General features: G+C 41.9%; 54 protein-coding genes, 2 pseudogenes and 1 riboswitch (2 of these 57 only partly in view). Of the genes and pseudogenes, 14 read left to right on the plus strand and 42 right to left on the minus strand.

Going from position 1 to position 57,671, the window contains the following annotated elements:
* The 6 genes from rph to Q1X33_RS07735 form a co-directional block, all read right to left on the minus strand.
* A protein-coding gene (rph, locus tag Q1X33_RS07710) for a ribonuclease PH (RefSeq protein ID WP_005226183.1) crosses the window boundary here: on the minus strand, positions 1–852 show its 5' portion. The gene continues 501 nt to the left of window position 1, outside the view; 852 of the gene's 1,353 nt are visible here — the first part of the coding sequence; its start codon is at positions 850–852; its stop codon lies off the left edge, out of view.
* Complete coding sequence (gene racE, locus Q1X33_RS07715) at positions 853–1,668, minus strand: glutamate racemase (RefSeq protein ID WP_301969618.1); 816 nt, start codon at positions 1,666–1,668, stop codon at positions 853–855.
* A gap of 230 nt (positions 1,669–1,898) precedes the next feature.
* On the minus strand, positions 1,899–2,555 hold the full coding sequence (locus Q1X33_RS07720) for an amino acid ABC transporter permease (RefSeq protein WP_005226185.1): 657 nt from the start codon (positions 2,553–2,555) through the stop codon (positions 1,899–1,901).
* Positions 2,556–2,572: 17 nt separating this feature from the next.
* Positions 2,573–3,220: an amino acid ABC transporter permease gene (locus Q1X33_RS07725; RefSeq protein WP_005226186.1), complete on the minus strand. Its 648-nt coding sequence runs from the start codon at positions 3,218–3,220 to the stop codon at positions 2,573–2,575.
* Between the two features lie 11 nt (positions 3,221–3,231).
* Entirely contained in the window at positions 3,232–4,041 is an 810-nt protein-coding gene (locus tag Q1X33_RS07730) for a transporter substrate-binding domain-containing protein (RefSeq protein ID WP_005226187.1), read from the minus strand.
* A gap of 18 nt (positions 4,042–4,059) precedes the next feature.
* A complete protein-coding gene (locus tag Q1X33_RS07735) occupies positions 4,060–4,797 on the minus strand; it encodes an amino acid ABC transporter ATP-binding protein (protein WP_005226188.1) in 738 nt (245 codons plus the stop codon).
* 267 nt (positions 4,798–5,064) lie between these two features.
* On the opposite strand from Q1X33_RS07735, the gene trpS reads away from it, so the two are divergent.
* Entirely contained in the window at positions 5,065–6,072 is a 1,008-nt protein-coding gene (trpS, locus tag Q1X33_RS07740) for a tryptophan--tRNA ligase (protein ID WP_005226189.1), read from the plus strand.
* Between the two features lie 401 nt (positions 6,073–6,473).
* Here trpS and pheT read toward each other — a convergent pair whose 3' ends face one another.
* From pheT to lepB, 6 genes are all read right to left on the minus strand, one after another.
* Positions 6,474–8,894, minus strand: a complete 2,421-nt coding sequence (pheT, locus tag Q1X33_RS07745; protein ID WP_005226190.1) for a phenylalanine--tRNA ligase subunit beta — start codon at positions 8,892–8,894, stop codon at positions 6,474–6,476.
* Positions 8,895–9,941: a phenylalanine--tRNA ligase subunit alpha gene (gene pheS / locus Q1X33_RS07750; RefSeq protein WP_005226191.1), complete on the minus strand. Its 1,047-nt coding sequence runs from the start codon at positions 9,939–9,941 to the stop codon at positions 8,895–8,897.
* Positions 9,942–10,292: 351 nt separating this feature from the next.
* The gene (locus Q1X33_RS07755; protein ID WP_005226192.1) at positions 10,293–10,613 is read right to left on the minus strand and encodes a helix-turn-helix domain-containing protein; all 321 of its coding nucleotides are present in this window, start codon (positions 10,611–10,613) and stop codon (positions 10,293–10,295) included.
* 67 nt (positions 10,614–10,680) lie between these two features.
* Positions 10,681–14,358: a helicase-exonuclease AddAB subunit AddA gene (gene addA / locus Q1X33_RS07760; protein ID WP_005226193.1), complete on the minus strand. Its 3,678-nt coding sequence runs from the start codon at positions 14,356–14,358 to the stop codon at positions 10,681–10,683.
* On the minus strand, positions 14,351–17,968 hold the full coding sequence (locus tag Q1X33_RS07765) for a PD-(D/E)XK nuclease family protein (protein ID WP_301969619.1): 3,618 nt from the start codon (positions 17,966–17,968) through the stop codon (positions 14,351–14,353). Before Q1X33_RS07765 ends, addA begins: the two co-directional genes overlap by 8 nt.
* 120 nt (positions 17,969–18,088) lie before the next feature.
* Positions 18,089–18,637, minus strand: a complete 549-nt coding sequence (lepB, locus tag Q1X33_RS07770) for a signal peptidase I (RefSeq protein WP_005226195.1) — start codon at positions 18,635–18,637, stop codon at positions 18,089–18,091.
* A gap of 214 nt (positions 18,638–18,851) precedes the next feature.
* On the opposite strand from lepB, the gene Q1X33_RS07775 reads away from it, so the two are divergent.
* Positions 18,852–20,303: an NAD-dependent succinate-semialdehyde dehydrogenase gene (locus Q1X33_RS07775; RefSeq protein WP_080542656.1), complete on the plus strand. Its 1,452-nt coding sequence runs from the start codon at positions 18,852–18,854 to the stop codon at positions 20,301–20,303.
* Between the two features lie 112 nt (positions 20,304–20,415).
* Positions 20,416–21,012 carry a nitroreductase family protein gene (locus Q1X33_RS07780; RefSeq protein ID WP_005226197.1) on the plus strand — a complete coding sequence of 199 codons (597 nt, stop codon included), beginning with the start codon at positions 20,416–20,418 and terminating at the stop codon, positions 21,010–21,012.
* A 63-nt stretch (positions 21,013–21,075) separates the two neighbouring features.
* Here the strand turns inward: Q1X33_RS07780 and Q1X33_RS07785 are convergent, their stop codons facing one another.
* Positions 21,076–21,570: a hypothetical protein gene (locus Q1X33_RS07785; protein WP_005226198.1), complete on the minus strand. Its 495-nt coding sequence runs from the start codon at positions 21,568–21,570 to the stop codon at positions 21,076–21,078.
* A gap of 138 nt (positions 21,571–21,708) precedes the next feature.
* Here Q1X33_RS07785 and Q1X33_RS07790 point away from each other — a divergent pair, with 138 nt between their 5' ends.
* Together Q1X33_RS07790 and Q1X33_RS07795 are read left to right on the plus strand one after the other, a co-directional pair.
* Positions 21,709–22,236: an HdeD family acid-resistance protein gene (locus Q1X33_RS07790; protein ID WP_005226199.1), complete on the plus strand. Its 528-nt coding sequence runs from the start codon at positions 21,709–21,711 to the stop codon at positions 22,234–22,236.
* Between the two features lie 120 nt (positions 22,237–22,356).
* Complete coding sequence (locus Q1X33_RS07795) at positions 22,357–22,800, plus strand: hypothetical protein (protein WP_005226200.1); 444 nt, start codon at positions 22,357–22,359, stop codon at positions 22,798–22,800.
* A gap of 32 nt (positions 22,801–22,832) precedes the next feature.
* Here Q1X33_RS07795 and Q1X33_RS07800 read toward each other — a convergent pair whose 3' ends face one another.
* A complete protein-coding gene (locus Q1X33_RS07800; RefSeq protein WP_301969620.1) occupies positions 22,833–24,770 on the minus strand; it encodes a heavy metal translocating P-type ATPase in 1,938 nt (645 codons plus the stop codon).
* 182 nt (positions 24,771–24,952) lie between these two features.
* Here Q1X33_RS07800 and rsxC point away from each other — a divergent pair, with 182 nt between their 5' ends.
* From rsxC to Q1X33_RS07815, 3 genes are read left to right on the plus strand one after another with little or no spacing between them, the layout of a single operon-like run.
* Positions 24,953–26,290 (plus strand): electron transport complex subunit RsxC, encoded by a 1,338-nt coding sequence (gene rsxC, locus Q1X33_RS07805; RefSeq protein ID WP_005226202.1) that lies wholly within the window; start codon positions 24,953–24,955, stop codon positions 26,288–26,290.
* Positions 26,283–27,353, plus strand: coding sequence for an RnfABCDGE type electron transport complex subunit D (locus Q1X33_RS07810; protein ID WP_270788054.1), 1,071 nt, complete (start codon positions 26,283–26,285; stop codon positions 27,351–27,353). The genes rsxC and Q1X33_RS07810 overlap by 8 nt, the downstream gene beginning before the upstream one ends.
* 24 nt (positions 27,354–27,377) lie before the next feature.
* The gene (locus tag Q1X33_RS07815; protein ID WP_005226204.1) at positions 27,378–27,950 is read left to right on the plus strand and encodes a hypothetical protein; all 573 of its coding nucleotides are present in this window, start codon (positions 27,378–27,380) and stop codon (positions 27,948–27,950) included.
* Between the two features lie 36 nt (positions 27,951–27,986).
* Here the strand turns inward: Q1X33_RS07815 and Q1X33_RS07820 are convergent, their stop codons facing one another.
* Positions 27,987–28,184, minus strand: coding sequence for a hypothetical protein (locus tag Q1X33_RS07820; RefSeq protein WP_015509783.1), 198 nt, complete (start codon positions 28,182–28,184; stop codon positions 27,987–27,989).
* Positions 28,185–28,319: 135 nt separating this feature from the next.
* On the opposite strand from Q1X33_RS07820, the gene Q1X33_RS07825 reads away from it, so the two are divergent.
* On the plus strand, positions 28,320–28,592 hold the full coding sequence (locus Q1X33_RS07825) for a hypothetical protein (RefSeq protein ID WP_005226206.1): 273 nt from the start codon (positions 28,320–28,322) through the stop codon (positions 28,590–28,592).
* Between the two features lie 90 nt (positions 28,593–28,682).
* On the opposite strand, the gene Q1X33_RS07830 is transcribed toward Q1X33_RS07825, so the two are convergent.
* From Q1X33_RS07830 to Q1X33_RS07840, 3 genes are all read right to left on the minus strand, one after another.
* Positions 28,683–29,054 carry a hypothetical protein gene (locus Q1X33_RS07830; RefSeq protein WP_005226207.1) on the minus strand — a complete coding sequence of 124 codons (372 nt, stop codon included), beginning with the start codon at positions 29,052–29,054 and terminating at the stop codon, positions 28,683–28,685.
* A gap of 169 nt (positions 29,055–29,223) precedes the next feature.
* Entirely contained in the window at positions 29,224–29,769 is a 546-nt protein-coding gene (locus Q1X33_RS07835) for a metal ABC transporter permease (RefSeq protein WP_005226208.1), read from the minus strand.
* On the minus strand, positions 29,753–30,172 hold the full coding sequence (locus Q1X33_RS07840; protein WP_005226209.1) for a DUF4430 domain-containing protein: 420 nt from the start codon (positions 30,170–30,172) through the stop codon (positions 29,753–29,755). Before Q1X33_RS07840 ends, Q1X33_RS07835 begins: the two co-directional genes overlap by 17 nt.
* 165 nt (positions 30,173–30,337) lie before the next feature.
* Between Q1X33_RS07840 and Q1X33_RS07845 the strand changes: the two genes are divergently transcribed.
* Together Q1X33_RS07845 and Q1X33_RS07850 are read left to right on the plus strand one after the other, a co-directional pair.
* On the plus strand, positions 30,338–31,738 hold the full coding sequence (locus Q1X33_RS07845; protein ID WP_005231387.1) for a C69 family dipeptidase: 1,401 nt from the start codon (positions 30,338–30,340) through the stop codon (positions 31,736–31,738).
* A 185-nt stretch (positions 31,739–31,923) separates the two neighbouring features.
* A complete protein-coding gene (locus Q1X33_RS07850) occupies positions 31,924–32,094 on the plus strand; it encodes a hypothetical protein (protein ID WP_010748430.1) in 171 nt (56 codons plus the stop codon).
* Positions 32,095–32,153: 59 nt separating this feature from the next.
* Here the strand turns inward: Q1X33_RS07850 and Q1X33_RS07855 are convergent.
* Both Q1X33_RS07855 and Q1X33_RS07860 read right to left on the minus strand, forming a co-directional pair.
* Positions 32,154–32,315 (minus strand): annotated as a pseudogene (locus tag Q1X33_RS07855) (pyridoxal phosphate-dependent aminotransferase); the annotation flags it as partial.
* Positions 32,316–32,557: 242 nt separating this feature from the next.
* On the minus strand, positions 32,558–32,740 hold the full coding sequence (locus Q1X33_RS07860) for a hypothetical protein (protein ID WP_005226213.1): 183 nt from the start codon (positions 32,738–32,740) through the stop codon (positions 32,558–32,560).
* 165 nt (positions 32,741–32,905) lie between these two features.
* Here Q1X33_RS07860 and Q1X33_RS07865 point away from each other — a divergent pair, with 165 nt between their 5' ends.
* Both Q1X33_RS07865 and Q1X33_RS07870 read left to right on the plus strand, forming a co-directional pair.
* Positions 32,906–33,571 (plus strand): NAD(P)H-dependent oxidoreductase, encoded by a 666-nt coding sequence (locus tag Q1X33_RS07865; protein WP_005231391.1) that lies wholly within the window; start codon positions 32,906–32,908, stop codon positions 33,569–33,571.
* The gene (locus tag Q1X33_RS07870) at positions 33,571–33,744 is read left to right on the plus strand and encodes a hypothetical protein (protein ID WP_005226215.1); all 174 of its coding nucleotides are present in this window, start codon (positions 33,571–33,573) and stop codon (positions 33,742–33,744) included. The genes Q1X33_RS07865 and Q1X33_RS07870 overlap by 1 nt, the downstream gene beginning before the upstream one ends.
* A 96-nt stretch (positions 33,745–33,840) precedes the next feature.
* On the opposite strand, the gene dat is transcribed toward Q1X33_RS07870, so the two are convergent.
* From dat to Q1X33_RS07970, 20 genes and pseudogenes are all read right to left on the minus strand, one after another.
* On the minus strand, positions 33,841–34,698 hold the full coding sequence (gene dat / locus Q1X33_RS07875) for a D-amino-acid transaminase (protein ID WP_005231393.1): 858 nt from the start codon (positions 34,696–34,698) through the stop codon (positions 33,841–33,843).
* Positions 34,699–34,819: 121 nt separating this feature from the next.
* Entirely contained in the window at positions 34,820–35,920 is a 1,101-nt protein-coding gene (locus Q1X33_RS07880) for an AI-2E family transporter (protein WP_270788055.1), read from the minus strand.
* Positions 35,921–36,082: 162 nt separating this feature from the next.
* A complete protein-coding gene (locus Q1X33_RS07885; protein WP_241761009.1) occupies positions 36,083–36,511 on the minus strand; it encodes a hypothetical protein in 429 nt (142 codons plus the stop codon).
* A gap of 76 nt (positions 36,512–36,587) precedes the next feature.
* Entirely contained in the window at positions 36,588–37,004 is a 417-nt protein-coding gene (locus Q1X33_RS07890; protein WP_301969621.1) for a GNAT family N-acetyltransferase, read from the minus strand.
* A gap of 211 nt (positions 37,005–37,215) precedes the next feature.
* The gene (locus tag Q1X33_RS07895) at positions 37,216–38,139 is read right to left on the minus strand and encodes an LCP family protein (protein ID WP_005226221.1); all 924 of its coding nucleotides are present in this window, start codon (positions 38,137–38,139) and stop codon (positions 37,216–37,218) included.
* A 1-nt stretch (position 38,140) separates the two neighbouring features.
* Positions 38,141–38,794, minus strand: a complete 654-nt coding sequence (locus Q1X33_RS07900) for a phosphatase PAP2 family protein (RefSeq protein WP_005226222.1) — start codon at positions 38,792–38,794, stop codon at positions 38,141–38,143.
* Positions 38,791–39,984: an FtsW/RodA/SpoVE family cell cycle protein gene (locus tag Q1X33_RS07905; protein WP_005226223.1), complete on the minus strand. Its 1,194-nt coding sequence runs from the start codon at positions 39,982–39,984 to the stop codon at positions 38,791–38,793. Before Q1X33_RS07905 ends, Q1X33_RS07900 begins: the two co-directional genes overlap by 4 nt.
* Positions 39,962–41,116 (minus strand): FtsW/RodA/SpoVE family cell cycle protein, encoded by a 1,155-nt coding sequence (locus tag Q1X33_RS07910; protein ID WP_034868647.1) that lies wholly within the window; start codon positions 41,114–41,116, stop codon positions 39,962–39,964. The genes Q1X33_RS07905 and Q1X33_RS07910 overlap by 23 nt, the downstream gene beginning before the upstream one ends.
* 126 nt (positions 41,117–41,242) lie before the next feature.
* Positions 41,243–41,418: riboswitch (M-box (ykoK) riboswitch) on the minus strand.
* Between the two features lie 287 nt (positions 41,419–41,705).
* Complete coding sequence (locus Q1X33_RS07915; RefSeq protein WP_005226225.1) at positions 41,706–43,601, minus strand: DNA mismatch repair protein MutS; 1,896 nt, start codon at positions 43,599–43,601, stop codon at positions 41,706–41,708.
* A 348-nt stretch (positions 43,602–43,949) separates the two neighbouring features.
* Positions 43,950–45,479 (minus strand): alkyl hydroperoxide reductase subunit F, encoded by a 1,530-nt coding sequence (ahpF, locus tag Q1X33_RS07920; RefSeq protein ID WP_005226226.1) that lies wholly within the window; start codon positions 45,477–45,479, stop codon positions 43,950–43,952.
* 9 nt (positions 45,480–45,488) lie between these two features.
* On the minus strand, positions 45,489–46,052 hold the full coding sequence (gene ahpC / locus Q1X33_RS07925) for an alkyl hydroperoxide reductase subunit C (protein ID WP_005226227.1): 564 nt from the start codon (positions 46,050–46,052) through the stop codon (positions 45,489–45,491).
* A gap of 306 nt (positions 46,053–46,358) precedes the next feature.
* Positions 46,359–46,561 (minus strand): annotated as a pseudogene (locus tag Q1X33_RS07930) (hypothetical protein).
* 152 nt (positions 46,562–46,713) lie between these two features.
* Positions 46,714–47,673 carry a permease prefix domain 1-containing protein gene (locus tag Q1X33_RS07935; RefSeq protein WP_005226228.1) on the minus strand — a complete coding sequence of 320 codons (960 nt, stop codon included), beginning with the start codon at positions 47,671–47,673 and terminating at the stop codon, positions 46,714–46,716.
* Positions 47,670–48,002 (minus strand): PadR family transcriptional regulator, encoded by a 333-nt coding sequence (locus tag Q1X33_RS07940; protein ID WP_005226229.1) that lies wholly within the window; start codon positions 48,000–48,002, stop codon positions 47,670–47,672. The genes Q1X33_RS07935 and Q1X33_RS07940 overlap by 4 nt, the downstream gene beginning before the upstream one ends.
* A 189-nt stretch (positions 48,003–48,191) precedes the next feature.
* Entirely contained in the window at positions 48,192–49,163 is a 972-nt protein-coding gene (locus tag Q1X33_RS07945; RefSeq protein WP_034868650.1) for a siderophore ABC transporter substrate-binding protein, read from the minus strand.
* 24 nt (positions 49,164–49,187) lie between these two features.
* Positions 49,188–49,946 (minus strand): ABC transporter ATP-binding protein, encoded by a 759-nt coding sequence (locus tag Q1X33_RS07950; RefSeq protein ID WP_005226231.1) that lies wholly within the window; start codon positions 49,944–49,946, stop codon positions 49,188–49,190.
* The gene (locus tag Q1X33_RS07955; protein ID WP_301969622.1) at positions 49,943–50,887 is read right to left on the minus strand and encodes an iron chelate uptake ABC transporter family permease subunit; all 945 of its coding nucleotides are present in this window, start codon (positions 50,885–50,887) and stop codon (positions 49,943–49,945) included. Before Q1X33_RS07955 ends, Q1X33_RS07950 begins: the two co-directional genes overlap by 4 nt.
* On the minus strand, positions 50,884–51,834 hold the full coding sequence (locus Q1X33_RS07960) for an ABC transporter permease (protein ID WP_005226233.1): 951 nt from the start codon (positions 51,832–51,834) through the stop codon (positions 50,884–50,886). The genes Q1X33_RS07955 and Q1X33_RS07960 overlap by 4 nt, the downstream gene beginning before the upstream one ends.
* Before the next feature lie 633 nt (positions 51,835–52,467).
* Positions 52,468–53,832 (minus strand): FAD-dependent oxidoreductase, encoded by a 1,365-nt coding sequence (locus tag Q1X33_RS07965; RefSeq protein WP_301969623.1) that lies wholly within the window; start codon positions 53,830–53,832, stop codon positions 52,468–52,470.
* Positions 53,829–55,298 (minus strand): helix-turn-helix domain-containing protein, encoded by a 1,470-nt coding sequence (locus tag Q1X33_RS07970; protein WP_034868653.1) that lies wholly within the window; start codon positions 55,296–55,298, stop codon positions 53,829–53,831. Before Q1X33_RS07970 ends, Q1X33_RS07965 begins: the two co-directional genes overlap by 4 nt.
* Before the next feature lie 162 nt (positions 55,299–55,460).
* Here Q1X33_RS07970 and Q1X33_RS07975 point away from each other — a divergent pair, with 162 nt between their 5' ends.
* Positions 55,461–56,564, plus strand: a complete 1,104-nt coding sequence (locus tag Q1X33_RS07975) for an SLC13 family permease (protein WP_005226237.1) — start codon at positions 55,461–55,463, stop codon at positions 56,562–56,564.
* Between the two features lie 132 nt (positions 56,565–56,696).
* Here the strand turns inward: Q1X33_RS07975 and Q1X33_RS07980 are convergent, their stop codons facing one another.
* Entirely contained in the window at positions 56,697–57,410 is a 714-nt protein-coding gene (locus Q1X33_RS07980; RefSeq protein WP_005226238.1) for a class I SAM-dependent methyltransferase, read from the minus strand.
* Positions 57,411–57,671, minus strand: partial view of a zinc-binding alcohol dehydrogenase family protein gene (locus Q1X33_RS07985; protein ID WP_005226239.1) — the 3' portion only. 747 nt of this gene lie beyond the right edge of the window; only the last 261 of its 1,008 coding nucleotides appear in the window; its start codon lies off the right edge, out of view; it ends in the stop codon at positions 57,411–57,413.

The raw sequence follows: 57,671 nt of genomic DNA on the forward strand, positions 1-57,671 counted from the left end.
GGAAGGATAGTCTTTTAAGGTACGGACATCGTAACCTGCTGCGCCAAATACGGCTTTAAATTCCTTGGCTTTTCCTGGATTGCCTGTAGCAATGACGATCGTTTTTTCGGGAATCTCATAAGGGGGTTCATCTGGTAAAAACAGTGCCTCTTTTTGATAGGCGATCAATTCTTCGATAGCTGTTTTTCCGTAGATCAGCATCTCATTCAACTGCTGACCATCAAAGGTCGCTTCTTCCCCAGTTCCTTGCAATTCGACAAATCGACCAGATTCCGTCATCACCAAATTCATGTCAACAGCAGCTGAAGAATCTTCTTGATAATCGAGATCGGTCACACAGGTGCCATCTGGTAAGATCCCGACACTAATTGCTGCTAAATGCTCCTTGATTGGATCTTCCGTCAACGCTTTGTCACGCAACAAGGTATCGATAGCTAAACGCAACGCGACAAATGCGCCGGTAATACTAGCTGTTCGGGTACCGCCATCTGCTTGAACGACATCACAATCGACCACGATACTGCGCTCCCCTAATTTTTCTAAATCGACTACTGCGCGCAAGGAACGAGCGATCAGCCGTTGGATCTCCATCGTCCGACCAGAAAGCTTGCCTTTGGCACTTTCTCGACGATTACGAGTGTTGGTCGCTCGTGGGAGCATACTGTATTCGGCTGTGACCCAGCCTTTTCCCGTATCTCGTAAAAACGGAGGGACCCGATCTTCAATCGTTGCCGAACAGATCACGGTTGTGTCACCAAAAGAGATCACAACCGATCCTTCGGGGTGTTTGTAGACGTTGGTTTGAATTTTAACTGGTCTTAACATTGTTTCTTTTCTGCCATCATGTCGCATTTAAAAGCCTCCTAAATCAGTGTGAATCGATGAGATCGTGTCTAAATCAAGCCAATCATTGGCAATCTCATCAAACATTTTCGGTGAACCAGTAGTAAAAAATGCATGTTTCGGATGCGGATCGTCCTGACTCGTTGCAGCAATGGAAAAATAGTCCAACAAGGTACTGACTTCCCCCACCGTTTCTGCACCTGAATCAATCAGCTGGATATGAGCGCCCAATTCATTTTGGATCAAAGGACGCAATAAAGGATAATGGGTACAACCCAAAATCACTGTATCTAGCCGTTTGTTTTTCAATGGACGCAATGTTTCTGCCACGATTTTCTTGGCGACCGAGCTATGGTATTGTTTGCTTTCTACGATCGGCACAAACTTCGGGCAAGCCAAACTGACGACGGACGCATGGGGCGCTTTGCCATGAAGCGCGCGCTTGTAAGAGTCACTTTTGATCGTTCCGTTTGTCCCGATGACACCGATTCGTTGGTTTTTGCTTGCTTTGACTGCTGCTCGACTGCCAGGCAGGATCACGCCGATCACTGGGATCGTTAGTTGTTCTTTGATTTCTTCAAGGGCGACCGCTGTCGCTGTATTACAAGCGATCACCAACATTTTAATTTTTTTTTCTAATAAAAAACGGGTCATTTGCCACGTATACTCGATGACTTGCTCAGCAGGTCTCGGACCATACGGGCATCTGGCTGTATCTCCCAGATAAAGAATCGATTCGTTGGGTAATTGCTTGATTGCTTCTTTGACGACCGTCAACCCACCAACACCAGAATCGATAAAACCAATTGGTCTGTTGTTTGTCATAGTTTCCATCCTTTACATGAGAGAAAGAGTTTGGTGCATTTTTCTCTCTTATTCATTTTGGACTTTTTTTGACTATTTTTCAAGTATTCCTTTCGTTTGCTAAAAAAGCTTTCCCAAAAAGCACGAAACGGTCAAAAAGAAAAAAGCCCCCACGATTGGCTTACACCCCACAAGTTGCACTTGCATGGGTAAAAGACCGATCGTGGGGATTTTTTTGACGATTATTCTTTTTAGTAATCGTACTGACGTTTTTCCAAAAAGCCAGAAAGCAATGACAAGGCATAACAAACCAAAAAGTATAAAACAGTCATTGCCAAAAACATAGGCAAAACATAGTTTGTGTTTTGGCCATAAATGATTCGAGCATGATGAGTCAGCTCTGGTAAAGAAATAATCACGGCTAATGACGTATCTTTGATCAAAGAGATCAACTGACTGACGATCGCTGGCAGCATCGCTTTAAATGCCTGCGGCACGACGATGCTCCGCAATACTTCGACATAGCTCAACCCTGTAGACAAACCAGCTTCCATCTGCCCTTTTGGCACAGAATTCAAACCAGCACGAAAGATTTCAGAGAGCATCGCTGATTCAAAAATCGTCAACGCCACAACCGCTGACCAAAAAATATTAAAGCGGATACCGATCTGCGGCAATGCAAAGTAAGTGAAAAAGATGATCAAGAGCAAAGGCAAGTTACGAATAACATCGATCACGACACCTAATACTTTAGAAAAGACTGGGATCGAGCTAAAACGCAAAATGCCGGCGATCCCTCCGATAATAAAGCTAAATAAAATCGATAGGATCGACACTTCAACTGTTACCCGCAAGCCATCGATCAAGAAGCGAATGTTAATCGCTGAAAAAGCTTCAAAAAAGTCCATAGTTCGTTAGCTCCTTTCTATGAGCGGACAGCCCAACGCCGTTCCAAGTAAACCATCAAATAAGACAATGGTAGGGTAATGATCAAATAGAAAAGACCAACAATGATATACGTATCAAATGTATTGAAGGTCTCACTTGCGATCAAATCGCCTTGATACATAATATCTAATCCTGCGACCATCGCCAAAATTGATGAATTTTTGACAAGATTGATAAATTGATTGCCTAACGGCGGTACGACGATCTTAAATGCTTGAGGCAAAATAATGTAGCGCATCGCTTGGCTGTAAGTAAAACCAGAAGACAAGGAAGCTTCCATCTGGCCTTTAGGGACCGTTTGAATCCCTGAACGGATCGTCTCAGCGATAAATGCCGATGTATAGATCGTTAAGCCGATCGTTCCCGCTTGAAAGCCGTCAAAAGAAACCCAATACATTGGCACAACGACATAAAAGAACATCACGATGATCAATAAGGGAATATTTCTAAAAAACTCAACATACGCTTTGGCAATCCCTTTGATGAGGCGATTGTCTGACAACTGAAAAATTGCCATTAAGGTTCCGATCAAAAGACTAAAAAACAGTGCGATCAAACTCGCCATGACTGTGTATTTAAAGCCTTCAATAAACTGACCGGTATACGTTTGAAATAATTCAACCATTCAGTTTCCTCCTACTCTACTTTTCCTGATTCGTCTTCAGGGAACCACTTGTTGTAAATCTCATCATAGGTTCCATCTTCACGCATTTCCCGCAAGGCTTGATTCACTGCATCAAGAAACGGCTTTTGTCCTTTATTGATGGCAATCCCATAAGGTTCTTCTGTAAAAGTTTCGCCAACTAAATGGTAATTGGGATTTTCACTCGCCATCCCTAATAAGATCGCATTATCCGTGGTCATAGCATCCCCTTGTCCAGATTGTAAAGCGGTAAAGGCTTCCGCATAATTCTCAAGTTCCAAAATTTGCGCTTCTGGTGCTGCTTCACGAATGTTCACAGCGGAAGTAGAGCCTTTTACGACCAATACAGTGGTATCTGCGGTCAAATCTTCAATCCCTTGAATAGGGCTGTCTTTGGCAACTAATAACGATTGGCCTGCATCAAAGTAGACATCGGAAAAATCGACCTGTTTTTTACGTTCTTCCGTGATAGTCATCGTGGCGATGATTGCATCGATGTTGCCGTTTTTCAAAAGAGGAATCCGGGTTTTTGAGGTAACTTCAACAAAGATGGCATTGCCATCACGACCTAAAATTTTCTCAGTGATTGCACGAGCGATATCAATATCGAATCCTCGTACTTCTCTGGTCGCGATATCCATTAATCCAAAAAGACGGGTATCGTTTTTTACGCCCCAAACGATCTGATTCGTCTCTTTGCTGTTTTCTAAAATATCGATCTCTGCGGCACTTTGTCCTTTACAACCTGAGAAAGTCACAAGGGCAAAGGCTAAGACTAGAAAGGAAAAGATTTTCTTTCTCATAAGGGTTCCTCCTATTGCTTAATGATTGCTGACTTTGCTCAAGAATTGTTTTGCACGTTCGTCTCTTGGTGCATCAAAGAATCCATCGACATCGCGCCGATCCTCTAGGACTTGTCCTTCCGCCATAAAGACGATTCGATCTGCTACTTCACGGGCAAAGCTCATTTCATGGGTAACAACGATCATGGACATGCCTTCACTGGCAATTTTTTTCATGACATCCAAGACATCACCAATCATTTCTGGATCCAATGCTGATGTTGGCTCATCAAAAAGCAGCATTTCTGGTTTCATCGCAAGCCCTCTGGCAATAGCGACCCGCTGCTGTTGTCCGCCAGATAACATGGAAGGATAGGAATCTTTTTTATCTAACATCCCTACCCGATCAAGAAGCTTTTCCGCCAAATTGATGGCTTCTTGCTCATTTTGTTTTAATACTTTGATCGGTGCCAACGTAATGTTTTCTAACACGGTTTTATTTGGATACAAATTGAAATGTTGAAACACCATGCCGATGTTTTTTCTAATTTCTGTCATTTTGACATCTTTGTCAAACAAGTTCTTGCCATTGACCAATAATTGACCACCTGAAATGGTTTCTAGACCATTAATCGTACGGAGCATTGTACTTTTACCAGATCCTGAAGGTCCGATAACAACAACGACCTCACCTTTTTCAAATTCAAGGTTGATGTTTTTTAATGCATGGAACTTTCCGTAATATTTCTCTACGTTCTTAAATTCGATCATTGCCATTGATTCACACTCCTAGCTTTTTTTAAAATTAAATGAGTAATTGGAAAGATTTGATTCATATTATAGCTCAATCTTTTTTCATTTGTAAAGGTGCTTTTCCAATGTTCCCCCCTTATTTCTGAAAAGACAAGTGCTATTTTACTTTGATGTGAGGTTTTTGTCCATGAAAATATTTCTCACCCCATCAGATTACAAGGAGAACCGGTTGTTTCTTTTGCTAAAAAAAGGTAAGATAAACCATATAACAAAGGAAAAGGTGGAAAAAAAGTGAATACGATTTTAACTGGCGACCGCCCAACTGGCAAATTGCATCTTGGCCATTATGTGGGGTCTTTAAAAAAACGGGTCGAAATGCAAGCTGACCCTGAAAATCAGCTTTATATTATGGTCGCTGACATGCAGGCACTAACAGATAACGCGAAAACACCTGAGAAGGTCTCAGCGAATATTCTAGAAGTTGCTTTGGATTATTTAGCCGTTGGATTGGATCCAGCAAAAACGACGATGTTTATTCAATCGCAAATCCCTCAGCTCTCTGAATTGACGATGTATTATCTCAATCTAGTCAGTGTTGCTCGAGTACGACGAAATCCAACCGTTAAAGCCGAAATTGAACAAAAAAAATTTGGCGAAGGCGTCCCTTCAGGGTTCTTCATCTATCCTGTCTCTCAAGCAGCGGATATCACCGCTTTTAAAGCAAATTTAGTCCCCGTTGGAGAAGATCAAAAACCAATGCTGGAACAAACGCAAGAAATCGTGCATAGTTTTAATTCTACGTATAGTGAAGTATTAGTCGAACCAAAAGCGGTTTTACCGCCAAAAGGTATGGGACGTTTAGCGGGGATCGATGGGAACGGGAAAATGAGCAAATCACTGAACAATGGTATTTACTTAGCTGATCCAGCCGATGTATTACAAAAGAAAGTGATGAGCATGTATACGGACCCAAATCACATTCATGTCAACGATCCTGGACAAGTTGAAGGCAATATGGTCTTTACGTATCTTGATGTATTTGGCACTGAAAAAGAAAAAATTGCTGAATTAAAAGAACATTACACCCGTGGTGGATTAGGCGATGTCAAAATCAAACGCTATTTGATCGATGTTCTAGAAGCCGAATTTGCACCGATTCGTGAACGCCGTGAAGCTTTTGCAAAAGATCCCGGTGAAGTGATGAACTTATTAAAAATTGGTAGTGAAAAAGCAGAACAAGTTGCCGCCCAAACGTTAGCTGAAGTCAAAAATGCAATGGGCATCAATTACTTCGCCTAAAAAAACAAGCCTTTACGGCTTGTTTTTTTGTTTACAAATCGGAATGAATTCTTTCATACAAAACCTATGTGTCAACTCTGTGTTAGATTTCACGAGAACCCTTCCTCCCCAGACTGACACTTTGTGTAATTTGATTTGATGCTGTTTCTTGCACAAAAACCAAGAAAGCTGTCCTAAAAAATAACCTCATAAAATGCGGATTAGGAAATCCTTTTTTCAACCTTGCCAGTGTTTAAAAAAAGTTGTACCAAAAAAGCTGGATTGCCTTCTATAGAGAAATCTTTTACGGCTTTCACTCAACTCCTCACATTCTTGTGTCATCTGAGCATCTATTATAATAGTAGAAAACGTTCCCCACCCAACTTCTTTGTATGGTGGAGAACGTTTTTCTACTTATTTGATTAGCGGATTTCTGCTTGAACTTTTTCTTCTAAGTTACGAGTAATTTTCGCTATTGCTTGATTGATCTCTTCATCCGTCAGGGTAGCTTCTGGATTGCTAAAGGTAAGGCTGTACCCTAATGATTTTTTGCCTGCTTCGATGTTTTTCCCTTGATAAACATCGAATAAACGAATCGCACTTAAGAAGCGACCTGCACTTTCGCGAATGATCTCCATCACGGACTGGTTATCGATCGTTTCATCAAGCAAGAGTGCCATATCCCGCGTTACTGATGGGAACTTAGAAACTGGTTGATAGACCAATTGTTCTGTTTTCGCTGCTAACAGTTGATCTAAGTTCAATTCAGCAACATAGGTTTCACTCACTTCATAATCTTTGGCGATCGATGGGTGGACTTGTCCCAAGAAGCCGATTTCTTGGTCATCTAGCAGGATCATTGCCGTACGGCCAGGATGCATCTCTTTGATAGCTGCCGTTTTTTGATAACGAATACGGTCGGTTAATGCCAACGAATCAAATAGATTTTCTAAAATGCCTTTCAAATGGAAGAAATCAACTTTTTGAGCTTGGGTTTGCCAGTCTTTCTCATGGATATTTCCTGTCAAAGCTAGCCCTAAGTGATTGACTTCTGTTGGCAGCTCGTGCTTACTGTCGCCTGTTTGATAGAAGACGCGACCAATTTCATACAAAGCAACACGATTGTTTTTACGTGCCAAATTGTACGCAACGTCGTCTAACAAGCCTGAAATCAGATTCAAGCGCAAGACGGCACGCTCTTCGGTCATTGGCCAATCCAATCGAGTCACTTGGCTCGATTTATCCGTAAATTGTTGTGCCTTCTCTTCAGTGGTCAAAGCATAGCTGATGGCTTCACTGACCCCGTTGCCTTCCAATAGCGTCCGAACTTCTCTAGTCAGACGTTGCGCTTTGGTTAGATGACCGGCAACCGTTTCTCCTTGCGGTAAAGTCGATGGCAAACGATCATAACCGTAAATACGCGCCACTTCTTCAATGATATCTGCTTCGATCGTAATATCCCAACGACGAGGTGGGACAGAAATAATATAGCTGTCTGCTTCTTGACGATGACCAAAGCCTAATGCATCAAAGATTTCTTGCACTTCTTCATCAGTGATTTCTGTGCCTAAATAGCTATTGATTCGAGCTAAAGTGATTGTAACCTCCACAGGTTCTACAGCTACTTGGGAACCTATTACTGCCCCTTTTAAGACCGTTCCGCCAGCAAGTTCTGCAATCAGTGCTGCTGCTGCATCACAAGCTTTTGCAACCGTTGCTTGGTTGATCCCTTTTTCAAAACGAGCAGAGGACTCACTTCTTAAATTGAATTTCTTTGAGGTTAAACGAATCGCTAATGGATCGAACAGCGCCGCTTCTAAAGCGACTGTGGTCGTTGTTTCCGTGATTTCAGAATCAAGCCCTCCCATGACGCCTGCGAGCGCAACGGGTGTCGTTCCGTTGGTGATAACGATGTCTTCTGATGAAAGCTGACGTGTTTCTCCATCTAAGGTAACCAGGCTTTCATTTTCTTTGCCGCGACGTACCAGTATTTCCTTGCTGTCTAGCTTTTGATAATCAAAAGCATGCAATGGTTGCCCAAATAATAACAAGATATAATTTGTCACGTCCACAACATTGTTGATTGGACGAATGCCTTCATTCATCAAGCGATTTTGCAGCCATTGTGGACTTGGGGCGATCGTTACACCATCAATGATTCGAATTTGGTAGGCGGGTGCATCGGTTGCTTCCGTGACCTTCACCTGAATTTTATCGGCAGCAGCTACTTCACTTTCATTAAGCGCAATTTCAGGAAACTTCGGTGTTTGCCGATAGATCGCACCGACTTCATAAGCAACCCCCCGCATGCTCAACGCATCCGCACGGTTCGGAGTGATCGATAATTCGATAATGTGATCATCCATATCGAGATAAGGAAAAACCGGTGTTCCTACTTCTGCTTCTGCTGGTAAATAATAGATTCCTTCTGCGTATTCTTTGGGAATCACGCTATCGGCGTATCCCAATTCTTGCAATGAACAAATCATGCCGTTCGAAACTTCTCCCCGCATCTTGCCCTTTTTGATTTTTACATTGCCCGCGATTCGAGAGCCTGGTAATGCCACGATGACTTTGATGCCGCTTTTGACATTTGGTGCCCCACAAACGATTTGCGTGTCTTCTTCCTCACCAATATTTACTTGGCAAATCGATAGATGATCAGAATCTGGATGTGGTCGGCAGTCGGTCACTTCTCCGACAACGATTTTTTTTAAACCCTCTTCAGGCACGTCAATACCTTCGACTTCGATCCCAGTCACTGACATTTTATCCGCCAGCTCTTTTGGTGTGATCTCAGACAGATCAAGGTATTCATTTAACCATTTGTACGATACTAACATTTATTGTTCCCCCTTGAACTGGCGAATGAAACGCACATCATTTTGATAGAATTGGCGAATGTCGTTTACGCCGTAGCGCAGCATTGCCACTCGATCAGGACCTAAACCAAAAGCAAATCCTGAATATTGGGTTGGATCGATCCCTGACATTTCTAAGACGTTAGGATGCACCATTCCAGCACCGAGGATCTCGATCCAGCCAGTTTGTTTACAAACGTTACAACCCGCACCACCGCACTTGAAGCAGCTGACATCAACTTCGACCGATGGTTCTGTGAAAGGGAAATAGCTTGGTCGCAAGCGAATTTGGCGATCTTCACCAAACATTTTTTGCATCATGACTTCTAAGGTTCCTTTTAAGTCACCCATCGTAATATTTTTATCGATCACCAATCCTTCAATTTGATGGAATTGGTGGCTATGGGTCGCATCATCTGTGTCACGACGGAAAACTTTCCCTGGTGAGATCATCCGCAGCGGCCCTTTAGAAAAATCATGAGTCTCCATTGTTCGCGCTTGCACTGGTGACGTATGGGTCCGAATCAGCACTTCCTCTGAAATATAAAAAGTATCCTGCATGTCTCTGGCTGGATGATCTTTTGGCAGATTCATCCGTTCGAAGTTGTAATGATCTTTTTCCACTTCGTAGCCTTCAACTACTTGGTAGCCCATACCAACAAAGATATCTTCGATTTCTTCCATGATTTGCGTTAGCACATGGCGTGTTCCTCGGTCCATCTTTTTACCAGGCAAAGTCACGTCGATGGATTCTTCAGCAAGGGCTTTTTCCAAGTTTGCTGCTTCGATAGACGATTTTGCTTCTTCGATCGCTTCTGTCAAGATATCACGAATCTCGTTGGCATAGCTCCCCACCTTCGGCCGTTCTTCCGCAGAAAGATCTTTCATCCCCCGTAGAACTTCAGTAATGGGACCTTTTTTTCCAAGCACTTCCACTCGAATCTGATTCAAGTCATTCATGGTTGGACTTTCTTTGATTTTAAGCAATGTCGTTTCCTTCAATGCTTCTAATTTTTCTTGTAAAGACATGTGTTTCCTCCTTCTATACAGTGAATAGTGTAAAAAACGATTTGACTGGAAAAAGTGACGATCTTTTGATAAAAAGACAAAAAAGACGTCATCCCTAAAAAAAGGAACGACGTCTCGTGTTACCATCCTCATTCGCGGAAAGTTCCGCGCACTCACTTCGGCTAACGACAGCAACACTGCCGACTGATTGTTCTCAGCAAGCTCCAGAAGTGAAATTCATTTTTCGAATACAGGACTTGCTTTCAGTCTGTGACAAGTCTCCCTTTTTCTGATCCAGCCAAATTACTAGTTTCTATCAACGCTTTTTTTACTATTCATTTAAGCTTAGTTTACCTAATTTCCGTTGAGAAATCAACTGCATTCTTCCTCACGTACCCAGGTTTCTGCCCAACGCTTCACACTCATCATACTCTTTTCAAGAGCAATACCTCTTGGCGTCAAGCAGTAAAGATTGTTTTCTTTGCAGACAATTTCTTCCCGCTCTAATTCTTTCAAGCGTTCGACTAACACCCGATCACTCACTTGAGGAATCTTGTTTGCTAACTCAACAAATCTTTGTTTGCCGTCTTCAAGAAGGACATCAATGATCAAGCCGTTCCACTTTTTGCCTAAAATAGAAAAAGCTTTTTCAAATTTAGGACAAAGGGCATAATCCGATTCTACTTTTATCATTCTCCATCACCTCTTTTACCTATTATAGCATATGACTTACGAAATGTAAGAAACTAGGATCGATCAGCTAGAATGCCACGATCATCTTAGGTTTTAACAGCACTAAATAGGTCTGTTTCACTGGTTTGTTCAATGCTTTCTCCAATGCTTGGCAATAGAGTTTTAATTGACCATAATATCGTTCGCGCATTTTCTGTTCAATCTGAGCCTGACTGCCGAACACATCATCCGTTTTAAAGTCATACAAAATGATTTCATCCGCCAATTCAATATAGCCGTCAATAATACCATGGATCAAAAGCGGCGCATCTGGTTCGTCAAACCCTTCAAAGATCGTATCGGCCTCTTTTAGCATCGAAAACGGCTGCTCCCGCTTCACCACATCAGAGAATTGGTTCAGCAGTTCACCTAGTTCAGTTTGATAAAACCATAAAATACTCGATCGGTCAATTTTTTTGGCGATTTCTTCAGAAAAAAATTGCTTTTTCACGAGTTCAGCAATCAGGAGCGCCAAAGTATCTTGTGTTGGCTTCATTCCTAAGGGGATCATTTGCAAAACCGTATGTGTTGCGGTTCCGATACTGCTGGCGAGAGGCTTCGTTTCTTGCAGAAATTTGGGTTTCGCCAATTCATCTTGTACGTAGCGATATTGCTGAGGATTCGTCTTCTCGGAAACCGACCGCCATTCCAACAAAGTGGTCTGTTGATCATCAGGATCGTTATAGAGTCTTTTCAATTCTGAAACAGATTGATAACTAGTCGTTTGGGTCGCTTTTTGATAAGGATAGCGATAGGCTAGGCGTTTCAAAAGATCATCGATATTGCTATCTGGCGCAATCAATCGTTTAGGCTCCTCGACTGGCGCAAGCGTCTCTTGGACTTCTTGCGTGATCGTTTCTTGATTCCACCATGACAGACGAAAATGAGCAGGATGATCGATCGTTCGCTTGCGCTCTGACGCTTCGGAGAATACTGCTTCCATATCTGGATGGCGCATCAAGGTCCGTCCGACCCAATCCATCAAGCTCCCCCGAGCAACAAGGCGCAACGCTGGATCAAGAACCATCTCGGATTGTGTCAAGCCAGATTGCCACGTCTTAAAGGCATCCGCTTGATTTTTATAGGAGCCTACTAAGAAAAGCTTCTGCTCTGCTCGTGTCAATGCTACGTATAATTTTCGCATCTCTTCTGACAAGGCTTTTTTCAAACGAACTTGCTTGATGGCTTGAAAAGGCAGTGTTTCAAATTTAAGGTTTTCTGCGGGTTCCACATATTGGATCCCAGCCCCCAGCTGTTCTTCAAAGATATAGCGTTTTTGAAAATCTTGGTAATTAAAGAATTTTGTTGTATCCAATAAGAAGACTACAGGAAATTCCAAACCTTTACTTGCATGGACGGTCATCACACGAACCGCCTCTTCTACTGGTGTAGCTAATGGCTCTGCCAAGTCCTTGTTTTTTTCTTGCATCTTTTCGATGAAGCGAATGAATTGGTACAACCCACGGAAACTGCTCTTTTCGTATTTCTCCGCTCTGTGGACCAATGCCGCTAAATTGGCATAGCGCTGCTGACCTGCAGGCAGTCCCACGACATAATCCAAATAGGCAGTATCTTCATAGATTTGCCAAAGTAAGGTCGGGATTGGTAATCGTCGTGCTTCCTCTCGCCATTGTTCCAGTTTTGTTAAAAACCCATCCACCGTTTGCCACAAGGGTGACGCTTCTTGTTGCCCATGGTAATCCAATACTGCATCGTAGTAGTCGCTGGAACGATTCGCCAAACGGATCTCAGCCAATTGATCTTCTGTTAGGCCGACGATTGGCGAACGCAAAACGGCCACAAGTGGGATATCTTGGTACGGGTTATCAATGATCTGCAGCAAAGAAACGACGGTTTGGATCTCCGTTGCCTGAAAATAGTTTTGAGCATCATTGACCGCCATCGGAATCCCAAACTGCTTAAAGACATCCAAAATGACAAGATTGTTTTTACGTGTGGGGGTCAATAAGACGATGTCATTGTAAGTGATTGGTCGATTTGTTTTGGCTTTTTTGTCATAGATCATGAATTTTGATTCAATCAACTCTCGAATCTTTAAGGCAGTGATCTGCATTTCACCTTCTGTTTTGTCATCGATCAGTTGTTCTTCGGATTCATGCTCTTTTTCATATAACAAGAGCTCTGTTGCAAAGGCCTCGCTTTCTGGAAAATCAGGAAAACCGGTAATCAAGGCTGCCGCCTCATCGTAAGGGATTTGTCCAACCCTTTCATCCATCAGTTGTTGAAAAACTAGATTCGTAAAATCCAATACATCGGAACGAGAACGAAAATTTTCTGCCAAGACGATTCTTCGCCCACCATTCTCTGTTTCAAATGCCAAGTATTTTTCGATAAATAGCGTCGGATCTGCTAGTCGAAACGAATAGATCGACTGCTTCACATCCCCCACCATAAACATATTGCCAGGGTTATGATCGACTTGTCTGACCCAATATAAAATTGCCTCTTGCAGCCGATTGACGTCTTGGTATTCATCGACTAAAACTTCTTCAAAGCGATCACGATAATAGGTCGACGCCTCACTTCCACTGCCATCTCCTTGTAAAATCTGCAAGGTGAAATGTTCCAAATCATTAAAGTCTAAACGGCCTTTTGAAAGCTTTCTTTCTTGAAATGCTTTCATAAATGCTTCGGTCATCGCTGCCATTTTTTCGACGACAGGTGCTGATCGATGAAGCAGCTCCATCATTTCAGCTGGTGGATACGGGAAGGTGGCTTTCAATTGCTCGACCAATTTTTTCGCATCATCGCGTAAGGGCTTGATTTCTTGGGACAATTCCTTTTGTTCTGGTTTGCGAAAAGCTGGGTAACGACCAAAACGCAATGTTTGGATCTGCTCATAGAAGCCATCGACATCGTCTGCATCCAGCAGAGCCTTTAAGGTTTCCACCATGCCCAATTCGGTATCGATCAACTGTGCCGCTTTTTCCATCGCTTCATCAGAACGGGCATAGTCTTGCGCCGCCTGCAGCAAATGCGCCGCTGTCTTCAAATTTTCTTGCAAAGTCGGTTTGATTTGCGATTGGTACAGGATATTTTCAGCAAAGGTTTCTTTGCCGATATAGTGATCACTTAGATGGGCTAACCAGTTGACTGGATCTGGATTGGCTCGGGCAAAGTCATAAAGAGACAGGATCAGATCCCCGACGCCTTCATCAGAACGATCACTTGAAAAATTTTCCGTCAAACGAAAGAAGGCTTCATCATTGGCTTCATATTGTTGATTTCTCAGCTGTGTCCATATTTCTTCTTTCATCAATAAAATTTCGGTTTCATCGGTCATCATGCGGAAATTAGGATCTAAATCGATCAAATAATAAAAACGCCGAATCACAGTTAAACAAAACGCATGCAAGGTAGAAATGTTAGCTGTCGGCAACAGCTGCAGCTGACGAACGAAGTGCTGGCGCTTTTGCTCGTCACTTTCTTGATTGATGGCCTGTTGCAATGCCACTTGAATCCGTTCTTTCATTTCTCGAGCAGCTGCTTCGGTAAAGGTTACGATCAGTAAAGAATCGATCGTCGTTCCTGCTTTTAGCTTTTCGATCACTCGCCGAACCAAAACGGTGGTTTTGCCTGAACCCGCTGAAGCGGAAACGAGGATATTATCCCCTTTATCAAAAATGGCTTGCCATTGGGTATCCGTAAAGGTTTCATTTTGCGGTTTTAAAGGGATCTTACTCATCTTCTTCCTCCCTTAAGCGATGGATAATCTCATCTTTGGATAAGTTTTCTAAACGGTGGTACTCATTTTCTTTCAACAATACATCAAAGTCACAGATGCTGCGAAACGGACAAAATTCACACGCCCGTTTTTTGTCTTTTATTTTATAAGACGGGTTTAAGGCGATTTCACCGCTCAACAGCTTCTCACCGCTTTGCTGCATGTTTTTACGATTGTGTTTTCTTAACAGTTCAAGCTCTTCTTCTGTATAAAACTTGTTTTTCGCCTGCGTTGTTTTTTGATAATTGCCGTTTTTGTCTTTTCGAACAGGGAATATCGGTGAATTTTTGCTGGCTTCAACATCCTCATCTAGCAACGGGAAAACAGCCGGTTCGTCAATAAACAACCCGTCATACTTGAAACGTTTTAAACGTTCTTCTTCACTGGCTTCTTGTCCGTCCAAAAGCGGATTATGCACATGCAGATAATAAGCCCCCGCTGGTCGCACATTTGGCGAACCAACCAGTTGGACAGCATCCGTCAATGCGACATCGAGATAGGTGATCAACTGCATCGCAAGTCCGTAGTATGCTTCAGAAAGGTCAAAATCTCGGCTGCTAGATTTATAGTCAACAACAGAAAGCCATTGTTCTTCTTCCGTTTTCGCCGTATCGACACGATCGATTTTCCCCCGCACATGCAGTTTCCCGCCAGAACTTAATGGCAATTCGATCCCATTGATTCCATTTGAGCCAGCGATCTGACCGAATAGCACCTCCGTCTTTTCAGGACTAAAATGCATTTTTTGTCCTTGTTTCGCTAATGCCCACGCTACTCGCTGAATCGTCTTGCCTAATTGATACCGAATAAAATTCATCCGAGCAGAGCTCGTCAGTAAGCGATAACGGCTTTCGCCAAAAATTTCCTGCAAAACGACTTCCACAAATTGCACGCGTTGGTCAGCAGTTAACTGGGTCAAGGAAATATTTTCAGCAATCAGGACTTTGACAAAGCGGTCCAACGCATCATGGAAAAACTCACCGGTCATTGCTGGATTTAAGCCATAAACTTCCCGTTCTTTTAACCGTAATCCGTAGCTGACGAAATACTTGTATTCACACTGATAGAACGTCTCCATCTGAGAAATGGAACTGTAGATCGATGGTCCATATAGTGCCGCAGCTTGTGCTTGAGACAAAGGAATCGGAATATTTTGATGAGTTTGGCTTTCAAATACTTGGGCAGCTAAATCTGTCCATTCCGAACGCAGCAGTGCTTGTTTCAGCTGCTCCCAAACCCTAGGCAAATTCTCTTTGTTTTTTTGCGCTTGCTGACTGAGGTTATTGATTTGATAGATCAGGCCACGGTAACTGCCGACATAGTTTCTTGGATCGCTGACTAGCGTCAAAATCCCTCGCTCTTGCAGTGGGACATCCAAACGTTTGACCACGCGATCTAAATAAGGCGACATTTTGATGTTTTGCTGGGTATCAAAATTAACGGCATAGGACAGTGATAAGTGTTCCGTTGCTGAAAGCAAGACAGAATAAAAGGCAAATGGCTCCTTGACACTGCCTTCCACCACTGTATCTCTAAGGTATTTTTCACCATTGAACAACTGATTGAAATGCTGACGTTCTTCATTCGTCAACAACGTTTTGTTCTCTATTTTTCTTGGCAACGCCGTTTCATTCAATCCCGGTGCAAATGTGATCTTTGCTTGCTTTGGACGTGCCAGATCAAGGCGATTGATGTTGACTTGGTCGATCGCTGTTGGGATCTTCCCGAATGTGACATTTTCTAAGCCAGTCAATAAGACATCCTCAAAGAGCGCAAAATCAAAGGACTCTTCCCCATAGATCGCAGCATATTCATCCAGCAAATCCATCAAGGCTTGCCATGCTTGTTCATGATTACGGGCTTGATCCAACTTCCCTTGCTGGATCGCTTGATCTCGCCAATGCCGCAGTTGTTCTTCAACACCGGCATTCAGTAAAAAGCGATACAGCAGTTCGACCGCATCGCGGTTCGTTCTAGCAGCCGTCAGCCAGTCTAGAGTATCAGCAACATCTTGTTTAAAGGCCCTGCGCAACTGGTTGGTATACGCTGTCAAATCCACTTTATCCGTCTGCTCTTCTTCCGATTGTAAATACTCGATCAGTTCCCAATCTTCGTTTCTCGTCCAACTCGCTCCTTGGAAATCATGAGCCAACGCTTTGTTCTCGGTAATATCCACCAACTTACGAAACTGGTCACGCCCAACGAGCCAATCTGCTTCGGAGCGATAGGCTGCCGGTAAGTAAAGTTCCGTTCTAAGCAACCGTAAAATATCATTTAAGCGAAAGCCATAGGATTGACAAGCAAAAAAAGCATTCAAAAACTCAACCAATGGATGTTGCGCCATCATCTGCTCTTCATCGATATAAAAAGGAATCTCAAACTCAGTAAAAATTTTAGGGATATATTGATGATAGATTTCTGGTTCGGCGATCAATAATTGGATCTCTCGGTATCGTAATGTTGGGTACCGTTTCTTATCGCTCATCATCCCACGGATCGACGCTGCAATCTGACGGATCTCTTCTTCTGGATTCCCAACTTTCCAAATTGCCAGAAAGTCCTTCACAGAGGACTGTTGCTGATAGTTGACTTGTGACTGAGTCTGCCGCCAAAATGTTTCAATTTCATTATACGCCTGTTGCATCGATCCCTTCGCTTCCTTGTCTACCTCTTGGTTGACCGAAAGTTTCTGATCCAAATAAATCGGCACTTGATTTTCTCGGGCAAAACTGATCAATTGATAATAGGTTCGCCCTGCTTCATAAAACAAATTTAACGGTGAAGGCAGCTCTTGTGGATACCCACGATCCAGAAAAAGATCAATAATGACATGACTTTTTTTCATCAACACTTGAATCAGCTGCTGTTCCTGTGTTGAAAAAGCGGAAAACCCACTGATAATAAATAAGGCATGGGAAAGATCTGGTGCTTTGTTCATTGACACCGCGTTAGGCATTGCTTGCTCCACTGGAGAATCATCCAGCAAGGAACCTTCAAGAAAGCGTGTCAACAAGGTGATCGGTTGTTCGACTTGTAATGCACGCTCCAGAAGTTCTTGTTCAAATCGTTGAAATATTTTCGCTAATTCACTGTATTTTTTCTCCTCGTCTTGGGTTGCGCTTGGTGCAGCACCACCTGCCAATAAATCTTCGATCCCCAATCGACTTGTATGCATTTCTTGATAGAACGCCAACAATTGCTGGATAAAACCCGCTTTGTTGATCTCACCACGGTATAAGACGAGTTCTTCTTCTAGTTCCAAAAGCAGCTTACGCATGATCATGGAGGCACCATTTTCAGTGATGGCATTTTGAGAAAGCAAGCCGGTTTGCTGCAGATAAAACCAAGCCAAACGGTGAAAACTATACACTTGCGCGCGAATAGAAGCAAAATCTTCTACGCGATCCTCTTTCAGTAATTGAAGGATCTCGCGCTCTCGTTCAAATTTGTTGTAGTTAGGTACCAGAAAAAATACTTCTTTATGGTCTTTTTCTAACCAACTTTTTGCATTTTCTATCACTGCTTGATCATGACGACAACGGCCATCGCCAAGGATAAATCGTAAACTCATGAAAGGACTCCTTCTCTCCATCGTCTTTTAAAAAAACACTAAAAATCAGCGACACGCTTCTTCAAATGCGTCTTTGTTTTAAAAGAATCTCCTTAAAAACAAAAAAACGGTCGCAGAATTTCACTCTTTGCCTAGCATACCAAAATCGGCAATTGGCCAGAATACAAATTTTACATCACCCAAAATCGTTGCTTCATCGATCAGACCTAATTGACGACTATCTTTGGAAATTCGGCGGTTATCCCCTAACACTAAAATTTGACCTTCAGGAATGACTTCAACACCAAATAACCCCATATCAAAATCACTGGTCAATGGAAAGCCATCTGTGACAGCTGCTTTGAATTCATCCAAGTAGGGTTCATCATATGCTTGTCCATTGATATAAAGGGTATCGTTTTGATAGGAAACCTGATCGCCAGGTAAACCGATCACGCGTTTGATATAGTTTTTGCCTGCTTCATCCGGTGCTTCAAACGTTATGATATCGAAACGTTCGATCTCGGTATTTTTCAAAGCAATCACCCGCTCACCATCATGTAATGTGGGGTCCATCGAATCTCCTTTTACGATCACAGGAGTAAAGACATACTGTCTTAATAACAAGAGGAATAAAGTGAAGATCACGACAAATCCTACTGTTTTTAAAAGCTCTTTTACTTGTTGCACGCGTCCCTCACTCCTTGAATATTTTACTATATTTTCCAAGAATCGAACAAACATTCTTATTTTTCTATTCTACCATAAAATGATAGGAGCAGGACATTTCCCCTTTGGTTCTTTACAAAAATTTGGAGATTCAAGAGACTTGCATATGAATTGTCATCCTTTCTGATCCGTGCTAGGGTTAAATAGGAACCCATTATTGAAAGGAAGTGCCATGATGAACCAACAGTTACCACAAGTACCAACAAAGTTATTGATTAACGGAAAATGGCTTGAAGGAACAAAAGAGTCGGTTTCGGTTACCAATCCTGCCACTAATGAAGAACTCGTAAAAGTCAGTCAAGGAGGGATCGAGGAAACCAAGCAAGCAATCGATGCCGCAGCGATTGCTTTTCCAGAATGGTCAAAACGCTCCCCTCGAGAACGTGCCGATTTGATGAACGTCATTGCTGATTTGATGGAGGAAGAAAGCGATCGTTTAGCAAAAATCATGAGTATGGAACAAGGAAAACCATTAAAAGAAGCGGAGGCAGAAATCCAATCCAACGTTGACAATTTCCGTTGGAATGCAGCTGAAGCGCAACGGGTCTATGGCGAAGTGATTCCAGCCCCTGAACACAATCATTGGCTGGTACGCAAAGAAGCGATCGGGGTTGTTGGCGCGATCACACCTTGGAACTTTCCTTCTAACATGATTGCAAGAAAAATTGCACCTGCTATGGCCGTTGGCTGTACCCTTGTTATGAAACCATCAAAAGAAACCCCACTATCCGCATTAGCTTTAGGCGAGCTTTTTCAACAAGCAGGACTTCCAGACGGGGTCGTCAATATCGTCTTAGGTGATTCTTCTGAGATTGGGAAAGAATTGACCGAAAATGAACAAGTCAAAAAAATCACCTTTACCGGCTCCACGAAAGTTGGGATGAAATTATATGAACAAGCAGCACCAACTCTGAAAAAAGTTTCATTGGAGTTAGGTGGTCATGCCCCGTTTCTTGTTTTTGCTGATGCTGATTTAGATTTAGCTGCTGAAAAATTAATTGCAGCAAAATTCCGCAACAACGGTCAGGTCTGTACATCCCCCAATCGAATTTTTGTCGAAGAGTCCATCAAAGACGCCTTTACCAAAACATTACTAGAGAAAATGGAAACCGTAACGGTCGGCAATGGTCTGGAAAACCCTACTGTTGGTCCTTTGATCAACCAAGCAGGCGTTGAAAAAGTCATCGAGCAGTTGGAAGATGCGGTAAATAAAGGAGCTAAAGTTTTACTCGGTGGTAAAAAGCTTACTGAAGGTGAATACGAAAAAGGCAACTTCTTCGCACCAACGGTCATCGATGGGATTACTTCTGAGATGGCTATCTACTATGAAGAAACCTTTGGACCTGTGATTCCATTGATCTCATTTACGGATCGACAAGCAGTCATCGCTGCGGCAAATGATACGGAATTTGGACTAGCTTCCTACTTCTTTTCAACGAATTTGCAAACGATCTCGAATGTAGCCCAAAACCTCCAATATGGGATGGTTGGGGTCAATGACATTGCGATCTCAAATCCGGCGGCTCCCTTCGGCGGCGTCAAGCATTCCGGTTTTGGTCGTGAAAACGGCAAATATGGCCCTGAAGAATACGTGACCGTTAAATTCATTGCTATCGATGCCCAATAAGAAAAAGTCAGGTGCGTTTACCTGACTTTTTGACGTCCCAAGCATTTTCTTTTACTAACATTAAGTAAGAATGTATACTTCACTCTATGACAATAGAAAAGGTGGGAATACGATGACAAAATTTCTTGATACGATCAAACAGCGCCGCTCAATCTATGGGCTAGGTAAAAATGTGGCTCTTTCCGACACTGAAATCGAAGACATTGTGAAAGAAGCAGTGAAAAATAGTCCAACTGCGTTTAACGCACAATCACCAAGAGCCGTGATTTTATTTGGCGAAGCCCACGAAAAATTGTGGACATTAACAGAGGCTGCGTTAGAACCATTGACACCACCCGAAGCGTTTGAAGCGACAAAACAAAAACTTGCTGGTTTTAAAGCGGGTTACGGAACCGTTCTATTCTTTATTCACACGGATACCGTGAAAAATTTGCAAGAGCAATTTGCTCTATATGCAGAGAACTTTCCCGTTTGGGCAGAACAATCGAATGGGATCGCTCAAGCGAACGCTTGGACCGCTTTAGAAGAAGCTGGTTTAGGTGCCAACTTACAGCATTACAACCCTGTCATCGATGACGCTGTTGCAGCTGAATGGTCAATTCCTGGAAATTGGCAACTGCGGGCGCAACTAGTCTTTGGTTCAAAAGAAAGCGAACCGAACGAAAAAGAATTTCTAAGTGACGATGAGCGCTTCCGCGTGTTCCATTAATCAATTTTCGACCTAAAAAAAGACCCTTGATTACGCCTTAAACTGGCAGTAATCGAGGGTCTTTTAGTCCTTTGTTCCTTGATCATGATCGACTAAAATATCGATCGGTGTCCCTTCATTCAAGTGTTCTGACAAGAAAACAACCAATTCTGCTAATGGCTGCTTGAATTTCATTAATGGGCCTCTCATCCCTCTTCGAAAATAGTTCATCTTGATGGGCTGCCCTTCCTTTTCTTGAAATAAAACGACTCGATCGATCTCTTGGTATAGTACCCCTTTGATACTCATTGGATGGACAATGATTCGATCAAGTGCTAAGCCGCGGCTATCTAAAACAAAGCTCAAAAAGACCAAACCCGAAACGATCCCTCGCACCCGATTATCAAGTGCCTCTTCCATCATCACCATAGATAGGATAATCATTACTGAAAAAATCGTAATGGCGACCTTGCTTAGTTTGCGCTCCACAGCAAGAAATTGAATGTCTTTCCTTACCACGAATAAATAAAGGTATAAAACGATCGTAAAGGCACACATCACTAGCGTTAACCCACTCATAATACTCTCCGTTCTGTTTTCTTTTCCTTATTCTACCAAAAAACCATCTGATACAAAAGGCTTAGCCTATTTCGTAGGTTTTTTGATATCTATTTTAACAAGAATTCGGTACAATAGGAAAAAAAAGGAGGAATTATCATGAATGCATTTTTTGATAAATTACAACGCTATGATTTACTTCGTGCCGTCGTATATATCGTCTTTGGCTTCATCATCTTGATTGCACCACGATCTGTCTTCAACACGATCGTTTATCTTGTTGCCGGGTATATTGCATGTTTAGGGATCATTAGCTTGTATACGAGCTACAAAGAAAAACAAAAGGGCTATCGCAATGTGCAATCCGTCTCTGGTATCTTACTGTTGATTGCGGCAGCTGCGATTTTAGTTTTTGCCAAAGGATTACTTGCCATCGTGCCATTTTTCTTAGGAATCATGATCACCATCAGCGGTTGCACCCGATTGATGGCAAGCTTTAACCAAAAACGCATTGGCTTACCTTATATCACTAGCTTGATCATCAGTCTATTGATCATTGCTGCAGGGATCATCCTAGTATTGAATCCCTTCGCCACTTGGTTGTTGTTCTTCCAAATTTTTGGCGGGATCTTAATTTTCATGGGTGCCTCCGATGCGGTCAACCATTTTCAACGAAAAAGAGCCTAATAAATGAGAATGTTTTAAAATTTCCTACGAATCTAACATCTACATGTAGACTTTTCCCGCTATTCCTTTTAAAATAGGAGATATCAAACAGTCAGTCCATTGACACGCGGGAGGTGCGACATGAAGAAAATCAAGCAAGAAGCAAAACATCCAAACGATGTACCGGTAATTTTTTTGACCGATGCAACTGGCAAAGTCGTACGAAAAATCTCGATCAATGAGTGGCGTGCGCTTAAAGCAACCCCTGACCAGATCGAAGAACTTGATATCAAATTGTATCGTGAAGCAATCAGTTTTTATCTTCAAGAAGACTACGCAAAAGCAAAAGATCTCTTGCATTTCTTGATCAACAAAACAGACTATAGTCATTATGAATATGTGGAACGACTAGCAAATATCTACCGCATCGAAAACCGTCCCGCTAAAGAAAAAGACCTGTTACTGACTGCTTATCATGCAATCAAACCGTTGGATTCCTCTGAAGGGATTTTAAGAAGGATCGAAAATCGATTGCAAAAAATCGATGCCTTTGATTTTCCAACTTCGACACAATTCAGTCATTAAAAAAGCAGCTATCCTTCGATAGCCGCTTTTTTTTATGCATCTGGCAGTTTGCGCAAAAGGCGCAACCCGTTAAACAATACAATCAACGTACTTCCTTCATGGGCAAATACCCCCAGTCCAATATTCATTTTTCCAAATAGATTCAACCCGACTAATAATGCGACGATAAACATGGAGAAGAAAATATTTTGCCAAATGATTCGATCCATTTTCTTCGCTAAGCGATAGGCATACGCGAAGCGTGAAAGATCATTTTTCATGATCACGGCGTCCCCCACTTCGATAGCAACATCTGACCCATCCCCCATCGCAAAACCGATGTCTGCCTGAACAAGTGCGGGTGCATCATTGATGCCATCCCCCACCATGGCGGTTTGTCCGTAGGCTTCTTGGAGTGCTCGAACCGCTTCCGCTTTGTTCTCAGGTAACACATTAGCCGCCACTTGATCAACGTTTAGCCGCTTTCCGATGGCTTCCCCAGCAGACGCACTATCTCCGGTGATCATAACGGTATGGATCCCTTCATTTTTTAAATAACGAATCACAGAAGCCGCCTGTTCGTTCGGCTCATCCATCAAAGCGATGATTGCGACAACCTCTTCATTGATGGAAAAAATGACCATCGTTTTTCCTTGCGCTTCCAGGTGACAGTACTGTTGCTCCAACGAACCTGTTAACTGGGAGTTTTCGGTTCTTTTTCCTAATCGATAGGTTTTTGTTCCTGAGACGGCTACTAAACCGGAACCAATCTCATTCGTAACCGTCAGCTGTTCGTTTTGCTGCCCTTTATTGTTCTTCTCAAAATAAGTAACGATCGCATCTGCCAATGGATGATTGGCTTGTTTTTCCAGCGAAACGATGATGGAAGCGGCCTCTGCTTGATCGATGGCTTCAGCGAAAATGACATCCGTGACCGTTGGTTTTCCGACGGACAACGTGCCCGTTTTGTCAAATGCCACCGCTTTGATCTGAGCAAAATTCGTTAAGTAGTTACTGCCTTTAAAAAGAATCCCTTTTTTCGCTAGATTTGAAATCGCAGATAAACTAGCAGGTACCGCACTTGCCGCTAACGCACAAGGAGACGCTGCAATCATCATCACGATCCCGCGATAAAAACTAGTATACCAATCCCAACCAAGTAGAAACGGTGCTGTTAAGATGAACAAAGGGACTGCAATGAAAACAATGGTTACATAGATTGGTTCAATTTTTTTGATTCGTGTTTCTGTTGGTGACTGATTCGACTGTGCCGCTTCAACGACTGAAAGAATTTTGGCAAAGACCGTTTCCGAGCTGTCTTTTGTGACTTCCATCAAAAATGTTCCATTGCCATTGATGGTACTGCCATAAACTTCGTCTCCCGCTGTTTTTTCTCGCGGTATACTCTCGCCATTGATGGAAGCTTCGTTGATGGCACTCGTGCCAGAAAGAATCACCCCATCTGTTGCTAACTGATCACCAGGCAAAACTTGTAAAATATCCCCTTTTTTTATCTCTGAAGCAGCAATTTTTTTGGCTTTCCCATCTGGGCCCATCAAACGTGCTTCCGTTGGATTCAATTTGAGAAGATTGGTGATTTCTCGTCGGCTTTGCCCTTCCGCGTATTCTTCTAAAAAGTGAGCACCAGCAAAAATCAAAATCAGTAAGGCTGCCTCATTAAAATTGCCTATGATCATTGACCCTATCGCTGCTAATAACATCAATAGATGTACATTTGGCGTAAAGCGCCGATTGATTCTTGTGCTTTTTACGGTATCCTCGATCCCTTCCCACGAAATGTGGTAGCCCGCTAATAAAACTGCAGCAAAATAAACCCCGTCTTTTACCCATTGATTCGAAATAAACAGCGCCACTATAAAGAAGATTACCCCCGCGAAGTAAACTTTACGAGGAAACGTCCCATGATCTTGGGTATGCGTATGTCCCTTCGTTTTTGTGTGCTCGTGTTGACAAGAATGTTCAGCCATCATCAAAACCTCCTCTATTCCATCGAACATATGAACGATCAATCATGTTTATACCCTGATTATATATGAACAAACAATCATATGTCAACCGAAATAAGTTTTTCTTGTGAAATGTAAGCGTTTATGGTTTTGAGAATGCGGATGGCATGCTAGAATAAAGTTAGGAGAAAAAAGGAGTGTTGGCTATGAGAACATTTACTGGTGGAATTTCACTAAGTCCCCCGTTACAAATGTTAAAAGAAAAATTAATGATCGAACAAGATGAAATCCTTACCTTTTCACCCACGATGGTCTTTATCCCTTTGGCACAACATATTGGTGCCCCTGTCGAACCGACAGTTTCCGTTGGTGAGTACGTCAAGCAAGGGCAAGTGATCGCTGAAGCAGATGCCTTTGTATCTGCGAAAGTCCATGCATCTGTTTCGGGCAAAATCGTCGATATTGTCGATTGGCCAAATCAAAACAATGAAGAAGGAAAAACCATCATCATTGAAAACGATTATGCCTTCGATAATGATTTTTTGTCTACCCCATTCAACTGGCAATCTGCTGCTAACGAAACGATCCTCAAAAAAATCCGTCAAGGAGGTATCGCCGGCAAAGGCGGTGCAACGTTTCCCACCCATGTCAAATTCAGTATTGATGAAAATAAAAAAATCCATACCTTGATCTTAAACGGATCTGAATGTGAGCCCTTTTTGCGCAGTGATGCCTTCTTAATGCAAAAAGAAGCCAAAAAAATCATCCAAGGGGCAAAAATTGCCCAAAAATTGTTAGCTGATCCAAAAATCATCATTGGCATCGAGGATGATAAACCGCTAGCCATTTCAGCGATGCAAGCCGCAAGTGCAGAGGATGACACGATAGAAGTCGTTACTGTCCCAACTGTTTATCCAACCGGTGGTGAAAAGCAGTTAGTAGAGTTATTGACCGATCAGGAGGTACCTTTAGGCGGCTTGACTGCCGATATTGGGATCGTATTGATCAATGTTGCCACCAGCTTTGCCATCGCTGAAGCGGTCTGTTATGACAAACCGCTGATTGAACGCTATACAACCGTGACTGGTGATGTTCAACATCCACGCATCGTCAAAAATCCTTTAGGAACACTCGCAGGAGAGTTGATCGATTTTGCTGGCGGCTTTCAAGGTGCGCCCAGCAAGCTGATTCTTGGCGGCCCCATGATGGGGAAATCCGTCAAAACATTAAAGGTTCCGGTCACCAAAGGCAGCAACGGGATCGTTGTTTTTAATGAAGAAACCGATTGGCTATATGCCGAAAACCCCTGCATTCGCTGCAATAAATGTGTCGAAGCTTGTCCGATGCGCCTGATGCCGATGGAGATCGATCAATTCTATCGAGCAGGCGATTATCAAAAATGTGAAGAATTGCTGGCAGAAGCGTGTATCAATTGTGGTGCTTGCACCTTTGTCTGTCCAGCCAAACGTTCCTTAGCTGCCAACATCACTGCCGCAAAAGGCAAGGTTGCACAGCTGCAGAAGGAGGCGAAGGAAAGTGCCTGATTACTACAAGGATTCCGATAGCGAGCGCCTCTTTCAGCAACGAAAAAACCAAGAAACACCACCAAGCCCCCATATTCGCAGCAATGACGAAACAGTCAAAATCATGGGCTGTGTAGTACTAGCCTTACTACCAGCAGTTTTATTCTCTGGCTACCTTTTTGGGCTCAAGGTATATGGGTTGTTTTTCATTGCGCTAGCCACGGCGTTTGCCGCCGACGGAATTTGGTCCTACCTCATCAAACGGCCATTTCGTTTCGATCTAAGCATCGTTGTGACGGCATTGCTTTTAACGATGAATCTTCCACCGACCGCACCTTGGTATTTCCCAGTGATCGGGGTGGCGTTTGCCGTGATCATTGTCAAAGAATTTTTTGGCGGTATCGGCTATAACTTTTTAAATCCAGCCCTTGGCGGTCGCGCCTTGTTGATTTGCTTGTTTTATAACCAGATGTTTTTGATCAGTTGGCCAGATCCACCTTTTGGCAGCATCGCTCCTGATGTGGTTTCGCAAGCTACGGCGAACGATGTCGTTTCCGGTGCTACGCCATTAGCTGTCATGAAGGCCGGGGACACCTTAAGCGGTTCTGATCTGTTGGATGCTTTTTTAGGATTTACTGGGGGACGAATCGGTGAAACCAGTGCCTTGCTTTTACTTCTGGGTGGAATTTTTCTCGTTTACAAGAAAATCATCTCCCCTCGTATCCCGCTGATTATTTTTGCAACGATCGGGCTCTTTGCTTTTATCCTTGGTCCAGAAGGACTTTTTACTGGCAGTTGGCAAACGGTGATTGGGCATATCATCAGCGGTGGTGCCATGTTGGGTGCGATCTATATGGCGACTGATTATTCTTCGACTCCAGGAACAAAAGCAGGAGAAAATCTTTTTGCCTTAGGCGTGGGGCTTCTCGTTGTCCTCTTCCGTTTCTTTGGTTTCACAAACGAAGGCATGAGCTATGCCATCTTGATCATGAATTGTTTTACTCCACTCATCGATCGCTTCTTACGCCTTCGCATTTTAGGGGAAGGAAAAAAGACCCCGTTCAACCTTAAAATCATGAGCTAAAACGCAAGAAAGGAGCGTTCTCATATGATGATCGCCAATCGACTAGTGGTCTTCCTAGTCATTCTACTCACAAATTACGCCTGTCAAAATTTGGCGCCGACCGTCAAAGAAAAAAAACCGAACGTGACGACACGGGTGGTTTTCCTGTCAGGGATCATTGCAATCGCATACTTGTTGAGCGGTTTAAGTTTTTATCTTTTGCTTCAAAATCGCTTTGTCTATGGCAATCAAGTGGTCACCAATTTGGTAAGTGCTGCCATCATCGCCTTGATTACTGCCAGTTTATGCTTACTGATCGTTCCAGCAAAAAAACATTTCTTGACGAATGATCTAAAAAAGACGACCCTAGTCAGTGTCATCTTGCTGACGATCGCCACTGTGACCCAATTTCCCTATACCGATTATTTAACCAATTTATTTGTTGCTGTAGGCATGTATTTTCTCTTTTCCTGTGCTTTGTCAGGGGTTCATACACGAAATCAAATTGCCGCAATTCCGCCAATTCTGAAAGGCTTACCTCTGGACATCGTGACACTTTTTCTATTTTATCTGAGCTTTTCCTTTCTCAACGGTGTCTTCTTCAATTATTTATTCTAAACAAAAAGCAAGTCCCGCTTTGGCAGCGGAACTTGCTTATTTCTTGCGGAATATTTCTCTGAAGGAACCGATCAAAAAACCAGTCGAAAAAGCATTTTGTGCTTTTTGTTCTTTTTCAGCAGCGATTTTTTGTCGTGTTCGCAGCCCTTTATTGGCATTTTTGGACTTCTTCCCTTCACGGAGTTCTTTTGAAGCCTTTTGAAACTCTTTTGAGAAACGGTTATACCCAACCATTCCTTTTGCCTCCTTTCTTTTTACATGGCACATAATAACGAGGATTTATTATAGGAATTGCCTTTCTGATGCAAATCAGGTAACATAACAGACAGAAAGATGATTTATCCCAGGTTTATCAGAAAGGAAGATCCCATGAACGAAACCCACACTGGATTGTTAGTCAATAGCCGTGTTTTTCAAGAAACGCCAATGATGCTAACAGGTATCCAACTTTTAGAAGACCACAAAATCGTGAATTGCATTATTAAGGATCGCTACTTAGCCAGTTATGTCTTACGCCTTCCATTAAATAAATACCAATTAGAAGTCGAAGGAAAATGGAACAAGCGGGAACAGTTAGTGATCAAGCATATGAAAATCAAGAATATCGATGAGTTTATTAAAATCGTCGGTACGCCAGAATAACAGGACTCACGAAAAGCAAGTGCAGACAACTGCCCTTGCTTTTTTTTTTGAAAAAATCCAGCTGATTTTTCCCGCGTGTTCCTCCGATGTTTATCGCGACATTCTAGTAAACCGGTCGATCAAGGCTTTTTGTTCCTCTTTGATACCGATCGCCAACGGTTTGATCATTAGTTTGACAGTGGTCGAAGGTGTCTGAATCTGGACTTTTTTATTTACCACACCGCCTAGTTGTAATTTTGTGATCTCGTGGATCATAATTGTCTGCATCCCTTTTTCATGAAATTGCAGATCTAACTGAATCAAGTGGATTTTTTCTTCGTCAACCACCACGATAAAATACTTTGGTGTTGGCAGGGCAATCATTTTGGCTTCCTCGGCATAACCAGCCAGTTTTCCATGGAACTTCGCACGGTAGCTTTCTAAATCATCTTTTTTCACGATCCATTTCATCAAAAGCCACATCCTTCCTTAGATACCTTAAGGATACCTGCAGAAACCGCTTTTGCACAACAATATGCCTGCTTGTTTCCTCACATAACCTCTTTCACCTCATTTGATCGTCAAAGACTTTTTCCTCTAGTCATGGACGTTTTGCCCGACACTAGCTAACTCAACAAAAAAAGCGAAGCGCTTAGTGCCCTTCGCTGTTGTTCTTTGGAAAGTAGTGTTGGAAAAGCCGCAGAAAGATCGGTGCTAGTAACAGATAAAAAATGCCATTGCCTATTGCGTGGAGGGCATCAAAGCTCAATCCTTGAAAATAATAAGCCCAAAAGCTAGGAAACCCATAAAGTTTGACACTGATCCAAGATATCACAAAGCCATAAGCAAACCCTGCAAATACACTGTAGCTGACTTGTAAAAGCAACCGTTTCATAAACAGCTTGCTTTTTGACAACAGATACATCCCCAAAATAATGATTGCATAGCTAACTAATTGAGCAATCGTCCATATTCCCATTCCCATGTAAAAATTGGTAATCAGCATCGAGAGCAGACAAACGATCAATCCACGACTAAGACCTAAATGGATGGTTACTAATAAAAAGATCACCGTCATTGGTTGAACATTGGGTAAGGGTTGAAAAAGTGACCTGCCGACGACGGCCGCTGCCACAAGCAGCCCTAAATAAGCAATTTCTTTTCCAGCAAATGCAAGTGGTTTATTCGAATTTTTCATAGGTGAAAACCACTTTATCGTTGTTTCCTAAAAAGGTATCATCTGCCCCAGTTGTAATCATTTCATCATTGATCGTATATGTCCAATAATAGCCAGCTTTTTCATCTTGCGCTAAACCGTCAATGCTGGTGATCATCCCTTGATTTTCTTCCAAGTCAAAGTTCTCTTTCATGATAGTCATCAAAGAAACCCCTTCTTTAAAAGTGACCGTTTTGGTTTCGATCTCCTGGTCTTGCTCTTCACTTTTATTATTGAAGCTGATTTGGGCAGTGCGCTCTTCGGCGTTTTGTTGGACTGACGAAGATTCACTGGAGGAGTTTCCCGCATCCATCGATGGTTTGGCACAGCCGGCAAAAACCAGACTTAGTAAAAAAATATAACTAAAAACAACTGTTTTCTTCATAATAATGGCTCCTTTGATTTTTTTTACAACACCTTATTCTACTAAAAATTAATAAAAAAGGCGAAATTTTTTTGTTCCTCTCTATAGAAAGCATTGTAAAACCATGAGACTATGGGTATACTAGCTTCAATCATTCGTAATAAGAAATGAAGGAGTGTTGGAAAGATGGATAGAAAAAAAGCGTCCTGTACCACTTTACTAGTAGGAAAAAAAGCATCGATCGACGGCTCGACCATGATTGCCCGCAATGAAGATTCTGGAAGCGGTTCGGAACCGCAAAAATTCGTCGTCATCACTCCAGAACGGCAAGGAAATGAATTTTACGCCGTTTTAAGCGACTGTCGAATCAGTTTGCCAGCAAAATCATTACGCTATACTTCAACCCCTGAAGCAGATGAATCGCAAGGAGTTTGGGCAGCTTCAGGAATCAATGAAGAAAATATCGCCATGACTGCAACAGAAACGATCACAACCAATTCGCGCGTTTTGGCTATTGATCCATATGTGGAAGATGGTATCGGGGAAGCTGATTTCGTCAGCATCGTACTGCCTTACATCCATTCCGCTAAAGAAGGTGTTTTACGCTTAGGGGAACTCTTAGAAACCTATGGGACCTATGAAGCCAACGGGATCGCTTTTTCTGATGCCGAGGAAATCTGGTATATGGAAACCATCGGTGGACATCACTGGGCAGCTGTTCGCATACCAGATGATGCCTATGTCGTGGCACCAAATCGCTTAAACATTGATCACTTCGATTTCGCCTCAGAAATGACGTTGTGTTCGCAGGATCTCGAACAGTTGATTGAAGACTATCAATTAAATCCTGATTTTGAAGGCATTAATCTACGCCATATTTTTGGCAGCTCCTCAGAAAAAGATACCCGTTACAATAACCCGCGGGCATGGTACATTCAAAAACACTTTAGCGGAACAGCCGCTGAACCGATCGATCAAGAGCTCCCGTTTGTATGCTACCCAAAACAAAAGCTATCCGTGGAAGATGTAAAATGGGCATTGAGCTCCCACTTCCAAAATACGCCTTTTGACCCTTACGGTACAGGGACCGAAACACAAAAAACACAATTCCGATCGATTGCTCTCAATCGCAACCAGCAAGTCCATATTTTACAGATCCGCAACCACGTGCCCGCAGCAATCGCTGGCATTCATTGGCTTGCCTTTGGCCCCAATACCTTCAATGGCGTTGTGCCCTTTTATGCAGCTATCACTAAGACCCCACTTGGCTATTGTGATACGACAAAGACCTACGATCCATCAAATAGCTATTGGTTAGGACGCACCTTGGCGTTGATTGGAGACAGCGACTACGATCGCTATAGTGATCTTGCCAACCGTTTTGAAATGGAAACGATGGCGGCTTGTCGCCGCATCCAACAAGAAACTGATCGTAAAGCTTCCGTTGACAAGCAGCCTACTCGTCTGCTTGAAGAAGCCAACGCTGAGATGGCCGAACTGTATTTAAAAAATGCAACAACGTTACTAGGAAAAATGGTGGAGTCTGGCAGTAATAAAATGGCCTTGCGTTTTTCTTTAGCCGATTAGTCAATCGCTGAAAATAAAAGGATTAACAAAAACTTTACATGGAATTGCAGCAATCTAAACATTGCTCTCCTATACTAAAGATACCAATTCGTTTTCTTTTTCCTTGCTGGTACAAATCAAGCAATTGATTTGTACTAGTCCCCCTATTGAAGATCAATTGGTAAAAACCGTTGGGAGGAATGAACATGACTACAAGCATTTATCGGACTGTCACCAACGAAATTGTTAAAGGTGAGATCATCAAGAGCAAGAGTCAGCAAGATATGCTGATCATTCAAGACAAAGAAGGCTATTTCCATGTCGTTGAACCAATCCCCGTTACTACTGCAATGACTCCCCGCACGACGAAAGACTAAAAAACCACTGGCGATCAGAAAGAATACAGGATCTTTCTGATCGCTCAGTGGGTTCTTTTTTATGTCAAACTCAATGTGAATCGCTTCAAGCCATCAATGAGTTTTTCTCGCGAACAGCCAATGTTTAGGCGCAAAAAATTTCTCCCCTCTTTCCCATAGATCTCTCCTGACATAATCGCGACTTTCCCCTTTTGAATCATTCGTTGCTGCAATTCCGCCATCGGCTTTTTTCAGTTGGACTAAGATATTAAAAAGGCTGACTACATTCATTGGCTCTATTCCTATGATAATTAGAAGAATTTCCACATCACATTGTTTCTTCAGCGATTTTCTCTCTACGATTCTTTTTACTTCTTTATCGACCTTTATCAAAGCAAACACCCAAGTTGAAGAAACTTGCCATCCTGAAAAAAGGACTCACCCTATGAGCGGTGAGCTATCTTAGTTATTTTCTCTGCATCGGTCATCTGTAGACAGTCAATTCTGTAAACTCTTGCCCATTGCCATAGTCACTTTCTTTTAAGGGTTGCTTTCCAGAAATTCGTTGTCGGCAACTGGCAAGTTTATTTTCGACATATTCCACTGTATTGGCGGCGAACATTACTACATTTGCTAGACCTTTGATCAAGGGATCATTTGATTCCATCCTCTATTCCCCCATTTCCTTCACGTGTAAGTCGTTACTGACACTTCCTTATCAATGAATATAGACGAGGTACCTTAAATCAAACTAAAAGAGGACCAACACTACGAAAAGCAAAGCAGACTAGTTTCCCTTTCTGGTAAAATATGGTACATGTAGTAGGAAAGGATGATCAATCTCATGATAAAAACCTTAGTGGTGGCTAGCCACCCAGATTTCCACAACTCTCTTTCCCAACGTTTTTTCAGTGAAAGTGCCAAACTTCCTAATGTCACCATACACTTTCTTGATGATTTTTCTGACTTTTCTCTTGCCGATGAACTGGCGCTGCTGCAAAACTGTGACCGTTTGGTTTTACAATTCCCCTTATATTGGTACAGTGTTCCAGCAAAAATGAAAGCTTGGATCGATACGGTTTGGGAAAATTGCGCGCCTGCTTTGATGGGAAAAGAAATCAGTTTCGCCGTTTCTACTGGTGTTGCTGCCAAAGAATTTCAGTTAGGTGGTCGAGAAAATACGACCTTTAACGAAATTTTGCATCCACTCGTACTGATGGCAAAAAAACACCAAATGACCGTGTTACCCATCGTTGTCCTTGACCAACTGATGTATAAAACGGAAAAAGAAAAGCGTGCCTTTGTCATTGCCTATCAGCAATTATTATCGATGCCCGCTCCCTTTACGTTTGACCAAAAGCAACAATGGTTTGCTGAGAAACTGGCACATTTGGTTTCTAAAAAACCGCAGCTTTCTCCTTTGCTATCCCTGTTGCAGGAAAACCATGAAACATTGAACGAATTAGAAGATGCTTTAGCTGAATTGGAGGTGCTTTGATGGGGCATGATTGGCTAACACCGCTGATAGAACAATCCATTCAAGAAACCACTGATTACCATGAAAAAGCATTTTTGCAAGAGCTGGGACAGTTGTTACAGCAGCAAGAAACCCGCATCGAATTGAAACAAGGAGAACTTGACGGGAAGTTGTGGAACCCTAGTGAATGGTAAAAAATAATTTTCAACGCAAGAAAAAGCTTTGGTCCCACCCAGCCTTAAAAATACTGGGTGTTGCCAAAGCTTTTTTAGGTGGTTTCTATTGCATAATCACAATGAATCGCTTTTATTCTTTGTGGCAGCGATATACGCTGCTTGCAATTGTTTCGTGATTGAACCCAATTCGCCAGTGCCAACGGGTTTCCCATCAATGGCAACGATCGGAACGATTTCCCAAACTGAGTTGGTCAAGAAACACTCTTGCGTGTCGCGTAGTGCCTCAATCGGGACGGGTTCTTCTCGATAGGGAATTTCTAATTGGCGACACAACTGAAGGACCTTCATTTTCGTGATCCCCGGTAACACCAAGCGCCCGTCCGGATGAGTATAGACGATCCCATCAATGACAAACCAGAGATTGGATGCAGATGCTTCTGTAAAAAAGCCATCTCGTTGCAGTATCGCATCATCGAAGCCAGCTTCGATCGCTTGATCCAGCGCCAAAAGATTCCCTAACAAACTCAATGATTTGATATCACAATGCAACCAGCGTTCATCAGGAAGAACGGTTGCCGAAAGCCCTGCTTGCTGCATTTCATCTGGTCGTTCAAAGGGGATCACATTTGCCGTCACCACCCCTTTGACCGATCCAGCTGGTGGAAACTCGTGATTTCTCGGAGAAGCGATTCCTCGGGTGATCTGAAGATAGATTTCTCCTTCTGTGATTCCTTCAGTCTTAATGAGTAACTTTAGATTTTCAGTCAATTGGGGAATCGAATAGGGTAACGTTAGCTTAATTTTTTGTGCACTGCTTTCCAATCGAGCCATATGCTCCGCTAACATAAAACAGTGGCCATTATATATTCGGATAACTTCATAGATCCCATCACCATACTGATAGCCACGGTCTTCGATATCAATTCTCACTACCTCTCGATTAACGATCTGATCATTCCACAAAACCTTCATTTCCTCACTCCTATCGTCGTTTTCGTTTCAATCAGTATAGCATGAGTCTTTGTACCGTGCTATGTGTCATCTAAAACAAAAAACTTGCTGTTGAAGATTTCTTCAACAGCAAGTTTTATTGTTACAATGACTCCTTATCGATCACAGAACGTTCTAGTTTGCGTTCCTGGAAAAAACGGAGTAGCGTGCCAGACATCGCCATTATGATCGAATACACTGGAAGTGCAACGATCATACCAACAAATCCCAGCAAGTTGCCTGCGATCAATAATAAGAACACCGCAATAATCGGATGGATATGCAACACTTTATTCATTACTAGAGGTGAAACTAGATACGATTCACCCAATTGAATGATCGTGATGCCCACTACCAATAAAATGGCAGTCCGGATATCTAAACTTAAAGCAAATAGAAATGCGGGTGCCGCTCCGATAAATGGTCCGAAGTATGGGATGATATCCAAGACACCACAAATCAGGCCTAAAAGCAACGCATTCTGCAAACCTAGCAAAGAAAAAATCAAATAACTGGAAACGGCAACGTACGAACAGACAAGCAATTTCCCGCCAATATAAGCAGACGCTGCTTGGTGGAAATCACTGCATAATTGACGCATCAAACCTTGATACTTTTTCGGTGTTTTGTTTGCTAAAAAGTCTGGCACTTTCTCACCGTCTTTAAACATATAGACTAAGAGCAGTGGGATCGTAAACAAAACGATCGCTGAGTGAGAAACGATGGAGATCAAACTCGTCAGACTATTCGTTGCCCCGGTAATAAACTGCAAAGCGAAATTGCTCGCTTGCGAAATATCGATCGAATCAATGAAAGGACCGAAAAGTTCCTCCAAATAGGAATGATTGATGTTATCGATCACCAAATTGATGATAACGGGTATTTGATTGATAAAGCGTCCCATCTCATAGGCTAATGCGGGTCCAATCACCTGAATGATCAAATAGGCTGCAAAAACGATCAACAACAGTGTCGCATACAGCGCAATGCTTTTCTTTTTCGTCCTTCTTTTTACCCAATTAAAGAAAGGCAAAAAGATATAAAAAATAAAAATGGATATCAGTACAGGTAAAAAGACACTAGAAAAGATTGCTTCTAATGGTCGAAAAACAAACAGTATATTTGAATAGATCCAGACGGCGATCCCTAAAAGGCAGACGATCACCAGACCTGCAAAAATTTTTGATTTTTTAAGAAACTCCAATAATTGATCCTCCTGATTCTAGAAAATACGTTCACTTCTTTCAGTTTATCATAATTTTTTAAGCGAATGATCCTTTTACGAATATTTTTTCAAAAATCCACGTTTTTCATAGGAAACTTTTGAGTAATTTAATTATTTCCCCCATAAAACCCTTCTGCAAAATCAATTTTGATGAGCAGAAAAAGGAACCGAGAGTTGCAAGTGTTTGATACAGTAAGCTGCCACACCGAGCTGGAGTAAACCTAACACTAAGAAAATCAGATGCAAAACATTCCCGCCCCTTAATAAAATCACTTGAACAATGATCCAGATAACTAAACAGATGCCTAAAAGCAATTCGCCATGATACCCTTGGTTGCGCCACAATCGGATAGCTGCCAATAAATTGCCCAGTCCTAACACAATTAGCAAAAACACCCCGGGAATCAAAAATGTTGTAAATGGCGTTCCTTGGAGCATGGACGACTCCAACCCAGCAAATGACTGTCCTTTCCTTAATGGCTCAATACTAATAAACGCCAGCATGCTTCCTCCACATGCGCCAACACCAATCACTAAACTTAACACAAATAACGCAAATCGCAGCTTCATTTCTCCCACTCCTTCATCAAACATAAAACCGTTAATAAATTGACCATTTTCAACTAGCGATCGGGTTTCTGGCTATTTACTCGTTTTTAGGTAAATAAATAAATGCTGCAATTTGCTGCGTTTCTACAGAGGAAAAGCCGCAAGACTCATAAAATCGGCGCGTTTTCTCTGTGTTGTCCGTGATCAAAACCTTTTGTCGAATCGATGGATATCTCGCCAGCATTTTTTTGAGCAATCGCTGGCCAATTTTTTGACGTTGGAACGCTGGCGCTACTAATAGATCCTGAATATAAAGAATGGTTTGTCCATCGGTTATACATCGAATAAGTCCGACTAGCTGCTCTTCAACATAGGCAGTGATCACCTGCGACTGAGCTAGGCCGTTTAATAGTCGCTCTGGCTCTTTCGTATAGGCGACCCAGCCAACACATTTATACAAAGCGAGAAGCTGATTTGAATCCTCTGGTAATTGATCTTTAAAGATGATAGTCATTCTTTTCCCCCTTGTAACTTTTAACCAAACGATATAGCAACAAATAAAGAGTTAACAGTCCTTCTCCGAACAGGCTCTTGCTACCCTTCAAGCCGAATTGCTTTGCTTGACTAAAGAGTATCCTGAGGAAAAGCAGCTGTCAACTCTAATCACGATTTACTAGAGGAACAAAGAGGAAGTGGTGTTATTACTAATTAAACCCAAGGCTTACTTAATCAAGCATTAATTCGCTTTTTAAACGCTGACTCGTCGCTTGTTGTTCTTCAGGCGACACTTCTTGATAAGAGATACCGTATTCACCTCTAAAGCCATCGCCAGTGAACCCAGTACCCGCCATTTGGTAAGATTCGACAGTAACGAGTGCCGATTGATATTGGGTGAATAGTTGACTCATCTGAGAAAACGTTAAATCTGTTTCACCATTTTCCCCAATAATCGTTAACAGATCCTGAATCCGCATCACGCTTGATAGAGAAACTAATTCATTCGCCAAAATCTCTGTCACTTCTCGCTGACGACGTTGGCGTCCATAGTCACCTTCCGGGTCTTCTTTGCGCATACGGGTATATTGAAGTGCTTCCCAGCCATCCAAATCAAGGATACCTTCTTCAAAATAGATATCCTCAGCAGTAAATGCAAAATCGTTTTCAACGGTAATACCGCCAATCGCATCAACTAGATCTGCCATACCATCCATATTTAAAGAAAAATAATGATGAATCGGAACATTAAGGTATTGTTCCACTGTTTCAATCATCATCTTTGCTCCGCCAAAGGAATGTGCGTGGTTGATTTTATCTTCATATCCTTGACCAACAATTTCAACATACGCATCCCTGGGAATACTCGTAAGTGTCGTTTTTTTCGTAACTGGATTCAACGTTGCAATCATGATCGTATTGGCACGATAATCTGTTTGCCGGCGAGCATCATTGGCAATTCCTAGCAAAAGCAGACTTAAAGGTTCTGTGTTTTCTATCACCTCTGCTTCTTGTCTTCCTTCTATCGGCCGATGAATCGAGTGCGCAACATTTTCAACTTGAAAATATACTTTGATTCCGTACGCAGTCCCCGATGCCACAACCACTGTAAGCAAAGCCAAAAATACAATAATTATTTTTTTTACCAAACTCAATTTACTCCCCCCTAAGCACCCTTTTTTTTATTGAAAAAACTATTGAACACGTAATCGAGCTGACTCCGCTTGTTAAAAGAAGACTTGCTAACAAGTCACTAGGATAGTGAACCCCAAATAGCAAGCGGCTCATCATAATAAGCAGTAAATAAACCAATCCCAAAAACATAGCTAGTTTTTGGCTAATAGGACGTTTGCCTCTTTTGCCAGAAGCTGTTTGTGCGAAGAAAAAGAGGAGAGAAATAATTAGCGTGGTCGCTAATAGTGTATGGCCACTTGGAAAACTGGCGGATGCCCGTTCCATACTGTCAGCAAACTCCGGTCTTGGGCGATCAACGAATTTCTTGATCAGTTGGCCAACACCACTGATTATGATCATGTTTCCCATCAACCAAAAACTCTCGATCCGTTTCTTCCGAAAAAACAAAATTGCTGCCAATAGAAAATGAATAGCCGCTATCGGGACGATCGTTGCCGTGCTAGAAAGCGGAACAAAAATCGCTTCTACTGTAGCCGTCCGCCATTGAGGCACGTGGGAAAACAGGGTATCAAGCGTTTGGAACCACTGCGGCTCTAATGCTACAAGGAAAAACAACCATGCGAAACAGCTACAAAGCAGTCCACCTATCACCCCTTGTTTTGCTGTCTTGCTCATGTTAATCCCCTACTTTCTTTTAATGCGTACGATCGTTTCTTCGCTTTAGTCGGGAATTTTTCTAACCCGAAAATAATTCCCATCGCAATACTGATCGCAATCAACGAGGTTCCTCCTTGGCTTAAGAATGGCAGAGGAATTCCCGTTAATGGCAGCAACCCAATCGCCGCGCCGATATTTTCAAAGATCTGAAAGACTAAGCCAAAAACGTACGTGATGGCGATATAGACCGACGCCTTGTTATTCGTTTTTAACGCGGCGAAGATGATTTGATAGATGAGATAAAAATACAGGAAGATCACTAAGGTACTTCCTAAAAAGCCATAGGTTTCACCAATAACTGTAAAAATCATATCTGATTCACGAACCGGCACGTACACTGTCGTATGGGTGTCAGGCGCTCCCAATAAGCCTCCTGAGCCAATCGCCCACATACTGCGAACTTGTTGGAACGCGATAGAGTCTTGGTACGCTAGGGGATCTGCCCAAGCTCGCACTCGGTCTAATTGATACTGCGAGAAATGAAGTCGAAACAAGACACGATTGCCCCATTCCGTAAACACGAGCAGCAATAAAATAGCGCCGAGGGCTGCGATCAAACCGATCACTACGGTCAAAATTTTCCAATGAACACCCGAGATAATAAATAAAGCCCCTAACATCACAATAAACACTAAACTCGTACCAAAGTCCCGTTGCATAAACATCAATAGAAATGTCGGTATACTATAAAGCAAGATCTTAGTGACGTAGATCAAATCAGATTTAATGGTCCGTTCGGCTTTTCGTTTTTCATACACTAAGGTGAGATAGACCATAAAAAGCATAAAGGCCACTTTCATAAACTCTGAGGGCTGAATGGTAAAGTCGCCGATTCTGATCCAGCGTTTGGTATGCGTCTGCTCAAACATCGTTTGATCGTAGAACCAATGAAGAGAAGCCATCAAACCTAGCGCCAATACATACAAAAGACCCGAAAAGCGTAAGAGCAAATTGGTTGGGATCAAACTCGTAACGAAGAGCGCGATGGCGGATAGAACACAAAAAACGATCTGTCGAAAAACGATTCCAGAAGGATCATTGCCATCCATTACAGAAGCTTGATGCTGGACCCAAATGCTTAGCAAAAAAAGCAGAAAAACGGGTAGCAGCAAGGCATAGTTTGCATCATGTCGTTTGAGGAACTTCATTTCGTTTGCCCTCCTCTCGCTCTAATTTCAGGCACATACTAAAGGCAAATGAAAGAATAAAGTAACTGGAGCCACCATAGCTGATAAATGGTAACGGTACCCCCGTCATCGGCATCAACCCTAAAATACTGGCTATATTGATACTTGTTTGCAACAAAAGTAATGTACTTGTTCCTAGCAATATCAACCCAATCTGAGGGTTTTCAATAGCTGCGGAACGAATAAATAAACGTAAGATGATTACGAATAATAAGCCAATAACAAAAATCCCGAAAAGCAAGCCAAGCTCTTCTACTAAAACGGAAAAAATAAAATCGGTTTCCGCAACTGGTAAAAAGCCTTTTTTCGTAATACTGTTTCCTAAACCGAGACCAGTAAGCCCTCCATTAAATAAAGCATAGTAAGAATGGATCATTTGGAACCCCTGATTGTAAGGGTCGGAGAATGGATCACCTACTAGGCGAATTCGGTTATATACGTGCATAAAAATATGAGGCAATAAATCATTGTCGCCTAAAAACATGATCAACAGGGCAGCCAAGAATAGACTGATCACTAAGCCACCAAATAAAAGAGCCGTCAGCTTCACGGGGACTTGTACCGTAGTTATCATGACAAATGCTAAAAAAAGCAAAATCATCACACCGGCTATTTTCGGTTGAAACAGGATCAACACGCAGCACAAAAACAAAACGAAAAGCGGACGTTTCATTTCCTGCAAGGTGGTTTTTGCAGTTTGAAAGTAATGAGCAAGGTACAAGACCATCCCTACATTCACAATCTCTGATGGTTGAAATTGAATCCCTGCGATCGAGACCCAGCGTTGTGCCCCATTAACAGAGACACCGAAAAAGGGCAAACGAGCTAAGAGCAAGGTAAAGATCCCAAATGCTAGCAGACCGATCGCTAAGTATTTGCTAAGCAAAATCTCTCTTCGCGTCCGCTGAATAATGAATAAAAGAACCCAGCTAAGTAACAAAAAGACCAATTGACGGATAAATAGCGACGCTGGTGGTTGATCTCTCGTTAATAAACGGTATGAACTTGCACTATAAATCATTAAAAGACCGATAAGGCTCAATAGCAAATAAGCTATGATCAGCAGCCAATCGATCTTCTTTTTTTCTATCATTGCTTCCACTCCTCTTGCCTTGGAGTAGGTGTTCAGACGGTACCAGTTATTTTGCTCTATGAGCTTCGTCATCCATCAGAAAGAAAAGCAAAAAAGTCTCACTTCTCTTAGGACGTCAGACTTTAGCAGCAATCTCATCGTCCGAGTTTTAGCACTATACAACGTAAAGAAAGTCATTTGCTCTCTTAGCTATTTTATGAAAAGCCTTAATCCGACAATTCCTGTTTTACACATTGGCGTCTTTCGACGTTTCTGCGCAATAGCTTGTGTTTGTATAGGAGCCTCACCTAACAAGGTTATATGTTATTTTTCAATCCAATATGAATGGTACCCTTCCTCGAATAAAGATACAACCAATTCTCTGTTATTTTTATTTTTCTTTAACTTTTCTTAAAGAATTTAGATATTTCGAATATTTTCTGCTCTATAAAGAAAAAACAACCAAAATAATCATCCAAACAAAGGGACGGCATCGATAAAGGACGTTATTAAAAAAACGAACATTTAAAAAAAGCAGTCCTTTTTCTAGGTGCTGAAAAAGGACTGCTTGCTTGATTTTGGTCTATCGATTGAAAGTTTTCTTAATCTATCAATCCACGGGTCGATTGGTTTGCCGTTCTTGCGCTGCTTTTCGTAACTGCTTCTGCGCTTTTTTAGATCCTCGTTCAATATCTCGAGTAAACTTGCGCTGCGCAAACTCAACGAATAGCTGATCAAGATCATAACCTGCGGGATAGAGCACCTCTCGCTTTGTGAGGAGTTGCAAGCGACGAGCGGCAACGACAAAAAATTGTTTCTCTATTGAAATTTTCGCTTGTCCTTGTTCCAAATACTCATAAAAAAGTCCGCGCTGGTTATGTTCTGTTGAAAAGACCAAGTCTCCTTTTTGAAAAATAAGATCTATCTTGGCTTCTTGTTGAGGGGGTTGTTTCTTCCCCTTTTCAAAAAGCTGCTTCTCAAAAGAATAGGTTTTATGCTTTAAATATTCCTTTGCTGTTTGGACTACGTCAGCGGGGATCGCCATCTTTTCGGCAATCCAAAACGCATTACTATCACCGACTGCATTCGTCAGCAAACGATATTTTGGTGTCAAGGTTTTGGCATCAAAAGCCATTGCCGCTGTTTCGAAATCTTGATGATCGACGGCAAACTGCTTGATTTCACCATAATGTGTTGTTGCGATCATTAAAGCTCCTGAGCGATAGATAGATTCCATGATGGCGATCGCCAAAGCAGCCCCTTCATTGGGCTCAGTGCCGCTGCCGATTTCATCCAATAAAACAATACTGTGTCGGGTAGCATTCTTCATAATCTGAGCAATGTTCGACATGTGTCCAGAGAAGGTACTTAAAGAATTTTCCAGACTTTGTTGATCGCCAATATCCATCCAAAGACTTTTTAAAAACGGAACAGTGCTTTTGCCATTGTGTGCTGGAAATAAGCCATAATGAGCCATGGCGCAAACAAGTCCAACGGTTTTTAAGACGACGGTCTTGCCTCCAGCATTTGGACCCGTGATGACCATGCAGCGGTTTTCTTCGCCAAGATTTAAAGAAAGAGGAACCGCATCACGTCCCAGCAAAGGATGACGGACTTGATCAAGAAGCAAAACTTCTTCCTCAGTCATAGTTATCGGTTGCCCGTTGATTTCTCGACAATATTTTCCCCGAGCAAAAATAATATCCAGCACAACTAAAATGTCAAGACAGGCAAACACGGCGTTCATTTGTTCGGCGATCGCCCCTGTCAACTCTGACAACACTTGGTATTGAGCGGCTGTTTCTTCTGCTTGCGCCAAGATCAATCGATCATTTAAACGGGCAGCTGCCTCAGGTTCAATAAAGACAGTCGCTCGTTTATTGGAACGTTCGATGATCGTTCCGTTAAATTGCTGTTGAAATTCAGCACGCACAGGTAACGTATATCGGTCGTTCTTTTTGATGACACGATTTTCTTGTAAATAGCGACTTTCCTTAAAAAACTTTGCAAAAACTTTTTTCAGATCAGCTTCATATTTTTCGATCGTGCCGCGAATTTTCCGCAATTCTCGGCTGGCATTACTATCAACCTGACCATTGCGAATCTTTTGGAAAATCATTTCGGCGATTTCAGAAAAGTCTTCTAACCCTTGTGCATATTGATGTAATCTTGGGGCAATCGATTGATTCTTTTCGAACAATTGACGGATGATTCGAAAAGACCGTAAAAAGTCTCCATATTCGATAAGCTCCTGTGGTTCTAAAACAAACCCTTTTTCAATTTTCTCCGTATGGTGTAAGACATGCTGCAGCCCCATAAAAGGCACTTGACGACCAGCGGCTAATAGCGCCATCGCTTCAGTGGTCTCTGTCACTCGTTTTTGGGCAGAGTGGATCGTCGCTGCTGGTTTTTCATTCGCAAAGCGCGCCTTGCCGTAATCGCTGATTATTTTTTTACTTACTTGTTCTTTAATTTGTTCAAATTCAGTTGCTTGAGGTATCTTCATGAGTTATCCTTTCTTGTGCCTGAGGATTCCGATCAGATCCCCGTCCAAAAAAGTGTACAAAAAAAGTGATAGTTTCCCATCACCTGATTCATCAATAACGATTTTTATCGGTATCTACAGGCACAACAAATAAACAGTCTGTTTTTGCTTATTTGTTTTAATTGGCTGATTAGATACCTACGACACTCATCAATATACCTCTTTCTTTTTTGAACGAGTTTTTTTCATTGTAATATAGAAGCTGTCCTTCTGTCAACTGGACCCAAACTGCCCTTACAAAAAGAAAAAACGCTCAGCAGCTCCTAGAAGCCCCTGAGACGTTTTTTGATTTTATATGATGCAGAAGGCTTACGAGCGAATCAGGTGATCAAAGGCACCTAATGCCGCAGTCGCACCTGAACCCATAGAAGTGATGATCTGTTTGTATACACTATCGGTGCAATCCCCTGCTGCAAAGACCCCTTCAATATTGGTTGCGCCGTGTTTGTCTACGACGATCTCATTGCGTTCGTTTAAAACGATGCGGTCTTTTAACCATTCGGTATTCGGCATCAAGCCAATCAAGATGAAGACACCCTCAACAGCTAATGTGAATTCACCACTCGTTTCACGATCAACGTAGGTCAATTGTTCGACATGATCGGATCCAGCAATTTCCTTCGTTGCCGCATTCGTAATAACAGTCACATTTTCTAACGTGTTCAAACGGTTTTGTAGCACAAGGTCCGCTTTTAGTTCCGGTAAAAATTCAAGAACATAGACGTGTTTTGCCATGCCAGCTAAATCGATCGCTGCTTCGATCCCAGAGTTTCCGCCGCCAATGACAGCAACCTCTTTCCCAGCAAATAACGGGCCATCACAATGGGGACAATAGGCAACACCTTTATTTTTGAATTCTTTTTCTCCTGGAACATTGATGTTACGCCAGCGAGCGCCAGTTGCTAAAATGGCCGTTTTGGTTTTTAATACTGCACCATTTTCTAATTCAACTTCGATGACATCATTGCGACGAATATCTTTCGCACGCTGCCCTTTCATCACGTCTACATTGTATTCATTGATGTGCTCTTCTACCTGACGCATTAACTTTGGTCCTTCGGTATAAGGAGTACCGATCATGTTTTCGATCCCCAGGGTTTCCATTACTTGTCCACCCATTGTTTCGACGACCATCCCAGTATTGATGCCTTTACGCGCTGCATAAATCGCTGCGCTTCCGCCTGCAGGTCCGCCACCGACAACTAACACATCGAAAAGCTCTTTTTCAGCAAAGTCATCTTTACTCGTCGGACCAGCTGCTTTTTCCAACAACTGTTCGATCGTTTGACGGCCGCTTGCAAATTCTTCACCTTCTAAAAAGACGGTTGGCACAGCCATAATTTTTTTCTTGTCAATTTCTTCTTTGAACATCCCACCTTCGATCATGGTGTGACTGATGGAAGGATTTAGCACTGCCATGATATTTAACGCTTGAACAACATCAGGACAGTTATGGCATGTCAAACTGACATAGGTTTCAAAATGTAATGGCTTATCGATCGCTTTGATGCGCTTTTGAAGTGCTTCGTCAATTTTCGGCGGACGACCGCTTACTTGAAGCAACGCTAAAATAAACGAAGTGAACTCATGCCCTAACGGTAAACCAGCAAAAGCGATGCCGCTTTCTTCACCGGGACGATTGATCGAAAAGCTTGGTGTCCGTTCACTTGCTACAGCTTGGATAGTGATTTTTGGCGACATTTCTGCGATTTCTTCTAAGAATTCACGTACTTTCGTGGAAGAATCATCCTCACCTAAAGTTGCCGCAAAAACAACCTCTGATTCTAGCATCGCGAGATACTGCGTCAGTTGGTCTTTGATTGCCTTATCTAATGCCATGAGAGCCTCCTAAATCTTGCCTACAAGGTCTAAGCTTGGCGTTAAAGTTTCTTCGCCTTCTTTCCATTTTGCAGGACATACTTCACCTGGATGAGTACGGACATATTGTGCTGCACGGATTTTATCGATCAAGCCACTAGCATCACGACCGATACCGTCCGCATTGATCTCAACTGTTTGGACTACGCCATCTGGATCGATGATGAATGTTCCACGTTGAGACAACCCAGAAGCTTCATCTAGTACATCAAAGATCTCTGAGATCACATGAGAAGGATCAGCAATCATGATATATTCGATTTTATTGATGGCATCAGAGTGATCATGCCATGCTTTATGGGTGTAATGAGTATCTGTTGATACAGAATAAACTTCTGCGCCTAATTCTTTTAATGATGCATATTGATCTTGCAAATCTTCAAGCTCTGTCGGACAAACAAATGAGAAATCTGCAGGGTAAAAACAAACAACGTTCCATTTTCCTTTAAAATCTTCTGATGAAACATCGATAAATTTTCCATTGTGGTAAGCTTTCGCTTCGAATGAACCAATCTCTTTTCCAATTAATGACATATCATTTCCTCCAATTAGAATAATTATTTGAGAATAATCTCTATTAATTATTAGTATATCTAACTATAAAAAGCAATAGTTTATTCAGAAATAGTCAAAAAAAATGTTATCCTCCTCAGAAATGAGCATATTTATTTCCTATCCAATACAAATAGAGTATAGTTGTAAGTTTGACTAATCGTTTCCATTTTAGTTCCCTACTTGTTAGATTCTCAATTACACCTCTCATTCTCAATTAAATAAAAAAGATTGCCTCTTCCTATGATTCCTCACCAAGTAAAGTGAGCCATAGAAAAAGGCAATTTTTTATTTAGTATTTAAATAGTTGAACAATCCACTGATCGTTCGATCCCTCAATGTAATCCGCTTACCGTCTAAAAAACTTCTTCGACTGGGTAATGGTCTTGAAAAGGTGGAACTTCCAAGTATTGACTTGCGAGAAAGCGCTCCGGAAATTCGACTGTTGCTATTTCTTTGCTGCCATTTTTCAGATAATGAATTTCTAACATATTCATTGCCTCTTTTCTTGTATTCTGAACTTTTTAAAAGCATTGAGAGAACCATATTTCTCGCTGTTTTTTTCTGATTGGTTCAGTTACAAGGCGTATTATAATCTTCCTTTTTTTAAAAGTAAAGAAAGCACTCTCGATTGAAGTGTCTCTTATTTTTTAGCTTTCGTATGTCCGATAAAGTAGTCCTCTAAGACACCACCAATAACAAAAATGACCCAAGAGTAAGCCCATGCATGAAACATGAAGGACCAAAGCATGTAAACGACCAAAATCACTGGCCAGTAGACTGTTCGAAAAAAGGTAACTCGACCAGCGGATTCGCCATATTTATGACGTGTTGCTCGATCCCCCGGATGGTCTTCGTCGCGAATAAAATACGTCTCAGTTGCCAGCTTCGCAAAGCCTGTACGGATAATACTTACATAAATAATAAAGAACACACCTGCTGCAACCGTCAAGAAAAACAAGGAAATCCCAAATTCAACAGAATAATAAAACAATTCACTTAAAAGTACAGGCGCAATTGATAAAATACAGGCACCAATTCCTAAAACAAGACCAATCCGAAAACTTTTTTCATAATTTGCGAGTTGCTGAGCGGCTTCTCGTTTGGCATCCCTTTTTATTGGACGATCATCCAACTGTTTACGAGCACCGGAAAAGTGCAAGCTGCTAGAGATAATAAAACCGACCCCGATGGCGATAAAAAGAAACATCACCATTATTCCAAAGGTCTCAGCATATATACTAACAAAGAGCATCAAGGCTGCTAGGGATGCGATACAAAAACCGATTCCTATAGATAACGAGAAAGCAAAGTGTCGCACAGTTCCCCAATAATCAAACGCATCGTCTTCTGTGATGGCATCGGACCAATCATCAATCGGCGCTTCTTCTTTTGAAACATTTAACTCTTGCAACAGCTCATCTACGGAACCAAACTCACTGATTACTGCACCGATGGCTTCATGCTCGCTTTTCCCTTGGTGAATCAGTTCTAAGTAGTGGTCTTCCATAATCGCTAAGAGATCTTCTTTCGCCTTTTTGGTTTCCGGTGTGATGGGTACTGATAAAAATAAGCTGTCTAGATAGTCATGAATGGTTTTCATTTGTCTCCTCCTTGTAAGAACTGGTCAACGACGATCTTTGTCTGCTGCCACTCCAATAGTTTCTCCGTAAGGCTTGCTCTTCCGTCTGCAGTTATCTGGTAATACGTCCGCTTTTTGCCATGCGTCACTTCTCCAGGATATGAGCGGATCAATCCTTGTTTTTCTAACCGAGTAAAAGCGGAATACAACGTCGTTTCTTTGATCACATATAAAGCATCTGTTCCTTCGCGAATACGCTTGGATATTTCATATCCATAAGAATCTTCATTGGAAAGAATGGATAAAATGATTGCGTCGTTATAGCCGCGAATTCCGTCACTCGAGATCACGCAATCGCCTCCTAAATTACTTCATCTGTCGTACTAATTATAAAACAATTACTACGACAGGTAAAGTAAAGCAGGGAAAGTTATCAAAAATCAGTCGTAGGTCTTAGAAAATAGGAAAATAAAAAGGGACACGCATTCTCAGTAAACTGATACGCGTGTCCTAATTACTTGATTGCTTTTCTCACCTATTTATTCAACGGCTGGTTTGACATCGTCCATCATTAGTTGGATCGACTCCAAGCCTGAACCTGCTAAATACCAAACCGCAGCATCCAATTCAATGACTTGATCGTTTTGCCCAGCATTTGTTTCTTGGACGATTTCATTTGCAACAAATTCACTTTCACTTTCGTTGCCGCCGATCGCTTTTGTCCGGTCGATCACGAAAATGATATCAGGATTTTTTTCAAGCAAGTACTCATAAGAAATACTTTGTCCATGTGTCGACGCCTCTAATTCCTCATCTACTGCAGGGAAACCAAACGTATCATACAAGATACTGTAACGAGAACCTGGCCCAAAAGCAGAAAGATTGCCTTCATTTACCATAACAACCAAGGCTTTCTCGTCAGCATTTTGCGCTTGCTCCTTCAAGGTATCGATCTGACCTTGTAACGATGCTAGTTGTTCTTGCGCTTCCTCTTCCTTACCAAAAATTTGACCAATGGTCGTAATGTTGGCTTCGATCGATGCCCAAGTATCACTATTGTCAACGCTTAAGAAAACGGTTGGCGCGATTGCAGACAATTCCTCTTGGAAATCACGTTGTCGCCCAGAAATAATGATTAGGTCTGGCTGCAGTTGATTGATTTTTTCTAAATCAGGCTCTTTGATCCCCCCTGCTGATTCAACATCTGCATAGGCTGATAAATAATCTGGTAAATTGCTGGTCGCAGCAGCAACGATTCGATCCCCAAGGCCAAGCGCATCCATCGTGTCTAAGGCGCTATTGTCAAAAACCACCACTTTTTCTGGTGCATAAGGAACAGTAACGGTTCCATTGCTATCGGTGATTTCAACCTCTGTCGGTGTCTGTTCACTCTGAGCAGTTTGGCTTTCCTGTGTCCCTGTCGATTCGATTGTACCAGTATTATTTGATCCGCATGCGGTCAACCCCGCTAATACGAAAATACTCATAAAGCTTACTACAATTTTTTTCATTTTTTTCCTCCTTAGAAATACATTTTATTGGAAGGTATAGCAAAATTGCCGACCATCCACTTGTACCAGTTTGATTGGAATCTCATATAACGATGCCAACACTTGCTCCTGGATCACAGCCTCAGTGTCGGCCGCTTTAAAAATCTGACCGTCTTTCATGGCAACGATGTGATCGGCGTAGCGAGCGGCAAAATTAATGTCGTGCAAAACGATCACAACGGTTTTCTGATAGTCTTCCACCAAGGTGGTCAATAGCTTCATCAGCTGGTTGGCGTGCTTCAAATCTAGATTGTTTAACGGTTCGTCCAACAGCAGATAATCTGTATCTTGAGCCAAGATCATCGCCAAGTAAACTCGTTGTAGCTGACCACCAGAAAGCTCATGAATCGATTGATCGGCGTATTCGGTAAGGGATAGCTTAGCTAAAGAATCATCAATGATCCTATCATCCGCTGCCGATTGTCGCCCGCGGTTATACGGATAGCGACCAAATGCCACCAGTTCTCTTACAGTCAGATTGACTGCATAGCGATTGCTTTGTTGCAAAAAAGCCATTTTTTTGGCTAGCTCTTTGGATTTCCATTGGCGAATCTCAGTTCCATCTAAATAAATATCACCAGTTCTCTGGTCCAGCATCCGACTGACCAAGGAGAGTAAGGTGCTTTTTCCCGCACCATTTGGCCCGATAAAGGCAATCATTTTCTGCTCAGGTAATGCTAAAGAACACTCGGTCAACACCTGTGTTTTCGCATAATTTTTGGATACGTTTTTTGTTTCGATCATGATTTTTTCCTTTCCAGCAGCAATTTGCTTATAAAGAAGACGCCACCCAATAATTGAATCACCGTACCAATGGTCGTTTGCCATTGAAACACTTGTTCCACTAAGAACTGCCCTCCTACTAACAGGAGAAAACCAATCAGGCTGCCACCCGCAAACAACCACCCATGGCGATAGGTGGGAAAAAGCTGATAGGTGATCGTTGCCACTACAAAGCCGAGAAAAACAGCTGGACCTACGAGTGCCGTAGCGGTACCTGTCAGAAGCGCAATCAAAAATAAAATACCTCTATGAAGCCATTGAACAGGAACGCCTAGACTTTTGGCTTGCCCGCTTCCTAAATGTAATAGATTCAATTCTGGAATCAACAGAATCAGGCAGCTACTACCGATCAAAATGATCACAGCAGCAATTAAGAGATGTTGCGTATTGATATTGCCAAAGCTAGCGAATAAGCGTCCTTGCAGTAAATCATATTCATTCGGGTCCATCAAGACTTGCAAAAACGTGCTCAGACTACTGAACATCGTGCCGCATACCATTCCAGCCATCAACAACAAAAACAATCCGTTGACGGCTTTTTGATAGAAAAAACCGATCAATAAACTTCCTAGAATGGCAGTCAGACTGACAGAGAATAAAAACATCGCTGCTGTTTCTTGGCTTAGCATCTGGATCCCGCCGATAAAAAAGAAACACAGGGTCTGAACCAGGACATATAGTTGATCCAAGCCTAAGATTCCTGGTGTTAAATAGCGATTGATCGTAACAGTCTGTAAGGTGATCGTACTAAAGGAAATTGCGATCGCCACCAGAGCAAAGACGAAGATCCGACGGCCCCGCAATGCAAAAGCAAATGACCAATTACCATAGGTGTTATAGGTCAGATAGGCAGTAGCGGCACAAAGGATCAGAAAGAACAAAAGAAAGAGTTTTTTCTTCATTGAAACTTCCTCCCCAGCAGCAAAATCAAGAAGCAGCAACCACCTAGTACACCGGCAACCACACTTACGGGCATCTCATACGGAGCAATCACGATGCGTGCCAATACATCACATAAAAGTAAAAATGCACTTCCAGCAAAGCTGATCAGTAGTAGATTATTCTTCAAATGATCCCCAAAGACCATGCCGATCATATTTGGGATAACGATCCCTAGAAAAGGGATTTGTCCAACGGTCAATAAAACGACACTACTGGCAAACGCCACCAGAGCGAACACAGCAAAGCGTAAAAACAGATAATTGATCCCTAGACTCTTGGCGGCACTTTCTCCTAAACCAGCAATCGTGATCTCATAAGCTAGGAAATACAACAGACCGAATACTGGAATCGTCAAATACAAAAGTTCATACTGGCCAGACATAATGGTAGCGAAATTTCCTTGTAGCCAAGAAGAGACATTTTGAACCAATTGGAAACGGTAGGCCAAGAAGCTGCTAATGGCACCGATGATATTACCGAACATCACCCCGGTCAAAGGGAGCATCATTGGATCTTTCTTTGGTAGAAATTGGCTTAAAAATAAAAAGAACAAAACACCTGCATAAGCAAACACAAATGCTGCGGTTGTCCGAATCAAGTTAGAAGCATTTGGCAGAAAAAGCATGACTAGCAAAATTCCTAAACGAGCACTATCAGATAATCCGATCGACTCTGATGCCACAAATTTATTTTGCATCATATGCTGCATGATTTTCCCACATAAACTAATGATTCCACCTGCAATGATCAAACTGATCGTCCGTGGGAGCCTAACTTTTACCAAAACAAGCCAATGATTCGGATCACCCTGCTGTAAACCACTTAATGATAATTCATGGGTACCTACCAGTAAAGAACAGCCCACAAGAAGAATCAAGATCAGCAGTAATCCGATTTTTTTCAACATGCCCCGCCCCTTCCTTATTGAGAATGATTCTCACTCTCTTTAATAGGGTAACGTATTTCACTTAAAATCACAAGAAGTTTTTTAAAAAATTCCCTTTACCAACGCAATTTCAGTGAAAACGAATCTGCGAAGGCAAGGGATTATGTGATGTTTTTCTCTTATAAAGACTGCGAGCACGTATTTTTTTTCAACGGAGCCTATTTAATCGCTTTAATCAAATAAATACTTGAGAAGGCTAGATTCAACTTCTGAGTTTCATTCAATAACAAATCATTTACACGTTCAATCGTTTCAATCTGTTGAAACCCCTGTGTAGTTCACACATGCTCATCCCAAGCTGGGCGTAGCTTTTCAGATAAAGGGTACTGATGAGCTAACGTTTCCATCCAAGGAACATTCGTCTGCCGATAAAAATCCTTTACCAAAAATCGTTCAGTCATAAAATGAGCATCGTCATATTTTACGAGTTTCTTCATCAAAAAAGATAGCGATACCAGTTGGCATCAAAGCTCAGCACAACCCCACCTGGTTTTAATACGCGATACCTTTCATGGGCGCAATCGCTATTTTCTCCCGATTAACGTCAATTTAAAAAAACCTGCCATCATCGCAGGTTTATCAAGACTTACTATTTTACTTTAACAAGCCATCAAGGGCCAATTGATTCAAAAAGTGCAGTGGAAATGAGATGGTTGGATTGAAAAAGTAATCCATTGTTGCTAATTGGTGCAAGGTCGTCTTGCTATTGATCAAGGTTGAGATCGTATTGATGATCTCCAAACTTCCACGATCACTCGTAATGATTTGTCCCCCCATGATCACTTTCGTTTGCTGATCAAAAATCAGTTTTAACGTTACTTCAAAATCCTCATCTGTCGCGAAAAATGTCCGAGAATGAAATGTTTGCGTCACTGAATCTACTTCAAAGCCGTAATACGGTGCCTCGGTCTCATTAATACCTGAACTGCTGACGAAATAGCCAAATAATTTACTGACGACGGTCCGTTGCATTTTTGGAAAAGGAATTTTTGTTGTTCCCCGTTCATTTGCCAATAAATTGGTGGCAGCAACGATCCCGGTGCGGTAAGCATTTGTTACTAAAGGAATATACAAGGAGCTATCCGAATGATTAAATGGGATTGAAACAAGATCCCCAATTGCATAAATCGCTGGGTCAGACGTTTGCAAATACTCATTTGTCGATACCGTGCCATCCAGATTTAGTTTCAGAAAATCTTCTACTAGCGCAACATTTGGACGTGGATTAACAGCATAAACGACCACGTCAGCTTGAATTTTCGTTCCATTTGACAGCTCAATTCCTTGATAATCGCCTTTCTCATTTTTGATCGTATGAGCGACATTGCTGTTAAGATAGATCTGCAAATTTTTGGGAAAACGTTCCATCAAAATTTTGGCAATTTCATGATCAAAATAACGGAACAACAGCGTATCCATGCGATCGATCAAATGAACGGCTTTTTGTTGTCCGCTTAAAGATTCCGCTAATTCAAACCCGATCAGACCAGCACCGACGATCGCAACGGTTTGGGCATTCTCGATTTTTTCTAATGCTTGCTTTGATTGACCAATGGTTTTGTAGGTCGTTATATGTGCTTCGACATCTGAGGCAAACTCCGAACGGAAAGTACTCGATCCCATCGCCAAAATCAAGCCATCATATCTCACTTCATCTTCTTGCTGATAAGATTCCGTTGATGTGACAAAATGAACCGTTTGTTCTTGCGGAAAGATTTTTGTGACTTCACTGTTTAACATCACATTGATTCCTTCTGAAAGAAGTTCACTGGCTGTTGCCGTTTTGGAATCTTCCAAACGCTGAATGTAACCTTCCAGTACTAAATTCAAACTGCTGGCAACATAACCAAGAACGCTTGATTTTTCTATAATTATCACATCGACTTTTGGGTCAACTTTTTTTAAATGACGGGCAGCAGCAATTCCTGCATGAGAGCCTCCAATAATCACTATTCTCATATCTTTTCCAACTCGCTTTCAAGGTTCTCATTTCGTATTTCATCCACGATTTGATGAAGCCGCTCTTCTTCAAATGGGGTTGCACCACCTGTTAAAATCAATCGTTTTTTATAACGATAGCCTTCCGAGATCTCAGAATGATCAACGATCAATAGATCATAGTCCTTCTCCTTTGTCCCATCGAAGTGAATATTCGGATAGCCAGCCAATTCTTTGATCAAAAAGCGCCGTAAAAAGCCACTGCGTAATCGTGATTGAGTCAGCAAAATGCCTACTGTAAATGCTTTTTCCTGTTTTACTTGAATCCATTGACGGATCAAAAGCAATTCATTAGTCAAATGCTGCTTTTTCTCAAGAGAAAAGGACTGGTTTACGTTTTTCTCCAACTGTTCGATTGCTTGCTGTGCCACTTCGATCAAGCTCTCATTCGCAACACTTTGCGGCTGAAATTCAGCAAAGGCAATAATGCCGCCATGAATATACAACGCTTGGATCGTCACACTCGTCAAGAAGACGCGTAATTCCGTAGAAGTTTCTGTAGTCTTTCTTTCACTATCACCAATGGCCTGCAGCAGCTCCCCATTTAACGCATCGATCTCTTGGAAGAAAAGTGATTTTTGCAAGGAGTCATCCAGTGAAGGGCGAATCAAGCCTTCAGCTAATAAAAATAAATAGAAATATACCGTTTCATAATCGCTCCAGGATACGGCAAAACGACTGAGATAGCGCCCTAATATATTCCGCAAAAGCTGGAACATCGCTTCATTTTCCAATGACTTCAACAATGGATACGAGGCTTCATGCTGTTGCGAGCCGCGATAATCAAAACGGGCTTCCATAATGCCTAACCAAAGCCCGACTTTCCAACGCTCTGCTTGACTAAACGTTGTCTGCAACTGTTTTTCAATGACTCGAATCAAATTGTTGATGGCTGGTGCATTCAAGCGAGCGATCAATTCTTCATTGGGATAACTTTGTGAAAAAAACTGATAATAGAAAAAGCGAATCTGTTTTTCATCCCCAATCAATTTTTTATTTTTTAATTGGATGTCGAATTCTTTCAATAGCTGATTGATCGCTTTGAATCGACGAAACAATGAAGCTTCACTCAACATCAGTTCTAACATCATTTTCGTCGTTGACTCATCTCGATGAAAAAACAAATACGACAATATCTGAAAATCGATTGCTTCTGAAAGATACGCATAAAAAAATTGCTTCAGGGAAAAATCAAGAGGCAATACCAATTGCACTTGATCATTTTCTGAATAGATCAAAGCTGCGTCTTCATGGAAAGCAGCTAAATTTTGATGAAGATTTTGAAGTTCTTTTTGCAAAGTGGGCGCGGAAATGGATAACGTTCTTGCAAGTTTTTTATAAGAGACTTCTGAGCCATTCTGAAAAAAAACAGCCAAAATTTGAAAATGTACCTGCTGATTTTTTTCAAGCAGCTGCATCACATTCATTCTTGAACCTCCTTCACCTTTCACATACTAATTTCCCAATTAATGAGTCGTTTGTCAACTATAAAAATTGCCTGAATGTCTTTGAGTTCGATGAAAAAAGCGTTTTTTATTGTTCCTAAAGCATAGGAATGGTAAAATTCTTGAGAAGAAAGGTGGTGAACTATGGGAAAACGAATGTTAGCATTTTTTCGAACGGATCGATTATTTTCGATTTCCCTGCTACTAGCACTTATTGCGTGTTTTTTCGGCACCTTCCGTTGGTCGTTTATTGACTTTAAAGTGATTTTATCACTGTTTGGATTAATGTTAGTAATCAATGGGTTAGAAGAAGCTGGTCTTTTACGAGCATTTGGACAAAAATTAGTGGAAAAAAGTCGCAATCTGCGTGACTTGATCCGCGCAACCGTCTTGCTAAGCTTCTTCAGTTCGATGTTTTTAACAAATGACGTGGCTATCTTAACTTTATTGCCCATCTATTTACTCTTAACGAGGAAAGAACAACAGCACACCAGTGTCTTATTAGGCGCTGTCTATTTGATCGTAGCAGCCAATTTAGGAAGCAGCCTGTTTCCATTTGGAAATCCGCAAAATCTATTTTTATTTTCTTACTATCAGATTTCGCTGCCACAATTCATGTGGACTACCGGCACCTTTGTGGGACTTTCATTACTATTACTCCTTGTTTCGATCCAGCTCATCCCAAAGACTCCATTGGAAATCGCCCTGCAAGAAGAACTCTTTGAAAAAAAGCCAGCGCTGCTTAATGCAGGATTATTTGTTCTTATGATTCTTGGTATTTTTAGTGTTCTCCCTATTTCAATCGCCGTGCTTGTCGTCGCAGCCGTGGTTTGGTTTAGTAATAAACGATTATTTGCAAAAGTTGATTATCAGTTACTACTTACCTTTCTCTGTTTCTTCTTGATCGTCGGGAATATTCAAGACCTATCTCTGGTCACCGATCACATTCGACCGTATTTTCAAGAAACGCATCGCGCTTTTTTAGGTAGTATTTTACTCTCCCAAGGAATATCTAACGTTCCAGCAGCAATTTTGATTGCTCCTTTCACCGATTTAGAAAAAGCCGTTCTTTTGGGCGTCAATGTTGGTGGTTTGGGTACATTGATTGCTTCTTTGGCGAATTTGATTGGGTACAAATTATTGAAACAAGCCAGACCAAAAGAAGCGAGAACGTTTCAAAAGCTGTTTTTTATCGTCAACATCGTTTTTTTACTGTTATTAGGCAGCATCGTATACCTTCTATTGTAGCAAATTCACTGTAAAACGAGATTCCAGCATAAGATGTTTCCAGTCAGCAGCCAAAAGAAGCCTAGCTCCTGTACCTGTTTCTTGATCTTATGTCAGAATCTCGTTTTTTTGATACCCATTGTGTGATTTTACTTAAGCTAAAAGAAGCTCAAAAGTGATTTTCGTTTGGCTTTCGACAGTCAATGCCTCACCAAAGACATGTTGAACCATTTGTTGCCGTTGTTCCAATGAGTACTCCTCCTCAAAATAAAGATGAAATATTTCTTGATCGATCTCCTCCTTCAAAATATACTCGAATTGCCGACTCTGCCAATCGATCACTTCTTCTGAAAACCACTTCTTGTACCAAGTGTTTAGGTTCAGGTCATTCTTCGCTGAAAGATTTTTTTCATATGGCTGAAACACGTTTTCTTCTTCTGTGATCATTCTTAGAATAATCAATTGATGGGCCTTTTTTTGAAACTGAAGCAATGTTTCCTTGTCTCTGACTGCTGGATTCATTGCCATAAAAATACAGGGCCAGTGCTGGTCTGCAGATAAAAAGTCTTTTTGGCTCTGCTGAACCAGATGGAGCTTGTTCATCGGATCTTCCGTCGTTTCTTCAATGATTTTTAACATTTCTTTTGAAAAATCAATTGCGTAATACTCATCTACATAAGGATAAAATGCTGAAATGTAGCGGCCAGTCCCCGCAGCAAAGTCAACGAAGGCCGATATCGGGAACACTTTCTGCTCCACCAAAAAAGCTGCTACCTCTTCGGCAATTTTCAATTGGGATTCTCTTTGAATCTGTGCATATTCTTGGGCAAATTCATCCCAAAACAGCATCGCTTCCTCTTCTTCCATCTAGCGGACGCCTCCAGTGATCACTGTCTTTCCTTTCGTTCCTTGCTCAACCGCTTTTGTAGCGAGCTTTAAGGTCTCGATGGTAATTCCTCCATCAAACGTTTGGACCGCAGTCGTATGGATCTTTTTGTCAGCGAGTAACGAGGCGATCCGTTGCAAAATGCTCCCTTGTGTTTCAATCATCAACTGAGCATCTGTTTTTGCGAACATATACTCCCAATAAAAATCGATGCCGAGGTTTTTAAATGGATTTAAATCTAG

Origin of the sequence: Enterococcus sp. B2E4, from assembly GCF_030499455.1 — a bacterium.
Taxonomy (GTDB): Bacteria; Bacillota; Bacilli; order Lactobacillales; family Enterococcaceae; genus Enterococcus_D; species Enterococcus_D casseliflavus.

Excerpts from the sequence above, each read along its gene's own strand:
- Q1X33_RS07845 (WP_005231387.1), top strand. The coding sequence starts at position 30,338 with ATGGATAGAAAAAAAGCGTCCTGTACCACTTTACTAGTAGGAAAAAAA.
- pheT (WP_005226190.1), bottom strand. The coding sequence starts at position 8,894 with ATGTTAGTATCGTACAAATGGTTAAATGAATACCTTGATCTGTCTGAG.
- Q1X33_RS07830 (WP_005226207.1), bottom strand. The coding sequence starts at position 29,054 with ATGTGGCTTTTGATGAAATGGATCGTGAAAAAAGATGATTTAGAAAGC.
- racE (WP_301969618.1), bottom strand. The coding sequence starts at position 1,668 with ATGACAAACAACAGACCAATTGGTTTTATCGATTCTGGTGTTGGTGGG.
- Q1X33_RS07785 (WP_005226198.1), bottom strand. The coding sequence starts at position 21,570 with ATGAGTGGGTTAACGCTAGTGATGTGTGCCTTTACGATCGTTTTATAC.
- Q1X33_RS07950 (WP_005226231.1), bottom strand. The coding sequence starts at position 49,946 with ATGATCGAAACAAAAAACGTATCCAAAAATTATGCGAAAACACAGGTG.
- Q1X33_RS07885 (WP_241761009.1), bottom strand. The coding sequence starts at position 36,511 with ATGAAGCTGCGATTTGCGTTATTTGTGTTAAGTTTAGTGATTGGTGTT.
- ahpC (WP_005226227.1), bottom strand. The coding sequence starts at position 46,052 with ATGTCATTAATTGGAAAAGAGATTGGTTCATTCGAAGCGAAAGCTTAC.
- Q1X33_RS07945 (WP_034868650.1), bottom strand. The coding sequence starts at position 49,163 with ATGAAAAAAATTGTAGTAAGCTTTATGAGTATTTTCGTATTAGCGGGG.
- Q1X33_RS07730 (WP_005226187.1), bottom strand. The coding sequence starts at position 4,041 with ATGAGAAAGAAAATCTTTTCCTTTCTAGTCTTAGCCTTTGCCCTTGTG.
- Q1X33_RS07935 (WP_005226228.1), bottom strand. The coding sequence starts at position 47,673 with ATGAAAACCATTCATGACTATCTAGACAGCTTATTTTTATCAGTACCC.
- Q1X33_RS07850 (WP_010748430.1), top strand. The coding sequence starts at position 31,924 with ATGACTACAAGCATTTATCGGACTGTCACCAACGAAATTGTTAAAGGT.
- Q1X33_RS07820 (WP_015509783.1), bottom strand. The coding sequence starts at position 28,184 with ATGGTTGGGTATAACCGTTTCTCAAAAGAGTTTCAAAAGGCTTCAAAA.
- Q1X33_RS07725 (WP_005226186.1), bottom strand. The coding sequence starts at position 3,220 with ATGGTTGAATTATTTCAAACGTATACCGGTCAGTTTATTGAAGGCTTT.
- Q1X33_RS07825 (WP_005226206.1), top strand. The coding sequence starts at position 28,320 with ATGAACGAAACCCACACTGGATTGTTAGTCAATAGCCGTGTTTTTCAA.
- Q1X33_RS07840 (WP_005226209.1), bottom strand. The coding sequence starts at position 30,172 with ATGAAGAAAACAGTTGTTTTTAGTTATATTTTTTTACTAAGTCTGGTT.
- Q1X33_RS07915 (WP_005226225.1), bottom strand. The coding sequence starts at position 43,601 with ATGAAGATACCTCAAGCAACTGAATTTGAACAAATTAAAGAACAAGTA.
- pheS (WP_005226191.1), bottom strand. The coding sequence starts at position 9,941 with ATGTCTTTACAAGAAAAATTAGAAGCATTGAAGGAAACGACATTGCTT.
- Q1X33_RS07890 (WP_301969621.1), bottom strand. The coding sequence starts at position 37,004 with ATGACTATCATCTTTAAAGATCAATTACCAGAGGATTCAAATCAGCTT.
- Q1X33_RS07865 (WP_005231391.1), top strand. The coding sequence starts at position 32,906 with ATGATCAATCTCATGATAAAAACCTTAGTGGTGGCTAGCCACCCAGAT.
- ahpF (WP_005226226.1), bottom strand. The coding sequence starts at position 45,479 with ATGGCATTAGATAAGGCAATCAAAGACCAACTGACGCAGTATCTCGCG.
- addA (WP_005226193.1), bottom strand. The coding sequence starts at position 14,358 with ATGAGTAAGATCCCTTTAAAACCGCAAAATGAAACCTTTACGGATACC.
- Q1X33_RS07975 (WP_005226237.1), top strand. The coding sequence starts at position 55,461 with ATGGGAAAACGAATGTTAGCATTTTTTCGAACGGATCGATTATTTTCG.
- Q1X33_RS07910 (WP_034868647.1), bottom strand. The coding sequence starts at position 41,116 with ATGATAGAAAAAAAGAAGATCGATTGGCTGCTGATCATAGCTTATTTG.
- Q1X33_RS07755 (WP_005226192.1), bottom strand. The coding sequence starts at position 10,613 with ATGATAAAAGTAGAATCGGATTATGCCCTTTGTCCTAAATTTGAAAAA.
- Q1X33_RS07720 (WP_005226185.1), bottom strand. The coding sequence starts at position 2,555 with ATGGACTTTTTTGAAGCTTTTTCAGCGATTAACATTCGCTTCTTGATC.
- Q1X33_RS07800 (WP_301969620.1), bottom strand. The coding sequence starts at position 24,770 with ATGATGGCTGAACATTCTTGTCAACACGAGCACACAAAAACGAAGGGA.
- Q1X33_RS07780 (WP_005226197.1), top strand. The coding sequence starts at position 20,416 with ATGACAAAATTTCTTGATACGATCAAACAGCGCCGCTCAATCTATGGG.
- Q1X33_RS07815 (WP_005226204.1), top strand. The coding sequence starts at position 27,378 with ATGATGATCGCCAATCGACTAGTGGTCTTCCTAGTCATTCTACTCACA.
- Q1X33_RS07905 (WP_005226223.1), bottom strand. The coding sequence starts at position 39,984 with ATGAAGTTCCTCAAACGACATGATGCAAACTATGCCTTGCTGCTACCC.
- Q1X33_RS07965 (WP_301969623.1), bottom strand. The coding sequence starts at position 53,832 with ATGAGAATAGTGATTATTGGAGGCTCTCATGCAGGAATTGCTGCTGCC.
- Q1X33_RS07900 (WP_005226222.1), bottom strand. The coding sequence starts at position 38,794 with ATGAGCAAGACAGCAAAACAAGGGGTGATAGGTGGACTGCTTTGTAGC.
- Q1X33_RS07860 (WP_005226213.1), bottom strand. The coding sequence starts at position 32,740 with ATGGAATCAAATGATCCCTTGATCAAAGGTCTAGCAAATGTAGTAATG.
- Q1X33_RS07835 (WP_005226208.1), bottom strand. The coding sequence starts at position 29,769 with ATGAAAAATTCGAATAAACCACTTGCATTTGCTGGAAAAGAAATTGCT.
- Q1X33_RS07765 (WP_301969619.1), bottom strand. The coding sequence starts at position 17,968 with ATGAGTTTACGATTTATCCTTGGCGATGGCCGTTGTCGTCATGATCAA.
- Q1X33_RS07970 (WP_034868653.1), bottom strand. The coding sequence starts at position 55,298 with ATGAATGTGATGCAGCTGCTTGAAAAAAATCAGCAGGTACATTTTCAA.
- Q1X33_RS07790 (WP_005226199.1), top strand. The coding sequence starts at position 21,709 with ATGAATGCATTTTTTGATAAATTACAACGCTATGATTTACTTCGTGCC.
- rsxC (WP_005226202.1), top strand. The coding sequence starts at position 24,953 with ATGAGAACATTTACTGGTGGAATTTCACTAAGTCCCCCGTTACAAATG.
- Q1X33_RS07775 (WP_080542656.1), top strand. The coding sequence starts at position 18,852 with ATGAACCAACAGTTACCACAAGTACCAACAAAGTTATTGATTAACGGA.
- Q1X33_RS07870 (WP_005226215.1), top strand. The coding sequence starts at position 33,571 with ATGGGGCATGATTGGCTAACACCGCTGATAGAACAATCCATTCAAGAA.
- Q1X33_RS07795 (WP_005226200.1), top strand. The coding sequence starts at position 22,357 with ATGAAGAAAATCAAGCAAGAAGCAAAACATCCAAACGATGTACCGGTA.
- Q1X33_RS07960 (WP_005226233.1), bottom strand. The coding sequence starts at position 51,834 with ATGTTGAAAAAAATCGGATTACTGCTGATCTTGATTCTTCTTGTGGGC.
- dat (WP_005231393.1), bottom strand. The coding sequence starts at position 34,698 with ATGAAGGTTTTGTGGAATGATCAGATCGTTAATCGAGAGGTAGTGAGA.
- Q1X33_RS07980 (WP_005226238.1), bottom strand. The coding sequence starts at position 57,410 with ATGGAAGAAGAGGAAGCGATGCTGTTTTGGGATGAATTTGCCCAAGAA.
- Q1X33_RS07735 (WP_005226188.1), bottom strand. The coding sequence starts at position 4,797 with ATGGCAATGATCGAATTTAAGAACGTAGAGAAATATTACGGAAAGTTC.
- Q1X33_RS07955 (WP_301969622.1), bottom strand. The coding sequence starts at position 50,887 with ATGAAGAAAAAACTCTTTCTTTTGTTCTTTCTGATCCTTTGTGCCGCT.